This is a genomic window from Streptomyces sp. NPDC020597, assembly GCF_044335095.1.
Lineage (GTDB): Bacteria > Actinomycetota > Actinomycetes > Streptomycetales > Streptomycetaceae > Streptomyces.
In genome coordinates this window covers 166365-223865 of sequence record NZ_JBIRUL010000001.1, presented here as the reverse complement: position 1 = coordinate 223865, position 57501 = coordinate 166365, and the positions used below count along the sequence as shown (strand labels likewise).

The window sequence follows — 57501 nt, the reverse complement described above, 5'->3', positions numbered from 1 at the left end:
TCGAGGTGGAGCTGCGCGACCGGGCCGGGCGGCCGGTGCCGGAGGGCGCGGAAGGAGAGATGTGGGTGCGCGGGCCGACGCTGACGTCCGGCTATCTGAACCGGCCGGAGGAGACCGGGCGCACCCTGGTCGGCGGCTGGCTGGCCACCCACGACCGGGCCCGGCGCGAGCCGGACGGCTCCTACCGGCATCTGGGCCGCACCGACGACATGGAGATGGTCGGCGGGATCACCGTCTCCCCGCTGGAGGTGGAGGCCGTGCTGCGGACCGGCCCGGGGGTGCGCGAGGTCGCGGTCGCCGCCGTCACGGACGGGCGCGGCTCCAGCCGGCTGCGCGCCTTCGTGGTCCCGGCCGGCCCGGTCGCCGCCGGTCTCGAGGAGGACCTCCTCGCCCTGGCGCGCGAGCGCCTCGCCGCCTTCAAGGTGCCCAGGAGCGTCAGCTTCGTGACGTCCCTGCCCCGCACCCCCACCGGAAAGCTCCGCCGCCACCTGGTCCGCCAGGGGGCGTGGTGACCCCCTCGGGGCACCGCCGCACGGCCGAAAGGAACAGTCACATGTCGCAGCAACGTCTGCTCGCCGACCGCGGGTTCTATCTGGGCCCCCTGTTCCGGCGGGCGGCCGACCGGCACGGCGCCGTGTTCGTCACCCTGGACCGGCCGCTGGACACCCACCCCGCTCTCGGCGTCGACCTCGACTACACGGTCCTCGCCGACGTGGTCGAGGAGCTGTCGGGCCGGCTGTGGGCGGCCGGGGTACGGCCCCTTGAGCAGGTGGCCCTGCACAAGACGGACAACGTCGACATCGTCCTGCTGACCTGCGCGATCTCCCGCATCGGCGCGGTCCCCGTGCTGCTCTCCCCGGGCCTCGCGGGCCCGGTCGTCGGGCAGCTGCTGGAACGGCTGCGGGAGCCCTGGCTGATCACCGACCGAGCCAAGCTGGCGGGGCCGCTGCAGGGCGTCGACGTCCGCGTGCGGCGGACGCTGTCCGTCGACGAGGCGCCCGGCGCAGAGCCGCTGGGCGGGTTCACCGCCGACAGGCCCCCCGCGCCCGTGCGGCTGCACCCCCGCGAGCCCGCGCTGATCACCCACAGCTCCGGCACCACCGGCGTCCCCAAGCTGGCCGTGCACTGCCCGAACACCATGTGGAACCGGCTGGTCCCGCAGCAGGCGATGGGCTGGCCCACCCGCGGCGAGACGGCCGCGCTGCACATGTCGTTCGTGCACTCGCGCTTCTACCACCTGCTCGGCGTCCTGCTGCGCTTCGGCAGCCCGCTGGTGCTGATCACCGACCCGGACCCGGCCGCCGTACGTCCGCTGCTCGTCCGCCACCGGCCCGGCATCGTCGAGACCCACCCCAACACGTTCGTGCTGTGGGAGGAGCTCGCCGACGCGCCCGGCGCCCCGCTGTCCCGGGTGAAGTCGTACGGCTCCACGTTCGACGCGATCCACCCGCGCACCGTGCGCCGGCTGCTGGGCGCGTCGAAACGGCGTGCGCCCTGGCTGGTCCAGCTGTACGGGCAGAGCGAGACGGGGCCGGTCGCGGTGCAGTGGTTCACCCGGCGCAGCGCGCAGCGGGCGGACGGCCGCCGGGTCGGCACGGGCATCCCCGGCTTCACCCGGCTGCGGATCACCGACGCCGACGGCCGGCCGGTCGCGCCCGGCACGCCGGGCCGTATCGAGGCGCGCACCCGCGGGCGCATCCTCACCTACCTCGGCGCGCGGGCGCAGTACGAGCGCCAGCTCGACGACGGGTGGTGGCAGATGGGCGACATGGGCGTCCTGAGCCGGCTGGGCGCGCTGCGTCTGATCGACCGTGAGATCGACCGGATCGACGCCGTGCACAGCAGCCTGGAGGTGGAGGACACGCTGATGGAGCGTCTGGAGGAGCTGCGCGAGGTGGTCATCGTGCCCGGCGCGGACCGTGAGCCGGTGCCGGTGGTGTGCGTGCGGGACGAGCGTCCGCTCGATCCGGGGCGCTGGCGGGCGGCCACGGCCGATCTGCCCGCGATGGCCGAGCCCCGGCAATGGCGGTTCGAGGAGCTGCCGATGACGGCGACCTGGAAGGTGAAGCGGGTGGAGATCACCCGCATGCTGGCCGGGACGCCGCGGGGCGTGCACGCGTGAACCCGGCCGTCGTCGTGGGCGCGGGCCCCGTCGGTCTGTCGGCGGCGCTCGCGCTGCGCGCGCACGGCCTGCCGGCGCTGGTGCTGGAGGCGGACCCCGAGGACCGCGAACGGCCGGGCAGCCGCGCCCTGTTCGTGCACCGCGAGACCCTCGCGCTGCTCGACGGGGTGGCTCCGGGGCTGGCCGCCGAGATCACCGCCTACGGGCGCACCTGGCACACCCGGCGGACCCTGTACCGGGGCCGCGAGGTGTACGCCCGCACCTTCCCGCCCCGGTCCGGCCCGTCGACGGCCCTGCCGCCCTTCACCAGCCTGCGCCAGGTGGACACCGAGCGGTTCCTGCGCGCCGCCTGCGCGCGGGCCGGGGTCGAGTTCGTGTGGGGGGCGCGCGTCACGCACGTGCGCAGCACGCCGGACGGGGCCGTGCTGAGCGGCGAGGACGGGCGGGAGTGGCACGCCGGACACGTCGTCGCCGCCGACGGGGCCCGCTCGGCGGTCCGGCGCGGGCTGGGCATCGCCATGGAGGGCGTGCGCGGCGAGGGCTTCCACGTCGTCGTGGACGTGGCCGACGTGCCCGGCGCCGAGCTGCCGCTGGAGCGGGTCTTCCACTACGAGCATCCGGGGGTGGGCGGCCGCAGCGTGATGCGGGTGCCGTTCACCGGGGGCTTCCAGGTCGACCTGCAGTGCCGCGACGACGACGCGCAGGAGGCCTTCGGCACCGACCAGGCCGTACGCGAGTGGCTGCCGGCGGTCGTCGGCGACGGATACGACGGCCGGATCCTCTGGGTGTCGACGTACCGCTTCCTGCGCAAGGTCGCCGCGTCGTTCACCGATCCGCACCGGCGGGTGCTGCTCGTCGGCGAGGCGGCGCACCTGTTCCCGCCGTTCGGGGCGCGCGGCATGAACAGCGGGATCGCCGACGCGGTGGCGGCGGCCGCCGCCGTCGCCGCGGGCACCGAGCGGGCCGTGGAGGAGTTCGCCGGGACGCGCCGGGAGGCGGGGCTGTTCAACAGCGCCGCCGCCGGGCTCGCGCTGGAGCATCTGCGCCCCCGGCGCCGGACCGTACGGCTCCGGCAGCGGGCGGCGGCGGCCCTCGCGCCGGTGCTGCCCTCGTGCGGGTCATGGCTGGAGCACGCGCCGTACGGGCCCCGCGGCGGGGCGCCGGCGGCCGCAGGCAGGTACTGAGCGGGACGTCCGGAGAGGAACAGGCGATGACGCAGGCCATGACGCTGGCGATGACACGGACCATGACGCGGGTGACCGCGGTGGAGGGGCTGTCGGGGTGGACGTCGGCCGGGGGGCTGACGCCCGCCGCCGAGGCCGGCGGACGGCTGCTCGTCGCGGACTCGTGGCTGGTGCGCGACGGCCGGGTGCGCGGCCTGGAACGGCACCGGGAGCGGTTCCTGCGGGCCTGCGGCGAGTGCAGCGGTCCGCCGCTGCGCCGGTTGGTGGAGTTCTGGCGGGACGTGACGGCCGCCCTGCCGCGGTCCGGCGAGTGGTTCCCCCGGGTGGAACTCGCCGCGGGATCACTGGAGTTGCGGCTGCTGCTGCGGCACGCCCCGCAGCTCGGGACGGACGTCCGGGTCTGGGCCGCGGGCCAGCCCGATCCGCGGACCATGCCGCGCCGCAAGGGGCCCGACCTCGACGCGCTGGCCCGGGTGCGCCGCCGGGCGTCCGACGCGGGCGCGACGGAGGCGGTGCTGGTCGCGCCCTCCGGCGCGGTGCTGGAGGCGGCCACCGCGAGCGTCCTGTGGTGGGAGGACGACACGCTGTGCCTGCCGCCGCCACGACTGCCGGTGCTGGCCGGGGTGACCGGACAGCTGATCCAGGAACGGGCCCACCGCCTCGGCGTCCGTGTCGCGCACCGCGAGCGGACGCCCGCCGAGCTGGACGGCCGGGAGGTGTGGCTGGTGAACGCGCTGCACGGCATCCGCCCGGTGACGGCCTGGGCGGGAGGTCCGCTCACCCCCGGGCCGGCCGTGCGGGCGGAGGAATGGCGACGGTGGCTGGAATCGCAGGGGGAGCCGCTGCCCCGGGTGTGAGGGAGCGGACCCGGACGCGTGAGGGAGCGGACCCGGACGCGGAGGACTCGGGGTTCTGACGGAGAGAACCCGGACGGCCGGCGGAACAGCGATGCGGGCGCCGGACAACTTGTCCGGCGCCCGTATTCACGTGTTCCCGAATTCCTTTGCCATTCCCTCCGCCATTTCCCGCAATCCCTCGCATTTTCCGTCGACTGACGGATTTCTCGCTATTTCTTCGCCGGCTGGTAGGCACCCGGGACCATGCGCGTCGCGACGGCGATGCGGTTGTAGGCGTTGATGACGGTGGCCGCCCAGATCAACGCGGCGAGCTGGGCCTCGTCGAAGACCTCCGCCGCCTCGGCGTACACCGCGTCCGGCACATGACCGTCGTGCACCAGGGTCACGGCCTCGGTCAACGCCAGTGCGGCGCGCTCGCGTCCGGAGAAGAAGGGGGTCTCCCGCCAGGCGTTCAGCGCGTACAGGCGCTGCTCGGTCTCGCCCTCGGCGCGGGCGTCCTTGGTGTGCATGTCGAGGCAGAACGCGCAGCCGTTGAGCTGCGAGGCGCGGATCCTGACCAGCTCCAGGATCTCGGGTTCGACCTTGGCGTCCCGGGCGGCGGAAACGGCGGCGGCGTGCAGGGAACCCATCGCGGCGGAGACGTCGGGGGTTATCTTCTTGAGCGCCACACGGGACACGGAATTGCTGTTCGTCATGGTGGGACTGTATCCGGGAAATTCCAGGAAATCTATCCGGGATAAAGAATTCCGGCGCCGTCGCCGCCGGCCGGCAGGGCCGCGCACAGGGCGTCCAGCGCGCCGGACCACGCGTGGTCCGGCGGGGTGCCGTAGCCCACGACCAGGGCGTCGAGGGGGGCGGCGACCGCTTCGGCATGCCGATGCCGTGGGGCGAGCCCGTCGACCGCCAGTCCCCGGCGGGCCGCCGCCCTCACCACCGCCGCCTCGGCGCCCGGCGGCAGGCGCAGGACGGCGTGCAGGCCCGCCGCGATGCCGGTGACCCGGATCTCCGGGGCCCGGTCGGCCAGGGCGGCGACCAGGGCGTCGCGGCGCCGGCGGTAGCGCGTGCGCATGGCCCGCACATGGCGGTCGTACGCGCCCGAGGCGATGAACTCCGCGAGCGTCAGCTGGTCGAGGACCCCGGAGGTGTCCACCCCGCCCTTGGCCGCCGTCACCTCCTCGGCCACGCCCGGCGGCAGCACCATCCAGCCCAGCCGCAGGCCGGGGGCCAGCGACTTGCTCGCCGTGCCCAGGTACACCACGTGATCGGGGTCGAGTCCCTGGAGGGCGCCGACGGACTGGCGGTCGTAACGGAACTCGCCGTCGTAGTCGTCCTCCAGGACCAGACCGCCGGTGCGCCGCGCCCAGTCCACGACGGCCGCCCGGCGGTCGTGGTGCAGGGGCACGCCCATCGGGAACTGGTGGGCGGGGGTGAGCAGGACCGCGCCGGCGTCCGTCGAGCCGAGCGCCGGGTCCGTGCCACGGTCGTCGAACGGCAGCGCGGTGGTGGCCAGTTCCGCCGCTTCCAGCAGCCACCAGTGCTCGTCCAGACCGTAGGACTCGACGGCCACCGAGTGCGCCCCGCGCGCCCGCAGGACCTTCGCCAGCAGGCTGAGTCCATGCGCGAACCCCGCGCACACCACGATGCGTTCGGGGTCGGCGCGCACCCCGCGGGCGCGGGAGAGGTAGCCGGCGAGGGCGGTGCGCAGTTCCACCCGGCCGCGCAGGTCGCCGTAGCCGAAGGCGTCGGAGGGGGCCGCGGCGAGGGCGCGGCGGGCCGCCCTGAGCCATGCGCCGCGCGGGAAGGAGGCGACGTCGGGGCTGCCGGGCCGCAGGTCGTGGACGGGCCGGTGATCCGCGGGGCGGCGGGGGCCGGCGTTCGCCGGAGGCACGACGTGCCGCTCGGACACCCGGGTGCCCGAGCCCTGGCGGGCGGTGAGCCAGCCCTCGGCGACCAGGTCGGCGTAGGCGTCGGCGACCGTGTTGCGGGCGACGCCCAGGTCGGCGGCGAGGGAGCGGGAGGAGGGCAGTCGGGTGCCGGGCGGCAGCCGGCCGCTGCGGACGGCCTCGCGCAGGCCGTCGGTCAGACCCCGCCGCACCTGCGGCCCGGTCGGCTCCACGTGCAGGTCGACCCCGAAAGTGGCCCATGGATTCGGCATGGAAATGGACCATACTCCTGGGCTGCCTGGCACCTAGGGTCGAAGCCATGACGACCGACGCATCCGCCCCGACCACCACGACGAGAGCCGCGACCAGCCCCATCACCGCTCCCACCGGTCCCACCGGCCTGCCGGACGGCCCCGCGACCGCCGCCCCCGCTCCGGCCGCCGCCGGGCGGACGAACCGCGCGCCCGAGCACACCCCCCGGCTGAACTGGTCCGCGCACGCCCCCGAGGTGTACAAGGCGATGCTCCGGCTGGACGCCGCCGCCCGGAAGGGCCTCGACCCCGTACTGCTGGAACTGGTGAAGATCCGGGCCTCGCAGCTCAACCGCTGCGCGCTCTGCGTCGACATGCACAGCAAGGACGCGCTCGCGGCGGGCGAGAGCGTCGAGCGGATCGTCCAGCTGAGCGCGTGGGAGGAGTCGGCGCACTTCTACACGGAACAGGAGCTCGCGGCGCTGGCGCTGACCGAGGCGGTGACGGTGCTGACGGAGGGATTCGTGCCGGACGCGGTGTACGCGAGGGCGGCCGAGCACTTCGACGAGCCCGCGCTCGCGCAGCTGATCGCCGCGATCACGGTGATCAACGCGTGGAACCGGTTCGGCGTGACGTGCCGGCTGACGCCGGGGCACTACCGGCCGGGGCAGCACGCATGAGCCCGGCGGACGGCCTCCACCGCGAGGAGTGGACGTCATGAGCAAGGCGGACGACTTCCGCCGGCTGCACCACAACCGGCTGCCGGGCGACCCCCTCGTCCTGCCCGGACCGTGGGACGCGGCCAGCGCCCGGGTCTTCGCCGAGGCGGGCTTCCCGGCGCTCGCGACGCCCAGCGCGGGCGTGGCCGCCTGTCTCGGGTACGCCGACGGTCAGACCCCGGCGGACGAGATGTTCGCCGCGGTCGCCCGGATCGTACGGGCGGTGGACGTCCCGGTGTCCGCGGACGTCGAGGACGGGTACGGGCTGGCTCCGAAGGAGCTGGTGGAGCGGCTGCTGGAGACGGGCGCCGTCGGCTGCAACCTGGAGGACTCCGCCGGCGGGGTCCTGAAGGACCCGCGGGAGCACGCCGAGTGGCTGGCGCAGGTGCGGGCGGAGGCCGGCGGCCTGCTCTTCGTCAACGCGCGCGTGGACGTCTTCGAGTACGGCGACGGCGACCCCGAACGGGCGATCGAGCGGGCGGCCCTGTACGTGGCGGCCGGCGCCGACTGCGTCTATCCGATCGGCGTGCCCACCCGTCTGCTGCCGCTGCTGCGGTCGGGTATCCGGGGCCCGGTGAACGTGGGCGGCCAGGTGGACGGCGAAGGCCCCTCGCCCGCCGGACTCGGCGAACTCGGGGCCACGCGCGTCACGTTCGGGCCGGGCCTCCAGCGGCGGGCGGCGGCCGCCCTGCGGGAGATCAGCGCCCGACTGGTGTAGCGGCGCTCAGGACAGCCACGCCTTCCAGGTGGAGGCGTGGCCGTCCACCCACTGCTTCGCCGCCTCCTCCGGCGTCATCTTCTGGTCGGCGATGGCCAGGGACACCTCGTTCTGGTCCTCGGTCGTCCACTGGAACTTCTTCAGGAAGGCGGCCGCCTTCCCGCCGTCCTTCGCGAAGCCGGCGTTGAGGTACTTCTGCAGCGGGGTGTGCGGATAGCCGCAGGCGACCTTCTCCGGGTCGGCGTCGCAGCCCTCCTTGTAGGGGGGCAGCTTCACCTCGGTCATCGGAACCTTCTTGAACAGCCACTGCGGCGCGTACCAGTAGGTGAGGAAGGGCTTCTTCTCCTTGGCGAACTGCCGCATCTGGGTGATCTGGGCGGCCTCCGAACCGGCGAACACGACCTGGAAGTCCAGGTCCAGGTTCTGCACCAGCGCCTTGTCGTTGGTGACGTAGGAGGGTGAGCCGTCCATGAGCTGGCCCTTGCCGCCGCTCTCCGCGGTGGCGAACTGCGCCGCGTACTTGTTCAGGTTCTTCCAGTTCGTGACGTCCGGGTGCTGCTTCGCGAAGTACGTCGGCACGAACCAGCCGATGTGCCCGGTCACGCCGAGGTCGCCGCCGGGCGTGATCGTCTTCTTGTCCTTGACGTAGCGCTGTTCCTGCTCGGGGTGGCCCCAGTCCTCCAGGATCGCGTCGACCCGGCCCTGGCTGAGCGCGTCCCAGGCGGGCACCTCGTCGACCTGCACGGTGTCGACGCGGTAGCCCAGCTCGTGTTCCAGGAGGTACTGGGCGACGGCCACGTTGGCCTGGGCGCCCACCCAGGACTGGACGGAGAGGGTCAGGCTCTTGGCGCCCTGCGCGTTGGCGAACGGCGAGGCCTGCTTGGTCATGTCGGCGGCGCCGCAGCCGGTCAGCAGGAGCAGCGCGGACGCGCCGGCCACGGTCGCGGTGGTACGGATGCGCATGTCACGCCCCCTTCTTCGTACGGCGTTCCGTCGGCTGGGTCACCCGGTCGAGCATCAGGCCGAGACAGACGATGGCGGCGCCGGCCACCAGACCGGTGGCGAGGTCGCCCTGGGCGAGGCCGAAGACGACGTCGTAGCCGAGCGCGCCGCCGCCGACCAGTCCGCCGATGATGACGACGGCGAGGACCAGCACCACGCCCTGGTTGAGGGCGAGCAGCAGAGCCGGGCGGGCCAGCGGGAGCTGTACCTGCCGGATCTGCTGGCCGCTGCTCGCGCCGAGCGAGCGGGCGGCCTCCAGGGCGGCCGGGTCGACCTGGCGCAGGCCCTGGGCGGTGATGCGGACGACGGCCGGCAGCGCGTACACGACCGCGGCGGCCACGGCGGGTGCGCGGCCGACGCCGAACAGTGCGACGACCGGGATCAGGTACACGAACTGCGGCATCGTCTGGAAGACGTCGAGGACGGGCCGCAGGAGCCGTTCGAAGCGGTCGCTGCGGGCGGCGGCGATGCCGGTCGCGAAGCCCAGCACGAGGGTGACGGCGACCGCGGCGAGGACCTGCGACAGCGTGTCGAGGGACGGTTTCCACACGCCGAGGACACCGATCGCGGCCATCGCGAGGACGGCGGTGAGCGCGGTGCGCCAGGTGCCGATCACCCAGGCGAGCGCGGCGACGATCAGCAGCACCGACCACCAGGGCAGGGCCTGGAGGCCGTCGCGCAGCGGGTCGAGGACCCAGGTGGTGAAGTGGCCGGCCCAGTCGGCGGTGCCGCCGATCACGGGCACGCCGGAGTAGAGGTGGTCCGTCATCCAGTCGACGGCCCGGTTGACCGGCTCGGCGATGTTCAGGGTCCAGCCGTCGGGCCAGTCGAGGCGGCCCGCGAGCCGCGCGGCGACCGCGACCACGACGGTGGCGGCGAGCGCGGACGCCCAGCCGGCGCGCCGTGAGAGGCCGCCGGTTCCGGCGCGGGAGCCGGCGTCGGCGTCGGACTCGCCGGCCGCGCCGGTCACCCGGTCCAGGACGACGGCGAGGAGGACGATCGGGATGCCGGCGGCGAGGGCCGCGCCGACGTCGACCGAGGCGAGCGCCTGGTAGACGCGGTCGCCGAGGCCGCCCGCGCCGATCACCGAGGCGATGACCGCCATGGACAGCGCCATCATGATCGTCTGGTTGAGGCCGAGCAGGAGCTCCTTGCGGGCCAGCGGGATGCGCGCGGTGAGCAGGCGCTGGCGGGCGGTGGCCCCCAGCGACTCGACGGCCTCCAGCACCTCCTTGTCGGCGCCGCGCAGGCCGAGCGAGGTGAGCCGGGCCATCGGCGGCGCGGCGTAGACCACGGTGGCGAGGACGGCCGCGGGGACGCCGATGCCGAAGATCAGGACGACCGGGAGCAGGTAGGCGAACGCGGGCAGCACCTGCATGGTGTCCAGGACGGGGCGCAGGATGCGGTCCATCCGGTCCGACAGCCCCGCGGCGAGGCCGAGCACGGCGCCGACGGCGACCGACACCAGGACCGCGACGACCATCAGCGCGAGCGTCTGCATGGTCGGGATCCACATGCCGAGCAGTCCGCAGGCCAGGAACGCGACGGCGGTGCCCAGCGCCAGCCGCACTCCGGCGACCCGCCAGGCGACCAGCGAGGCGGCGGCGGTGACGCCCGCCCAACCGGCCGCGAGCAGCACCAGGTAGACGGCCCGCACGCAGAGCACGACCGCGTTGCTGACGTAGCCGAAGCCGTAGAGGAACAGCGGGTGGCTGTCACGGTTGTCGATGATCCAGTCGCTGGCCTTGCCGAGCGGCTGGGTGAGGTCGACGGTGAGGGCGGCGGGCCAGCTGCCGCTGGCCCATTGGGCGTTGGCGAGCGGCACGAGGACCGCCGCGGCGAGCGCGAGCAGCGCGAGCTTGGCGACCGAGCGGTGTTTGAGGACCCCGGGCAGGGAGACACGGGGGGCCGGTGCGGTGACGGTAGCCATGTCAGACCGCCTCCTTGCGGAGCTCCGTTCCGGCCACGACGTCCAGGAGCCGTTCGTGATCGACGACCCCCAGACACCGGCCGTCCTCCACGACGCACGCGGGCTTGTGGCTGCGCGACACGACCTGGATCGCCTCGGCGACCACCGCGTCGGCGGCGATCGCGCCGGGGTGGCCGGGGCCGCCGCACTCGCCGGCCCGCATGGCCCTGCGGACCGTCATGACCTGCTCGCGCGGGACGTCGCGGACGAACTCGCGGACGTAGTCGTCGGCGGGCGAGCCGACGATCTCCTCCGGGGTGCCGAGCTGCACCACCCGGCCGTCGCGCATCAGGGCGATGCGGTCGCCGAGCTTGAGGGCCTCGCTGAGGTCGTGGGTGATGAAGACCATCGTGCGGCCCTCCTCCCGGTGCAGCCGGACGACCTCCTCCTGCATGTCGCGCCGGATCAGCGGGTCCAGGGCGCTGAACGGCTCGTCGAAGAGCAGGACCTCGGGGTCCACGGCGAGCGCGCGGGCCAGTCCGACGCGCTGGCGCTGCCCGCCGGACAGCTCGCCGGGCCTGCGGTGCTCCATGCCCTCCAGGCCGACCTTCTCGACGACCTGCCGGGCCCGGGCGCGCCGCTCGGCCTTGCCGACGCCCTGGATCTCCAGGCCGTAGGCCACGTTGTCGACGACGGTGCGGTGCGGGAGCAGGCCGAAGTGCTGGAAGACCATCGCGGCCCGGCGCCGGCGCAGTTCGCGCAGCCGGTTCTTGTCCATGGCGCGGACGTCCTCGCCGTCGATGGCGATGTGGCCGGCGGTCGGCTCGATCAGCCGGGTCAGACAGCGCACGAGGGTGGACTTGCCGGAGCCGGACAGGCCCATGACGACGAAGACCTCGCCCTTGCGCACGTCGAAGGAGACGTCCCGGACGGCGGCGGTGCAGCCGGTGCGGGAGCGGAGCTCGGCGGGTGGCAGGGACGTCAGCTCGGGGTCGGCGGGGACGGCCTCGGCCTTCGGGCCGAACACCTTCCACAGGCCGTCCACCGAGAAGACCGGCGGGCGCTCCTCGATGGTCGTGTGGGCGGTCGTGTCGGTACGGGTATGGGTACCGGCGTTGGTGTCGGTGCTCATCGGGCATCGCCTCCGATCAGGTCCACGGCCCGTTCGCCGACCATCAGCACGCCGATCATCGGGTTCACGGCTGTCATGGTCGGGAACACGGAGGCGTCCGCGATGCGGATGCCTTCCAGTCCACGGATACGCAACTGGGGATCCACGACGGCGAGTTCGTCGTCGGCGGCGCCCATCTTGCAGGTGCCGGCAGGGTGGTAGACGGTGTGCGCGACCTTGCGCGCGTACTCGCTCAGCTCCTCGTCGCCCGTGATGTGCGGGCCGGGCGCGACCTCGCGCTTGAGCCAGCGGGCCAGCGGCTCGGTCTTCGCGATCTCGCGGGCGATGCGGATGCCGTCGACGAGGGTGCGGCCGTCGTAGTCGTCCTCGTCGGTGAAGTAGCGGAAGTCCAGGGCGGGCTTGACGGCCGGGTCGGCGCTCTGCAGGTAGAGCCGTCCGCGGGACTTCGGCTTGGGGATGTTGGGGGTCATCGACACGCCGTGCGCCGGGCGTTCGTAGCCGAGCCGCTCCGGGTTGTCGGTGAAGGGGACCTGGTAGAAGTGGAACATCAGGTCCGGGCCCGCGTGCTCGGGGTCGCGGCGCACGAACAGGCCCGCGTCGGAGTCCATCGCGGAGTTCTCCGGGAGCGGCCCGTGGGTCTCCCAGACGATCACCGACTCGGGGTGGTCGAGAAGGTTCTCGCCCACGCCGGGCAGGTCGTGGACGACGGGGATGCCGAGCGCGTCCAGGTCGGCCTTCGGACCGATTCCGGAGTGCAGGAGCAGCCGGGGCGAGTCGATCGCGCCGGCGCAGAGCACGACCTCGCGCCGGGCGCGGACGAGGATCTCCTCGCCGTCCGCGGTGCGTGCGTGCACACCCCGCGCGCGGGCGCCGTCCAGCTCCAGCCGGTGCGCCCAGGTCTCCAGGAGGATCGTCAGGTTGGGCCGTTCGTCCATCACCGGGTGGAGGTAGGCGACGGAGGCGGACGACCGCTTGTTGGTCTCGGGGTGGTAGGCGAGGTCGAAGAAGCCGACGCCGTCGTCGAAGGGCTTGCTGTTGAAGCCCTCGACGTGGGGCACCCCGGTCGCCTGCCGGGCGGCGTCGACGAAGTCGCGGGCGACGGCGTTGCGGTCCTTCTCGTCGACCGGGACGATGTTGTTCAGCAGGCGCGCGTAGTACGCCTCCATGGGAACCGCGCCCCAGCCCTCGGCGCCGGCCGCCTCCCACTCGTCGAAGTCGGACGGCAGCGGCTTGAACGCGATGAGGGTGTTGTGGGAGGAGCAGCCGCCGAGGACGCGGGCCCGGCTGTGCCGGATGTGGGAGTTGCCGCGCGGCTGCTCGGTGGTGGGGTAGTCGTAGTCGAGCTCGCCGCCGAGCAGGCCCGTCCAGCGGCGCAGGGTGAGGACGTCGTCGCGGCCGACGTCGCTGGGGCCGCCCTCGATGACGGCGACGGTGGTGTCGGGGTTCTCGGTGAGCCGTGACGCGATGACGGAACCGGCGGTTCCGCCTCCGACTATCACGTAGTCATAGACAGGTGAGGTCTCTGGCATGGGGGGTACTCCAGGGGCGTGCGAAGTCTGTGCGAAGTGCGTTCGGGGCGAGAGGCAGGGCCTGCGGGCGGGTCAGCCCGCGAACCAGCGGACGGGCCTCGGCGCGAGGTTCTGGTAGACGTGCTTGGCCTCGCGGTACTCGGCGAGTCCGGCCGGGCCGAGTTCGCGGCCCACGCCGCTCTTGCCGAAGCCGCCCCACTCCGCCTGCGGCAGATAGGGGTGGAAGTCGTTGATCCAGACGGTGCCGTGGCGCAGCCGGCCGGCGACCCGCCGTGCGCGGCCCGCGTCGGCGGTCCAGACGGCGCCGGCGAGGCCGTAGTCGGTGTCGTTGGCGAGGGCGACGGCCTCGTCCTCGGTGCGGAAGGTCTCGACGGTGAGGACCGGTCCGAAGACCTCCTCCCGCACGACGCGCATCTCGCGGTGGCAGCGGTCGAGGACGGTGGGCTCGTAGAAGTAGCCCGACTCGGGCCGCTGCGGGGAGGGTTCGGGCCGCCGGCCGCCGGACCGCAGCACGGCGCCCTCGGCGAGCGCGGAGGCCACGTACTCCTCGGTCTTGGCACGCTGCTGCTCGGAGACGAGCGGGCCGCACTCGACTCCGTCCTCGGTGCCGCGCCCCAGCCGGATCTTCCCGGCGCGGCGGGCGAGTTCGTCGACGAAGCGGTCGCGGACGGACTCCTCGACGATGAGCCGCGAGCCCGCCGAGCAGACCTGGCCGCTGTGGATGAAGGCCGCGTTGAGGGCCTGGTCGACGGCGGTGTCGAAGCCCTCGTCGGTGGCGCAGGCGTCCGCGAAGACCACGTTGGGGTTCTTGCCGCCGAGTTCGAGGGCGACCTTCTTGACGGTCGGGGCGGCCGCCTGCGCCACCTTCGTGCCGCTGACCAGGCCGCCGGTGAAGGACACCAGGTCGACGTCGGGGTGTTCGGCGAGCCGGGCGCCGACCGTGTGCCCGGGACCGGTGACGATGTTCGCCACACCGGCGGGCAGCCCCGCCTCGGCGAGCAGGCCGATCAGCGCGACCGTGGTCAGCGGCGTGATCTCGCTGGGCTTGACGACGAAGGAGTTGCCGGCGGCCAGCGCCGGAGCGATCTTCCAACTCGCCTGGAGCAACGGGTAGTTCCAGGGGGTGATCAGCGCGCACACGCCGACCGGCTCGTGGACGACGACGCTGTGCACGTCGGCCGATCCCGCGTCCACCACCCGTCCCGACGACTCGGCGGCCACCAGGCCGGCGAAGTAGCGGAAGGCGTCGGCGACGCAGTCGATGTCGACGCGGCCCTCTTCGAGCGTCTTGCCCGCGTCACGGCTCTCCAGCAGACCGAGTTGTTCGCGGTCGCGGACGAGGAGGTCGGCGACGCGGTGCAGCAGGGCCGCCCGGTCGGCGGCGGGGGTGCGCGGCCACTCGCCCTCGTCGAAGGCGGCCCGGGCGGCCGCGACCGCCAGGTCGGTGTCCTTCTCGTCGCCTTCGGCGACCACGGCGAAGGGGCGGCCGTCCGCGGGGTCGATGATCTCGCGGGTGGCGCCGGAGACTGCTTCCAGCCACTCTCCGCCCGAGTGAATCGTCCGGTGCTCTCGCAGCTGCGGCATGTGCAGCGGTTCGGTCCTGTCGGCCATGATCGGCGTTGCCTTCCGTTCCTGTTCCGTCCCCCTGTGTCACCCCCGGGTCACACGGGGGACCGCGTCCACATGCCCCCGACCTCGCATTGCATGCGCAATTCGCGGCCGAAAGTGCCTCGCGTCACGGAACTTGGGTGCATAAATGGACAAATAGTACCGGGATGGCCGAGCGGGCTGAAGTCAACAGGGAGTTGAACTACTCTTCGTGTCCCTGCTGCCACGCAGAGCCGCGAAGGAGTCGCCCCATGCCTGCGAGACGAGTGGTCACCGGCCGCAGCCAGCAACCCCGCAAACGCTTCGCGGAGGAACTGCGGCTGCTGCGCACCGGCCGCGGGGAGAGCCTGCGGGAACTCGCCGAGCGCCTGGGCTGGGACGCGTCCACGCTCGGCAAGATGGAGAGCGGAACGAACCTGGGCAGCCCGGAGGTCGTCGAGGCGCTGGACACCCACTACGGAACGCCGGGACTGCTGCTGGCCCTGTGGGAAGTCGCGATGGGCGACAACAGTCAGTTCAAGGAGCAGTACCGGAGATACATGGACCTGGAGGCCGAGGCGCTGAGCCTGTGGCACTACGGCGTGAGCACCGTCCACGGACTGCTGCAGACCACCGCGTACGCACGTGAAGTCCTCACGCTGGGCGGGCTCAAGGGGCCGGAACTCGACCAGCAGGTCGAAGCCCGCACGGGCCGAAGGAAGCTGCTGGAGGGAGAGGACGCGCCGCCCTTCCGTGCCATCGTCTCGGAGGCGGTCCTGCGGACGCCTTTGCGCGTGCCACAGGAGTGGCGGGAACAGCTTGATCACCTGTTGGAGGTCTACGAGCGCCCGAACGTCACTCTCCAGGTGCTGCCGCTACGCGCCGGTCTCCACGGACTGGTCAGCACCGACATGATGTTCCTCCGACTGCCCGACGGCGTCACCGTGGCGTACGCGGAGACGGCTCACCGCGGCGAACTGGTCGAGGAAATCCGGGCAGTTGAGCTACTTCTACGGCGTTACGATGCGATGCGTGACCAGGCGCTTTCCCCGGCCGAGTCACGAAAGTTCATCATGCGAATGTTGGAGGAAGTGCCGTGCGAGCCATCGACCTGAGCAACGTCACCTGGCGCAAGTCCAGCTACAGCAACCCCGACGGCGGGGCATGCCTCGAAGTCGCCGATGACCTCCCGGCCGTCGTTCCCGTCCGGGACAGCAAGGCCCCCGAGCGCGGTGCGGTCCTCTTCGGCGCCGACGCCTGGGCGAGCTTCGTCGGCGCCCTCGGCCGGAGCTGAACGCACGCGATCCCCGGGCGGTCGAAACCGCCCGGGGATCGCTGGTGTTCAGGCTCAGATCAGGCCGAGTGCGCGAACCGCCTCACGCTCCTCCGCCAGCTCCTGCACCGACGCGTCGATGCGGGCGCGGGAGAACTCGTTGACGTCCAGGCCCTGGACGATCTCGTAGACGCCGTCCTTCACGGTGACCGGGAAGGAGGAGATCAGGCCCTCCGGGACGCCGTAGGAGCCGTCGGACGGGATGCCCATGGAGGCCCAGTCGCCCTCGGCGGTGCCGTTGACCCAGGTGTGGACGTGGTCGATGGCCGCGTTGGCGGCCGACGCCGCGGAGGACGCGCCACGCGCCTCGATGATGGCCGCGCCGCGCTTGGCGACGGTCGGGATGAAGTCCTCCGCCAGCCACTTCTCGTCGTTGACGACCTCGGCGGCGTTCTTGCCGGCGATCGTGGCGTGGAAGATGTCCGGGTACTGGGTGGCCGAGTGGTTGCCCCAGATGGTCAGACGCTTGATGTCGGCGACCGTCGAGCCCGTCTTCTTCGCCAGCTGGGTCAGCGCACGGTTGTGGTCGAGGCGGGTCATCGCGGTGAAGCGCTCGGCCGGTACGTCCGGCGCGGCGGCCTGGGCGATCAGTGCGTTGGTGTTGGCCGGGTTGCCGACGACGAGGACCTTGATGTCGTCCGCGGCGTGGTCGTTGATGGCCTTGCCCTGCGGCTTGAAGATGCCGCCGTTGGCCTCGAGGAGGTCACCGCGCTCCATGCCCTTGGTGCGGGGGCGGGCGCCGACGAGGAGGGCCACGTTGGCCCCGTCGAAGGCGACGTTCGCGTCGTCGGTGATGTCGATGCCCTGGAGCAGCGGGAACGCGCAGTCGTCCAGCTCCATGGCGGTGCCCTCGGCGGCCTTGAGCGCCGGGGTGATCTCCAGCAGGCGCAGCCTGACCGGCACGTCCGCGCCGAGCAGCTGGCCGGAGGCGATGCGGAAGAGCAGGGCGTAACCGATCTGGCCGGCCGCGCCGGTCACGGTGACGTTCACGGGAGTGCGGGTCATGGCGTTCTCCGTATGACAGCTGTCGGTGGGGCGTCCCTGCCCCGGGTGGGACGTACAAATGATCGATCTCTTGGTATCAAGAGATCCGATCAGCGGTCAGGCTATCGCGCATCCGGGATGCCGGACGTCCGGGGTTGTGTGGCCCGCTTCACAGAGTGCCCCTCGGCGCACGGGAGACCCGCACGAAGCGGCGGCCGCCGGTCCGGGAGAGGGGGATCGGCGGCCGCCGTGGGGGTGCCGGGTCGTGCCGGACTCCCGTGGGGGTATCCGTCCGCCTTCCCGGAGCGGAGACGGCTATTCCTGTGCGGGCCGCCTTTTTCTCCGGCCGGTCACCCGTACGGCGGCGCCGCCCGACGCCACGCCGGCTCAGCCGAAGGCGACCGCGCCTGCCACGGCGGCGAGCAGCAGCGCCAGCAGGAGCAGGGCCGCGTAGAGCAGGAGCCGTCCGGCCGGTGCGGGCTCGGGCTGCGGGGCGGGCTCCTCCAGACGGTCCCACCAGGGGATCGTCGGATCCTCCCGGTAGGCCTCGGCCGGGTCGGCGGGCGTGGGACGCGGCCAGGCCTCGACCGCCAGTTCCCAGCGCACGACGTGCCGTTCGGCGTCCGCGCCCGCCAGTCCCGCGACCCTGCACAGCGCGGCGACGGCCTGCCGGGGCGGCGGCTGGACCGCGTTGAGATAGCGCTGCCAGGAGGACTTGCTGTACGCGGTGCGCGCGCCGAGCGCGGCCAGGCTGAGGCCTGTGCCGTCCTTGAGCTGCCGCAACTGTTCCACGAAGTGCCGTACCTCCGACGGCAGCCCGTCCGGCAGCGGCTGCCAGGAGCCCATCCCGCCCACCTTCCCTTCGGTTCGTTGAGGGGACGACGCGGGGCGGCCGGTCGGTTCCCCGCCCGGGCGCCGCCGTGGCGGTGTGCGCGCACACGACAGCGGAACGGTCACTTCCGTGCCACAGCGTTCGGACAGCTGTTGATCAGGCCGTTCGCGATGAGAGAACGTGGCACGCGTCGGCGGCCCGTCCTCCTCGGGGGATGAGGACGGGCCGCCGCGCGTTCGTGTGCCGTCAGCCGCTGCTGACCGTGAAGTGCAGGGTGTCCTTGAGGAACGGGATCTGCAGCCACGGCTCCGGCTGCGCCATCAGCGCCAGCAGGACGATGACCGTGCCGAGCACGCCGTACGTCACGATGTCGGTGAACCGGGAGCGCACCGCGAGCATGCCGACGCCGGGCAGCGTCCAGCGCAGGACCGCGCCGGTCAGCAGTCCGACGCCGATCAGGATCGTGCCGACCCGGAACACGTCGAGCGCGGTCACCAGCAGACCGAGCGCGACGATGCCCAGCACCACGATGATCGGCCACTGCCGGGCGGCCAGCGCGTCGCCGGGCGCGGCCCGCCCGGCGCCCTCGGGACGTGCGGTGTCCCGGGTGAACTTGGGGAAACGGCGGGTGGTGCGACGCGGCACGCCGTCGGCGTCGGGCGCGCTGACCGGGTCCCGCACCTCGATGTCGTCGCCGTCACGGCCGTCGGTCCCGTGGTCGAGCCCGTCGGCGGCCCCGCCGCCGCTGCGGCCGCCGCTGCCGTCCATGTCGTCGGTCTTCCCGGAGACGCCGTCAGCCGACACTGCGCTCCGCCGCCTCGACCACGTTGACGAGCAGCTGGGCGCGGGTCATCGGGCCCACCCCGCCGGGGTTCGGGGAGATCCAGCCGGCCACCTCGCGAACGTCCGGGTGGACGTCGCCGACGATCTTCCCCTCCGCGTTGCGGGAGACGCCGACGTCGAGCACGGCCGCGCCCGGCTTGACGTCCTCGGCCCGCACCAGGTGCGCGGAGCCGGCGGCGGCGACGATGACGTCCGCCCGCTTCAGGTGCGCCGAGAGGTCCCGGGTGCCGGTGTGGCACTGGGTCACCGTCGCGTTCTCGCTGCGCCGGGTCAGCAGCAGCGGCATCGGACGGCCGATGGTGACGCCACGGCCGACGACCACGACCTCCGCGCCCTTGATCTCGACGCCGTACCGGCGCAGCAGCGTGAGCACGCCGTTGGGGGTGCAGGGCAGCGGGGCGGGCTCGTTCAGGACGAGTCGGCCGAGGTTCATCGGGTGCAGGCCGTCGGCGTCCTTCGCCGGGTCCATCAGCTCCAGGATCCGGTTCTCGTCGATTCCCCTGGGCAGCGGCAGCTGCACGATGTAACCGGTGCAGGTGGGGTCGTCGTTCAGTTCGCGGACGACCGCCTCGATCTCCTCCTGGGTGGCCGTGTCCGGCAGTTCGCGCTGGATGGAGGCGATGCCGACCTCGGCGCAGTCACGGTGCTTGCCGGCCACGTACTTCTGGCTGCCGGGATCGGCGCCGACGAGGATCGTGCCGAGTCCGGGCGTCACGCCCTTCTCCTTCAGCGCCGCCACGCGGGCGGTCAGATCGGACTTGATCTCGGCTGCGGTGGCCTTGCCATCGAGAATCTGGGCGGTCATGGTCCCATCCTCGCGGATGACGGCCTCCCGGTTCCAATCCGGGAACCCCGTACGGGGCGTAGGAGCGGGACCGGCAGGTGTGCGGAAGTGATCGTCGATGTTGCACTTGCACAACACATGCCCTTTGCCGCGGAATGCGGCTGGACAACAAACAGGCCATTGCAGAACGATTGACGGCACAGTGCCGCGGGCAGTACCGGGGGGACGAACCGCATCTGTAGAACCTTCCTCCGAGCCAGGCCGCGCGTCCCCGCACTCAACGCAACGGAGGAAGGACCGCCATGAGTTTCGGCGACCCGAACAACCCCTACGGCCCTCCCCAGGGACAGCCGCCCGGCTACCCGCCGCAGGGCCCGCCGCCCCAGCCCGGCTACGGCTACCCCACCGCTCCCCAGGGACAGCCCGGCTACGGCTACCCGCAGGCGCCGCCCGTCCCCCACGGGTACGGCTACGGGGTCCCCCAGGAGATGCCCGGACTGGTGAAGACCGCCCGGGTGCTGCTGTTCATCGTCGCCGGCTTCCAGTTCCTGGCCGGCGTGTTCATCGGCATCCTGGCCGGTGCCACCCAGGACACGACCAACGCGTTCGGCTCCGGCGACGACAGCAGCTCGGCGACCGGCATCGCCATCGCGATCGCGCTGCTGATGCTGGCGCTGGGCAGCCTGTCGATCTTCCTGGGCGTCAAGTTCAAGTCGGGTCGCGGCGGCATCCGCGTCACCACGATCGTGTACAGCTCGCTGATGATCCTGGGCAGCCTCGCCAACATCGTGAACGGCGCCGGTGGTTCGGGCACCTTCGGCGGCGTCATCTCGCTCGCCTTCGGCGGCATCATCCTCTCCGCGATGATCAGCGGCGGAGCCTGGTTCAGCCGCCCGCGCTACTGACCGCGGGCGCGCTCTCGGCGCGAGCGGGGACGACTACGGCATGACGACAGGGGACGGGCGGGCCGGCGTGCTGCCGGACCGCCCGTCCCCTGTCGTGCGCCGTCGTTCGCGCCGCGGCGTCGTCGCGTCGGGCGCCCGGAACGGCCGGGCGCCCCGCGACCTCAGTGGAAGAAGTGCCGCGTGCCGGTGAAGTACATCGTCACGCCCGCCTTCTTCGCGGCCTCGACGACCAGCTCGTCACGGACCGAACCGCCGGGCTGCACCACGGCCTTCACGCCCGCCTCGACCAGGACCTCGAGCCCGTCGGGGAAGGGGAAGAACGCGTCGGAGGCGGCGTAGGAACCGCGCGCGCGCTCCTCGCCGGCCCGCTCCACGGCCAGCTTCGCCGAGTCGACGCGGTTGACCTGCCCCATGCCGACGCCGACCGAGGCGCCGTCCTTGGCCAGCAGGATCGCGTTGGACTTCACCGCGCGGCACGCCCGCCAGGCGAACGCCAGCTCGGCGAGCTCCGGCCCGGACAGCGCCTCGCCGGTCGCCAGCGTCCAGTTGGCCGGGTCGTCGCCCTCGGCCTGGAGCCGGTCGGCGACCTGGAGCAGCGCGCCGCCGCCCACGGGCTTGAGCTCGACGGGGGCCACGGGGCCCTGCGGCGCCCTGAGCACCCGGATGTTCTTCTTCTTGGTGAGGGCCTCCAGCGCCCCCTCCTCGTAGTCCGGCGCCACGATGACCTCGGTGAAGATCTCCGCGACCTGCTCCGCCATCTCCCGGCTCACCGGCCGGTTCACGGCGATGACGCCGCCGAACGCCGACAGCGGGTCGCAGGCGTGCGCCCGGCGGTGCGCCTCGGCGACGTCCGCGCCGACGGCGATCCCGCACGGGTTGGCGTGCTTGATGATCGCGACGGCCGGCTCGGGGTGGTCGTACGCGGCCCGGTGCGCGGCATCGGTGTCCGTGTAGTTGTTGTACGACATCTCCTTGCCGTGCAGCTGCTCCGCCTCGGCGAGACCGGCGCCGCTGCCGTCGACGTAGAGCGCGGCCGGCTGGTGCGGGTTCTCGCCGTAGCGCAGGGTGCTCCTGCGCTCCCAGGTGCCGCCGAGGAAGTCGGGGAACCTGGACTCGTCGACCGGCGCGTAGGAGGACGCGAACCAGCTGGCGACCGCGACGTCGTAGGCGGCGGTGTGCTGGAAGGCCTCCGCGGCCAGCCGCTTGCGGGCGGCGAGGTCGAAGCCGCCGCCCTGCACGGCCGCGAGGACGTCGGCGTACCGGTCCGGGCTGGTGACGACGGCCACCGACGGATGGTTCTTGGCCGCCGCGCGCACCATGGACGGACCGCCGATGTCGATCTGCTCGACGCACTCGTCCTCGGAGGCGCCCGAGGCGACCGTCTCGCGGAACGGGTACAGGTTCACGACGACCAGGTCGAACGGCGCGACGCCCAGCTCGTCCAGCTGCCGCCGGTGGTCCTCGAGACGCAGGTCGGCGAGGATGCCGGCGTGCACCCTGGGGTGCAGGGTCTTCACCCGGCCGTCCAGGCACTCGGGGAAGCCGGTCAGCTCCTCGACCTTGGTGACGGGCACGCCGGCGGCGGCGATGCGGGAGGCGGTGGAACCGGTGGAGACGAGCTCGACACCGCTTTCGTGCAGCCCGCGCGCGAGCTCCTCGAGTCCGGTCTTGTCGTAGACACTGACGAGCGCGCGACGGATGCCCCGCTTGCCGCTCTCTGCCGTGACAGTGCTGTCGGCGGTCACTGGATAACTACCTTTCGTCCCTCAATGCGATAGCCGTTGCGGGCGAGCCGCCCCACGACCTCGACGAGCAGCCTTCGCTCGACTTCCTTGATGCGCTCGTGCAGAGCGCTCTCGTCGTCCTCGTCCCGGACCTCGACCACGCCCTGGGCGATGATCGGGCCGGTGTCGACGCCGTCGTCGACGAAGTGGACGGTGCAGCCGGTGACCCGGGCGCCGTACGCGAGCGCGTCCCGCACGCCGTGGGCCCCGGGGAAACTGGGCAGCAGTGCGGGATGGGTGTTCACGAACCGCCCCCCGAACCGCGCCAGGAACTCCTTGCCGACGATCTTCATGAACCCGGCGGACACCACGAGGTCGGGCTCGTGGGCGGCCACGGCCTCGGCGAGCGCCGCGTCCCACTCCTCCCGGCCCGCGAAGTCCTTGACACGGCAGACGAAGGTGGGGATCCCGGCCCGCTCGGCGCGGGCGAGGCCCTCCACGCCCCCGCGGTCGGCCCCGACGGCCACCACCTCGGCGCCGTACGCGTCGACACCGGCGGCGGCGATGGCGTCGAGGAGCGCCTGCAGGTTCGTACCGGATCCGGAGACCAGCACGACAAGGCGCTTGGCCACGGGCTTGGCGGCCACGGCGGGGCCCTTTCTCGGGGAAGCACGTAACGGAGGGTGGCCACCTGCGCGGACTTGTGCTTTCGTACGAATGCATCGCGCCCCCGGATACGGGGAAGCCTACGAAGGAGCCGACCGTCAGCAACGATACCGGCACACCGGGCGGCCCCCGAGGGACGGGGGCGCGGCCGGAAGGTAGCGTCTGCGAGGAGCGGGGAGCGGGAACGCGGTCGTCGTGCGGTGCGTTCCCCCTACGACAGCTCACACCAGTCAGCCGTATCTCTAGGGGAAGACGCTCATTTGATGCCGGACCGCAGTCTGCGACTCCTCACGCTCCCCCCGCAGTCACCGCAGGGAGGGGAGCGCGGCGCCGTGCTGCTGCGGGAGCGCCCAGCATCCCCTCCGGACGCCCCCTCGGGCGACGGCACGCCCCCCGAGGACGACAACCCGTTCGCCCCGCCCCCGGAGGACGCACCCGACCGTCCGTGGCAGCCCCGGCGTCCGGCGGGCGGCGCCCCCGAGGGCGGGGAGTCCCCGTGGGGCCGTCAGTGGAGCGACCAGCAGCCCGGCCGCTCCCCCGGCGGCTTCGGCGACCGCCCGGGCCGCGGGCCCGACAACGGGAACGGGAACGGCGGCCCGGGCCCCGAGAACGGCGGCAAGCGCTGGGACCCCACCGACCCCGCCCAGCGCCGCGCACGCTACGCGCTGCTCAGCGGCATGTGGGCCTTCTTCTTCGTCCTCTTCGGCTGGCCGTACGTGGCCCTGCTGCTCGGTGCCCTCGCCCTGAACTGGGGCATCAGCGCCCTGCGCGCGGGGCCCCGCACCCCGTCGCCCGACAGCCCGGAGAGCGGCGGCCGCCCGCAGAAGACCGCCGCGGTGAGCGGCGTGGTCACCGCCTCCCTGGCGCTGGCCCTGGTCGCCGCCGGCTTCACCGCGCAGCTCGTGTACCAGGACTACTACACCTGCACCAACGACGCCCTCACCAACGAGGCGAAGCAGTCCTGCAGCGACCTGCTGCCGAAGGAACTGCGGGGAATCCTGGGGTCCGACTCCTGAGGTCCCGCCCCTCCCGAAGGTGAGCGGCCGGGCGCGGGGCCGAGGCGGTGACCGTCCGACGGACGGTCACCGCCTCGGCCCCGTCGCCTCCTCGCCGTCGCCCTCCTCGCCCTCCTCGCCCGCCTCGCGCAACGCCGCCCACCGGGCCTCCCGGGCCGAGTCCCCGTGCCACGCCCGCGCGCCGGGCTCCACCGGCCCGACGGGCTCCACGGGCCCGGCGTCGGCGAGCGGCTCACGCCACGCGGGGCGCGCGGGCGGCTCGGCGGGCCGGGGCGGTGTGAGCGGCCTGGGCGGCGTGGGACGCCAGGGCGGCGTGGAGATGTCGCCGGGCCCGGGGAACGGCGCGGACTCGGGGAACGGCGCGGACTCGAGGGGGGCGAACAGGTCCGGGGGCGGCGCGTAGGACGCCGGCTCGATCGGCGCGAAGGGGTCGACGACTTCCTCGAACAGCCGCGTCGGCACGCCGGGCGCGGCATCCCGCGGGACGAGGAAGTCGTACAACTCCTCCCCCAAGGTCCCCGCGGCCCCCGAGGTCCCCGCGGCGCCCGCGGCTCCCGCCGTCCCGCGCCCGGTCCCCGCCTTCCCGGCCGGCTGTCTCCCGAGCACCCGGCCCCTCCCGGTCGCCCCCCGCCCCCGGCAACGCCACGCGCGTACCGCCACGGCCACCGGCGTCCCCACCCCCGCCACCCACAGCAGCGCCGCACCCCCGGCCTGCCACCACACCGGCCCGAACCGGGCCAGCACGGAGGCGCCCAGCGGCCCGCCCGCCAGCCCCGCCAGTGCTCCCATCAGCACCCCGCACCCCAGGCCCGCCAGAACGACGACTCCGACGGTCCTCCCCCGCGACCAGACCTCGCCCGCCTCCCCGGCAGCCGCGGCCGTCCCGCCGCCCGGACCCGTCCCGGCGGACGCCTCATTCCACCCCGTCGCCGTGGAGGCCGGCGTCGAACAGGCCGTCGCCGCACGGGCCGCGAATACGCCTGCCGTCATGCCCGCCACCAGGGGCACCACGCCCGCCGCCCAGTTCCACGGCGTACCGGCGCCGGCCTCGGGAACCGCCGCCAGCAGCGGAAACGGCGGCAGCAGCGGCGCAGGGTCGGAGGACAGCGGCGCCACCACGTGCCCCGCGCCGAGGAGATACCCCGGCCCCAGGGCGTAGGCGGCCCCCCACACCGCCGCGTTCGGCACCAGCGCCACGCACAGCAGCAGCACCGCGAACCGCCCGGACCAACCCTCCGTCAACTGCAGGAACGCCTCGCGGGCCGCCCCGGCGTGCCACACCGACGACGACGCCACCAGCAGCGCGCCGCCCCCGACGAGCACCACCGCACCCGCGGCCGCCGCGCGCGCCGCGGCCGCCAGACGGGCGCGCTCCGCCGTCCCGAGGAGCGGCCGCCGCAGCCCGCGCGGCAGCATCAGCAGCACCCCGTCCACGGGTCCGCGCGGGTGACCGCAGGCCGACCACACGCCCGCCCCGGCGGCCAGCACGGCCACCGTCGGGACGCACACCGCCGTCCACGCCCACGAGGTCCGCAGCGCTCCGTCCGCGGCGGCGTAGAGGGCGGCGCCCGAGCCGACGGCCAGATACCCGACCACGACGCCGGCCCACACCGTGCGGGCGCCGACCGGCTCACCGCTCTCGTCACCGCCGTCGGCGTCACCCGCGTCCACCGCGTCGCGGGCCGCCCTCCGCAGCAGCCACACCGGCAGCGCGAGCAGCAGCAGCGGAGTGACGCCGACCGGCAACGGCGCCCCGGACAGCGTGTCGACGCGCACCAGTTCCGCGCCGTGGGCCAGCAGCCACAGCGCGGCGGCGACGTGCAGCGCGCCGCCGGGCCCGCTGTCGGGGTAGGGGGAGCTGATCCACAGCACCATCACGAGCGCGGCGAAGGACCCGAGTCCCAGCCCGGCCGCGAGCACACCGCCCACGAGGCCGGCGGCCAGTCCGGGCGATCGGTCGCGCATCCGGGGCAGCAGGGACGACAACGTAAGCCGGCGAGCGGTCATCGGGATCACGACGGCCATGCTCCCAACGACACGCGCTTTTCCGTCGTAACGGGCGAACTTCGGATGTGTCGCCCAATATACGTTTTATGTACTTTTACGGGCGAAGGGGCACCACATGAAGCAGCGCCCCGAGGCCGCGCGCGGGAGGCGTACGCGAAACTGCCGGCATCGCTGGACAAGGCGGAAAAGGTGACGAACACCCAGGAGGCGGCGGCACGACGCCAGGTGACGGTACGCCTGACGAAGCGACGCCCTACGAAGGCGGGCGGGGCGACGGCGGGCCCGGCGACGGCACACCCGACGACGGGCCCGGAGCCCCTGGACGTGGACCCGCGGGACGGGGAACCCGCTTCCCGACCAACCTCGCCGGCCACCCCCTTGACGCCCGCTCAGGCCTTCGACGGCCTCTACGCGTTCTGCGCCCCCGCCCTCGTCCGCCAGGCCTATCTGCTGTCCGGGCGTCGCGAACTCGCCCGCGAGTCGGTCGAACAGGCGTTCCGACTGGCATGGCAGTGCTGGCCGGAGGTGGCCGTGGACCCCGACCCGGCCGGCTGGGTGCGCGCCGCGACCCACGAGTACGCGCTCTCCCCGTGGCACCGGTTCCGCCCGCGCTACCGGCACCCGGAGCCGCCCCCGGCCGAGGCGCCCGACCGCGCGCTGCTCGACGTCCTGCTCACCCTCCCGGCAACGTACCGCCGCACGCTCCTGCTCTACGACGGCGTCGGGCTCGATCTGCCGGAGACGGCCGCCGAGACCGAGGCGAGCACCCCGGCGGCGGCGTACCGGCTGCTGCACGCGCGCGAGGCGGTCGCCTCGCGGCTGCCCGAGCTGGCGAGCCCGGCCGTACTGCACCGGCGGCTGGCCGAGGTCGCGTCCGCCGAACGGCTGCGCGCGCCCAGGCCGCCCGCCGTGCGGTCGGCCGGTGAGCGGCGGGCTCGCTTCTGGACCAGGGCGGCGATCGCGTTCACGATCGCGATCATCGGCGCGACCGCGCTGACCGCGCGCACCGCCCCCACCCGCTACGAACCCCCGGTGCCCGCCGGTGAGACCGTGCAGGGCGTCCCGCCGCGGGCGGCACGGGGCACGTTGTCGGACGCACAGCTGAAGCTGCGCGCGAAGCTGAGGTCCGAGACGCAGAACGGCCCGGACAGGCTGCTCCCCCGCCCCGAGTGACCGGCAGGGCGGCGGAAAGACGGCGGGCCCGCTCCCCTGAGGGAACGGGCCCGTCGGCGTTCGGCCACCGCGTCCCGGGTGAAGGCCCGGCCGGAACGCGTCAGCGGAGTGACACGGTCGGACGACTCAGCCGGCCGCGAGGATCTCGCGCGCGAGCTTGGCCGTCTCGGTCGGCGTCTTGCCGACCTTGACGCCGGCGGCCTCGAGGGCCTCCTTCTTCGCGGCGGCCGTGCCGGAGGAGCCGGAGACGATGGCGCCGGCGTGGCCCATGGTCTTGCCCTCGGGCGCGGTGAAGCCCGCGACGTAGCCGACGACCGGCTTCTTCACGTTGTCCTTGATGAAGGCCGCGGCCCGCTCCTCGGCGTCGCCGCCGATCTCACCGATCATGACGATCAGCTCGGTGTCGGGGTCGGCCTCGAACGCGGCGAGCGCGTCGATGTGCGTGGTGCCGATGACCGGGTCGCCACCGATGCCGACCGCGGACGAGAAGCCGATGTCGCGCAGCTCGTACATCATCTGGTACGTCAGCGTGCCGGACTTCGAGACCAGGCCGATGCGGCCCGGCTTCGTGATGTCGCCCGGGATGATGCCGGCGTTCGACTGGCCCGGCGTGATGAGACCGGGGCAGTTCGGGCCGATGATCCGGGTCTTGTCGCCCTGGGACACGGCGTACGCGTAGAACGCGGCCGAGTCGTGGACGGCGATGCCCTCGGTGATGACGACCGCGAGCGGGATCTCGGCGTCGATCGCCTCGACGACGGCGGCCTTCGCGAAGGCGGGCGGCACGAAGAGGACGGACACGTTGGCGCCCGTCTTCTCCATCGCCTCGGCGACCGTGCCGAAGACCGGGATCTCGGTGCCGTCGAAGTCGACGGAGGTGCCCGCCTTGCGGGGGTTCACGCCGCCGACGATGTTGGTGCCGTCCGCCAGCATGAGCTTGGTGTGCTTCATGCCCGTGGCACCGGTCATGCCCTGGACGATGACCTTGCTGTCCTTGTTCAGGAAGATAGCCATGGCTGTTCTGTCCCTCTTCCCTTACTTCGCAGCCGCGAGCTCGGCGGCCTTGTCGGCCGCGCCGTCCATGGTGTCCACGCGCTGGACCAGCGGGTGGTTGGCGTCGGAGAGGATCTGACGACCCAGCTCGGCGTTGTTGCCGTCCAGACGGACGACGAGCGGCTTGGTGACTTCCTCGCCGCGGTCCTCGAGGAGCTTCAGCGCCTGGACGATGCCGTTGGCGACCTCGTCGCAGGCGGTGATGCCGCCGAAGACGTTGACGAACACGGACTTGACGTCCGGGTCACCCAGGATGATCTCCAGGCCGTTCGCCATGACGGCGGCGGAGGCGCCGCCGCCGATGTCGAGGAAGTTGGCGGGCTTGACGCCGCCGTGCGCCTCACCGGCGTACGCGACGACGTCCAGGGTGCTCATGACGAGACCCGCGCCGTTGCCGATGATGCCGACCTCGCCGTCGAGCTTGACGTAGTTGAGGTTCTTCTCCTTGGCCGCGGCCTCGAGCGGGTTCGCCGAGTCCTTGTCCTGGAGCGCCTCGTGGTCCGGCTGGCGGAACTCGGCGTTCTCGTCCAGCGACACCTTGCCGTCGAGGGCGATGACGTCACCGGAGGCGACCTTGGCCAGCGGGTTCACCTCGACGAGGAGGGCGTCCTCCTCGACGAAGGTCTTCCACAGGGTGACCAGGACGTTCTCGACCTTGTCGGCGACCTCGGCCGGGAAGTTCGCGGCCTCGACGATCTGGCGGGCGACCTCGGGGGTCACGCCGACGTTGGCGTCGATCGGCGTCTTGGCGACGGCCTCGGGGCGGGTCTCCGCCACCTCCTCGATCTCCATGCCGCCCTCGACGGACGCGATGGAGAGGAAGGTGCGGTTCGCACGGTCCAGGAGGAAGGAGACGTAGTACTCCTCCAGGATCTCCGGGGCCGTCTCGGCGATCATCACCTTGTGGACCGTGTGGCCCTTGATGTCCATGCCGAGGATGTCCGTCGCACGGGCGACGGCCTCGTCCGGGGTCGCCGCCAGCTTGACGCCGCCGGCCTTGCCGCGGCCACCGACCTTCACCTGGGCCTTGACGACGGACTTGCCACCGAGACGCTCGGTGGCTGCGCGGGCCGCCTCAGGCGTGTCGATGACTTCACCGGCCAGCACCGGTACATCGTGCTTGGCGAAGAGGTCCCTCGCCTGGTACTCGAACAGGTCCACGCGCTTCCGTCCCTATCAGTGATCTCGCGGTTCGTTGTCTGCGTGGGCGTGCCGCGAGGGCAACGTGACGTCCGCTTCGTCTGTCAGTCACAAGGGAGGCGCACACGGTGTCCGAGCGCGCGGCATGTCCGTCTCGCAGGTTATCGCTGCTTGCAGGAGGCCCCTAAATCGAGGGTCACACCTGAGCGGTGATACCTGTCACATGATGCCGGGATCACTGGCACCCCGTGCCGGTTGTGAGGTGGGGAGGAAGGACCTCACCGGGTTGGGGTAGACCCGGTGAGGCCCCTGAACAGCCCCTCAGGGGCTCAGGGCGGGTGGTCCCCACCCCAATGGGAACCACCCGCCCCCATCCGTGAGGCTCCGGACGAACCGGCCGACGGCTTTCGGCCGTCCGTGGTCCGTCGCCTCACGAAGTCATGGGATGCGAGCTGCGCAGCGAGCGAGTCCCCGCGCAGCGAGCGACCCCCTCCGGGGGCGGGCGACTCCCTCCGGAGGGCGGGCGACTCCCTCCGGAGGGCGGGCGACTCCCTCCGGAGGGGCGGGGCCTCCGGAGGCGGGCCGCGGGCCGCCCGGCCTCCAGGCCTCAGCCGGGGAAGACCGGGACGTCCCGGTGACCGTCCCGCGTCCCTGCGGCGTCGCTGCGCGGGGCGGGTCCGGACGCCGGACACAGCGGCACACGGCGCGGCGACGGCAGGACGGCGTGCACGTCGGCGTCTCGCGGCGCGCCGCCGTCGAGCGCCGTCGCGCCGCCCGCCAGGCCGCTGGGGCCGCCCGGACCTCCCGGACCGCCCGGCCCGCCCGCGGGCGGGCCGTACCGCACCGACGAGACCACGGGGGCGCGGCCCGGGACGGGAACGGGGGCAGGAGCGGCGGCGAGGGTGCGGGCGGGGGTGGATGTCCGGCCGGAGGCGGAAGACCGGCCGAAGAGGGAAGTTCGGCCGCCTGGGGCGGCGGGAGGGCGAGGAACGGGGACGTGATCGCCGCGGGCGGCGGAAACCTGTCGGTGCCCCTCCGCCGCCGCATGCGCGGGGGGCTTCAGGAGCGCTGCGGGCGCGGGTGCCGGCACGGCCGCGGGTGCCGGGACGGCCGCGGGTGCCGGGAGGGCCGCAGGCGCCGGGACGGCCGCAGGCGCCCGGACCTCCGCGGGTGCCCGGAGAGCGGCCAGGGGCCGGACGGGGCGGAACGCGGGGATCTCGCGAACAAGGGGGCGTGCGGCCTGGCCCGGCGCGACGGCCGTGCCGGGCGGCGACGCGAGGACTCGCCACGTCGCCCGCATCGGCGGCGCGCCGTCCACCGCTTGCGCCTGCTCCCCGCCGAGGATCCCCAGCGCGAGCAATCCGCCCACCAGCAGCGCGAGGTGCAGTGCGCGCCGCCCCGGCCCCGAACGCGGAACGCGCGGAGCGGCGGCGGACGCAACGGCGGACGAGGCCAAGAGGGGACGTTCCTCCCGTGGGCGGCGGCAACGTGTCCCGATCCTTGCACGCGGGTCCCGCTGTCGCGCAAGCCCCTGTTACCGATGGGTAATCGTGCCGTTGCCGCCGCTCCGCTCACCCCCCGTCCGGTACGGGCAGCGCCCGTTTCTCCAGGGCCGCCGCCATGACCTCCGGGAACAGGTCGGGCGTGCAGGCGAACGCCGGCGCCCCCAGTGCCGCGAGCGCGGCCGCGTGCTCCCGGTCGTAGGCCGGCGCTCCCTCGTCGGACAGGGCGAGCAGCGCGACGAACTGCACGCCCGACGCCTTCATCGCCGCGACCCGTTTGAGCATCTCGTGGCGTATGCCTCCCTCGTACAGGTCACTGACGAGCACCACCACGGTCTCGGCGGGCCGGGTGATCTGCGACTGGCAGTACGCCAGCGCCCGGTTGATGTCCGTGCCGCCGCCGAGCCGGGTGCCGAACATGACGTCCACGGGATCGTCGAGCCGGTCGGTGAGGTCGGCGACCGCCGTGTCGAAGACGACGAGCCGGGTGCTGAGCGACCGCATCGACGCCAGCACCGCCCCGAACACCGACGCGTACACCACCGACGACGCCATCGAACCCGACTGGTCGATGCAGAGGATCACCTCCTTGCGCAGGGACTGCGAGGCCCTCCCGTACCCGACGAGGCGCTCCGGTACGACCGTCCCGTACTCGGGCTGGTAGTGCTTGAGGTTGGCGGCGATCGTGCGGTTCCAGTCGATGTCCCGGTGGCGCGGGCGGTGCAGCCTCGTACTCCGGTCGAGCGCGCCGCTGAGGGCGACCCGGGTGCGGGCGGCGAACCGCTTCTCGAGGTCCTCGACGACCTTGCGGACGACGGCCCGCGCCGTCTCCTTCGTCGTCTCCGGCATCGCCCGGTGGAGGGAGAGCAGGGTGCCCACGAGATGCACGTCGGCCTCGACCGCCTCCAGCATCTCCGGCTCCAGAAGGAGGGCGGACAGCCCGAGCCGGTCGATGGCGTCGCGTTGCATGACCTGCACCACGGAGGACGGGAAGTACGTCCTGATGTCCCCGAGCCAGCGCGCCACTGACGGCGCCGAGGCGCCCAGTCCCCCCGAACGCTCCCGCCCCGTGCGCGGTGGTCCCTCCGGCGCCCCGTAGAGCGCGGCGAGCGCCCCGTCCATGGCCGCGTCCCGGCCGGACAGACCGTGGCCCGTGCCGTCGGCCGCGTCTCCCCCGAGCACGAGCCGCCAGCGCCTCAGCCGCTCCTGCCCGGCGTCCGCCCCCGTCACCCTGTCCGTGTCGCTCTCCGCCACGGCGTTCGCCTCCGTCCCCCTCGCCTCCGCGCCGGCCGTCCTCGGACCTGTCGTCGTCATGCGCCCACCCCCGAGTACTCGGCGTCCCCCGGCCCCCGTGCCGTGCCCGCCACCACGCCGGCTTCGCCCGCGCCCTTCCTCTCCTCCGTCTTCTCCGTCGTCTCCTCCGTCCCGCCGCCCGTCTCCTCCGTCCCGCCCGGGTCCAGCCCCAGCAGCAGGCGCACCACCGGCAGGACGGCGTCCGCGCGCGGCGCGTCCAGGGCCGCCGCGAATCCGGGTGCCGCCGCCTCGGCGCCCGGCCCGCACGCCCGCTCCCCCGGACCGCGCCGCACCAGCTCGCCGAGCGTTCTGCGCACCCCCGGCTCGTACGCCGAGAACGTGCGCCGCAGCAGCGGCAGTACGTCCGTGAACGCCTCCGCCGTCACCGTCGTCAGCCACCCGTCGACCAGGGCGAGCAGCCGTTCGTCGTGTACGAGGAGCAGCCCGCCCCCGGCTCCGCCGCCGACGAAGCCCTCGATCCAGGCCGCCGCGTCGCCCGGCGGCGTCCCCGGCGAGAGGGCGAGCCCCATGAGCCGCTCCGCCGCCGGCGGATCCAGCTCGCCTTCGTCCAGCAGCAGCCGTGCGGCACGCCCCCGGATGACGCCGGGCACACTGTCCCGCCCGGCCAGCGCCCGCAGCACCGCGCGCCAGCGGACGCGCCGACCGGTGCCGGAGGCCTCCTCCTCGCCCGCCGCGCGGACGTCGTCGAGCATCGCCACCGCGCCGTGCACCGCGTCGACATGACGCCGCATCGAGTCCGCCGCGTCCGGGTCCAGCGAGACGCAGGCCGGCGGCAGCCCCACGAAGATCCGCTCGGCGAGGCCCGCCGCGACGTCCGTGAGCGCGCCGGTGTCGGTGCCGCGCACGTCCCCGTAGCGCAGGGCGCGGACCAGGGCGGGCAGCGCCTCCGCGAGATGCCCGACGTCCGTGTCGAGGGCCGCCCGGTCGGCGAGGACCCGCATGACGGTCGGCAGCGCGTCCGGCAGACCGGCCAGGAGGCAGCGCTCGGCCAGCGTCGTCACCTCGGCGAGGCCGCGCGCGGCGACGGCGTCCGCCGCCGTCTTCGCGGTGGCGGCGGCCGTCACGGTCGTCCCCCACACACCGGCCTCGGCGACCCGCACGGACAGCTCCGGCTCCCACCTCAGCCGCCAGGTCTCCCGGAACGTCCCCGTGCTGCCGCGTGAGGCGGCCGGCTCGCCCCATTCGACGTGCAGCAGGCGCAGCCGGTGCAGCAGTCTGCTGCGCTCGGCGTCGTTCTCCCTGCGCAGGTCGAGCGCCAACTCCCGCTCCGCCGCCTCCGGTCTGAGCCGCAGCCGGCGCTGCTGCCGATCCAGGTCGCGCTGCAGCGGCACCGCGGGCGCCCCGGCCGGCACCTCGCCGAGCACGTCCCCGATCACCAGCCGGTCGCGCACCAGCGCCAGCGGGACGTCCGAGCCCTCGCACAGCACCGCCCGCGCGGCGTCGGTGGTCTCGCTCAGTCCCGGCAGCGGCCGGCCGCGCAGCGCGGCGAGCGCCTCGGCCAGCCGGACCGCCTCGATGACGTGCGCCGGGGACACGAAGTGGTCCTCCTCGCGCAGCAGGGCCGCCGCCTTCGTGAACCAGCGTTCGACGGGCCGGTCGGGCGCGCCGAACAGGTGGGCGTACCAGCCCGGCGCGTCGATGCCCGCGCCGTACCCGCCGGCCCGCGCGAGCCGGCGGTGCGTCCACGGCACCCAGGTCAGATCGGCCCGGACCTTGGGCAGTCCCCTGAGCACCGCCCGGTCGGCGGCGACGGCGACCTTGCGGCGCAGCGCGGGCACATGCCACGCCCCGCAGACCACAGCCACCCCGTCCGGTCCGAACTCCCGCTGCGCGGACCGCAGGTGGCCGCGCATGCAGGCCTCGCGCACGAGATCCCTGTCGGTTCCGCTCGCGCCCGGCCCGGTGTCGTCGGTCTCGCGCAGCGCCCCCATGGCCTCCTCGATCGCGGCGAACGGCGCGAACGGGTCCCGCGCCCCCGCGGTCCGGTGCTCGACGACGTCCTCCCACCAGCGTTCGGCGTCGTCGTACCCCGCGGCCTCGGCCAGCACGGCGAGCGGATCACCGCGCAGCCGGGCGTGGCTCCCCTCTGCCCCCGTTCCCCTGTCGTCCCCCGTCGTCCCGTCGCTCTCCTCCCCGTCCCGCTGCCCGTCCCTTTCCGCTTCCTTCGTCTGCGGTGTGCTCTCCCAGGCCAGCGAGTGCGCGGCCGGGAGGTCCATGAAGCGGACGGGGACCGCGTGGTCCAGCGCCCAGCGGAGCGCGACCCACTCCGGCGAGAACTCGGCCATCGGCCAGAAGGACGATCGGCCGGGTTCGTCGACGGCGTGTGCGAGCAGGGCGACCGGCGGCCGCATGTCCTGGTCGGCGGCGAGCGGGATCAGCGCGTCGGCCTCGGGCGGTCCCTCGATCAGGACGGCCAGGGGCCGGGCGGCCTCCAGAGCCGCCCGTACCGCCCGCGCCGAGCCCGGCCCGTGGTGACGCACCCCGAGCAGCAACGGCCGTCCCGCGTTCCGGCCGCCGACTCCGTCGACGTCGGCCGTGCTGTGGTCACCCTTCACCTGCGGGGCCACTTCGTGTCGTCGTTCACCGTCACCCTCTCCCTCCCCGTTGCGTGCGCGAGCGACCAGGTCACCTCGTTGACGTGGTTTTCGCGGCTCCGGTTGCCCAGGCCGCTCCCCTCGCTCCTCCTCCTCGTGGCGCGGACCCCGTTCCCGTGGTCGCCGTGGTCCCCGTTCACGCGCTCACCTCCCGGCAGGCGCGGTAGAAGTCGGTCCAGCCGACGCGTTCACGCACGACCGCCTCCAGGTACTCCTGCCAGACGACCCGGTCGGCCGCCGGATCACGGACGACCGCGCCGAGGATGCCCGCGGCCACGTCCCCCGGCCGTAGCACGCCGTCACCGAAGTGCGCGGCCAGTGCCAGACCACTCGTCACGACGGAGATGGCCTCCGCGGTGGACAGCGTGCCGCTCGGCGACTTCACCTTCGTCCGGCCGTCGGAGGTGACGCCGTCGCGCAGTTCGCGGAAGACCGTCACCACCCGGCGGATCTCTTCGATGCCCTCCGGAACGGCCGGCAGGTCCAGCGAGCGGCCGATCTGGTCGACGCGCCGCGCGACGATGTCCACCTCGGCCTCGACGCTCTCGGGCAGCGGCAGCACCACCGTGTTGAAGCGCCGGCGCAGCGCGCTGGACAGTTCGTTGACGCCGCGGTCGCGGTCGTTGGCCGTGGCGATGAGGTTGAAGCCCCGGACGGCCTGCACCTCCTGTCCCAACTCCGGTATCGGCAGCGTCTTCTCGGAGAGGACGGTGATCAGCGTGTCCTGCACGTCGGCCGGGATACGGGTCAGCTCCTCCACCCGCACCGTCGCCCCCTCCGCCATGGCCCGCATGACGGGGCTGGGCACCAGCGCGTCCCGGCTCGGCCCGTGCGCGAGCAGCTGCGCGTAGTTCCAGCCGTAGCGCATCGCCTCCTCCGGGGTGCCCGCCGTGCCCTGCACCAGCAGCGTCGAGTCGCCGCTGACCGCGGCGGCGAGGTGCTCGGAGACCCATGTCTTCGCGGTTCCCGGGACGCCGAGCAGCAGCAGGGCGCGGTCGGTGGCGAGGGTGGTGACGGCTACTTCGACGAGGCGGCGCGGCCCCACGTACTTGGGCAGGATCACCGTGCCGTCGGGCAGGACGCCGCCGAGGAGATACGTGACCACGGCCCACGGCGACAGGTTCCAGCGGGCCGGACGCGGCCGGTCGTCCTGCGCGGCCAGCGCCGCGAGCTCTTCCGCGAAGGCCTCCTCGGCATGCGGGCGCAACGCATCGGCCGGCCTGTTCGCACTCGGTTCGACGGACGTCGGATCTACGGACACAGACATGGCTGAGGCCCCCTCCATCTCGGCCGGTTCGGATCTGGTGTCCACCGTGCACCACGGCACTGACAATGCGATCCGACCTGCACAAACGCCGTCTCGGACGGATGCGTCCGGGGCTCGGCGGGCCGATTGTCAGTGGGGGGATCTACCGTCGGTGGCATGACTGAGCAGGGGGTGCGCTGGACCGCGGACCAGGTGCTGGCACTGGCGCCTGACTCCGCGTCACGCAAAGCGGGAAGCAAACTCGCCGCGCCCGGCCCGTGGTCGGGGACGGGCAGCTCGCGGAAGGGGATGGTGTGGGGCCTGTGCCGGGGCGGCGCGGGCAGCCCGTACCGCACGGCCGTCGACGTCGCGCACGCGGTCGACGGCTCGGGTCCGGCATACATGTGCAGTTGTCCCAGCCGCAAGTTCCCGTGCAAGCACGCGCTCGGGCTGCTGCTGCTCTGGTCGGGCGGAGAGGAGGGCGTGCCGACGGGGCGGGAGCCGGAGTGGGCCGAGCAGTGGGTCGCGGCGCGCCGGCGCACGCAGGAGAAACGGCTGACGGGGGCGGAGGGTTCCGCGTCGGGCCCCGCCGACGCGGAAGGGGCACGGCGGCGGGCGGAGCGGCGCGCCGAGCGCGTCACCGGCGGGGTCACGGAGCTCGAGGAGCGGCTCGCCGATCTCCTGCGCTCCGGCCTGGCCGGCGCCGAACAGGCCGGATACGGGCAGTGGGAGGAGACGGCGGCCCGCATGGTCGACGCGCAGGCTCCCGGGCTGGCCGCCCGGGTGCGGGAGTTGGGCGCCATTCCCGCGTCCGGTCCGGGCTGGCCCGTGCGGCTGCTGGAGGAGTGCGCGCTGCTGCACCTCCTCGACCGCGGCTGGCTGCACCGCGAGCGGCTGCCGGCGGACCTCGCGGCGACGGTACGCAGCCGCGTCGGCCTGCCCGCCTCCGCGGACGGCCCACCGGTCCGTGACCAGTGGCTGGTGCTCGCCCAGTACGACACGCCCGACCCGAAACTGACGACCCGCCGGATCTGGCTGTACGGGACCACCACGGGCCGTACGGCGCTCGTCCTGTCCTACGGAGCCGCCGGCCGGGCCCCCGAGCTCGCCCTGCCCGTGGGCTTCGCGCTGGACGCCGAACTGTCCGCGTATCCCGGCGCGGGACAGCAACGGGCGGCTCTGGGAGAGCAGTTCGCACCGGCCGCCCCCACCGGCGCCAGACCGCCGGGCGTGTCCACCCGCGAGGCGGCCGCACGCTACGGCGAGGCCCTGCGCCGCGACCCCTGGCAGGAGTCGGTCCCGGTGACCCTGACCGACGTCGTCCCGACGCCGGACGGCGACGCGTGGCAACTGGCGGACGCGCAGGGCGGCACGGCTCTGCCGCTCACCCCCACCGCGCTCGCCCGGCCCGGTCTGTGGCGTCTGGCGGCCCTCTCCGGCGGCGCCCCCGTCCGGGTCTTCGGAGAGTGCGGCCACCGTGGATTCACCCCGCTGACGGCCTGGCCGGCCGGCCCGGGAGAGGCGGTGCGGCTGTGCTGAACACCTCGTCGGCAGCCTCGGCAGAAGGGAGCCCCATGAGCACGCCCGTATCCCCGCCCCCGGCCTCCGCCTGGGACGAGCTGATCAGCGCCGCGCTCCTCGGCACGGACCGCCGTACGCCCCCGGGAGCGGCCCCGGGCCGGGACGCGCCGACGGCCCTGCTGGACGCGGCGGCCACGCAGACCGTACGCCGGCGCGCCGGCCTGCGCCCCGGCCGTGCGGCGCCCCGCCCGGAACCGGCCGCCGAGGACCACCGCCCGCCGCTGCCCGGCGCGGCGGCCCGCAGACTCGCCCTGCTCCTGGCGGGCCGGCCCGGCCCCGGCGCGGGCGGCCGCAGAGGTGCGTCGCCGGATCTCATGGAGCTGCTGCCCCAGTGGCTGACGGCGGTCAACGCGCGCGGATTCGCCGCACCGCCCGAATCCCTCCCCGCGCTGCTCGACGCGGCACGCGCGCGTACCGACCTGCGGCCCGCGGCGCTCGAGTTCGCGGGTCCGCGCGCCCTGTGGCTGGCCCGGCTGAACCCGGACTGGCGGTTCGCCCTGCGTGCGGCGCCGGGGCGGGGCAAGGGTCCGGACGCGGTGCCGGGGGCCGAGCCCGCAGGGCGCCTCTGGCAGGAGGGCCTGTTCGCCGAGCGGGTCGCCCTGCTCGCGTCCCTGCGCTCCCGCGACCCCGACGCGGCCCGGGAACTGCTCGCGGCCACCTGGTCGACGGAGCGCGCCGAGGACCGGCTGATGTTCCTCGACTCGCTGCGCACCGGGCTCGCCCCACGCGACGAGCCGTTCCTGGAACAGGCGCTGGCGGACCGCAGCCGCAATGTGCGGGCCACGGCCGCGGAGCTGCTGTCGGCGCTGCCAGGGTCGGCGCTCGCCGCGCGGATGGCGGTCCGGGCCGGCACGTGCGTGGCCGTCGACCACACCCGGGACACGCCGACCCTCCTCGTGGAGGCGCCGCACGAGTGCGACGCGGCCATGGAGCGCGACGGCGTGTCGCCGCACGCCCCGCCCGGTCGGGGCGAACGGTCCTGGTGGCTCGGCCAGTTGCTGGAGGCGGCCCCGCTCACCGCCTGGCCGGCCCGGCTGGGCGGCCGCACACCGCAGCAGATCGTGGCGCTTCCGGTGGCCGACGACTGGATGAGCGACCTGCACGCGGCCTGGTGCCGGGCCGCCGTCCGCCAGCGGGACGCCGACTGGTCACGGGCGCTGCTCGGCGCGCCGTCGTCGCCCGGCGCGGGCGGGCCGGGCGCCGTGTCCCTCGCGGAGCGGGCGAAGCTGCTGGGCACGCTGCCGCCGTCCGAGCGGGCGGCCTGGGTGGCGGGGTTCATCTCGGCGCACGGTCTGTCCGAGGCGTTCCAGCTGCTCGGCGTCTGCTCCGTGCCGTGGGCCGAGCCGCTCGGCCGCGCCGTGGTCGACGCGCTCAACATCGCGCGGGACGCGGGCAGTTACCCGTGGAGTTTCAGCGGCGTCATGGGGCTCGCCGAACGCTGCCTCGACCCCGCGGAAGCGTCCCGGCTCGACGCCCTCCTGGCGGTGCCGGACGAACCGGAGGACGCGTCGCCGGGCGCGGGCGGCTACTGGGCGGAGGCGTTCCAGCGGCTGGGCAGGACACTCCGGCTGCGGGCGCTGATGGCTGAGGAACTCGGACCGCCGGCTCCCGGGGGCAGGGATGCCTGACCTGTTCCCGACCGGCCACCGGCCGCAACGCCACAGACCCAGCCACCGCCGGTCATGTCCGCGCCGGTCATGTTCGCGCGGGCCTGTGCCTGCGCAGGCTCATCCCGGCCAGGACCCGTCCCCGCCAGGGCTCACTCCCACGAGAGCTCGCCCGGGAGGGGCTCACGCCTGCGCGGACTGCCTGACGTTGGCGCGGACCCACTCCACGATGGACGCGGTGGTCGCCCCGGGGGTGAAGATCCCGGCGACGCCCTTCTCCTTCAACGGCGCGATGTCCGCCTCGGGGATGATCCCGCCGCCGAAGACCAGGATGTCCGCCGCGTCCCGCTCCTTCAGCAGCTCGATCACCGCGGCGAAGAGCGTGTTGTGCGCCCCCGAGAGGATGGACAGACCGATCGCGTCGGCGTCCTCCTGGATCGCGGTGTCGACGATCTGCTCGGGCGTCTGGTGGAGCCCCGTGTAGATGACCTCCATGCCGGCGTCGCGCAGCGCCCGCGCGATCACCTTGGCCCCGCGATCGTGGCCGTCGAGCCCCGGCTTGGCGACCACCACGCGGATCGGACCGGCTGCCACACCCATCACTGCCTCCATGAAGCGACTCCGTCCGTCCTCGAGCGACTGTGTCCATCCTCGAGGCCACGGACACCCCGTGCCACACCGCCCGGGGGAAGTGAACGAACGTTATCGCCAGCATCCCGCAACCGGCAGTTTCGCGGTGCTGACCGAGGGGGAAATCACACGGAGGGACACGTTCACCGCGCACCGTTCGCACCCTGTCCCAGGGGGTTCGAGGCGCAGAGGGAGCCGCTTCGAGGTCGCCGTTCGTCGCGTCGCAGCCCGCGCTGCGTGGCGGTGCGGCGCATCGACAGGCACGATGGTCATGTAGAGCAGGTAAGGCACGACAGCGGGGAGCCTGTCGCCACACCGGCAGGGATCCTCGTCACGTCGACGGTGCAACGTCGCACAAGGGCGTACGCACCCCGAGCCACGGGCCGCATCCGCTCCACACCCCGCCGTGCCCGATCGACCTCCTCGACAGCGACTTCCACGAGGGCACACGGGGGACAGAGAAGTCCTCAGCGTGCCGACAGGAGGTCGGCCATGAAGGTCACCCGGGCACTGCAGCCCTTTCTACCGTTGTGCCAGCGTCTGCTCCCCGACATGCCGGCCCTGCCGGGCATCCCGGGACTGCCGGACCTCACGAGTCTGCCGGGGCGACTGGCCGGCCTGTCCCTGACCCTGCTCAAGGCGACCGCCCTGGACCTCGCCATCCTCGCGGGGCATCTGCTCCTCTACCCGTCGGGCATCGCGCAGGAGCGCCGCGGCCCGGTGCGTCCCGCGCTGCCCGCAGGATCCGCCGCCGGGGATCCGGCCCGGCTGCCCACGCAGGCGCCCCCGCCGGTGGTGCTGCTGCACGGGTTCATCGACAACCGCTCCGTGTTCGTCCTGCTGCGCCGCAGCCTCGCGCAGCACGGCAGGCATCGCGTGGAGTCGCTCAACTACTCGCCGCTGACCTGTGACATACGGACGGCGGCCGAGCTGCTCGGCCGCCACATAGAGGAGATCTGCGAGCGCACCGGCAGCGTGCAGGTCGACGTCGTCGGGCACAGCCTGGGCGGCCTGATCGCGCGCTACTACGTGCAACGGCTGGGCGGTGACGTCCGCGTCCGCATGCTGGTCACGCTGGGCACCCCGCACTCCGGCACCCGGGTCGCACCGCTGGCGAACGCGCACCCGATAGTGCGGCAGATGCGCCCGGGCTCGGCGGTGATCGAGGAGCTCTCCCGGCCCGCGCCGGGGTGCCGGACCCGGTTCGTCAGCTTCTGGAGCGACCTGGACCACCTCATGGACCCGCTGGAGTCCGCCTGTGTGGACCATCCCGACCTGTCCGCGCAGAACGTCCGGGTGACCGGGATCGGTCATCTCGCCCTGCCCGTGCACCCCGCCGTCGCGACCGGCATACGGCAGGCCCTCGACACGCCCGCCCCGCAGGAGCCCGCCGGCTCCGGCACCCGGCGTACCGGCGTCACGGTGGCCTGACAGCGCCCGGGCCACAGCCGGGCGGCAGCCCGGCGACGAGAGCACACCGCCGCCCGGCAGCCATGTCCCGTGCCGCCAGGCGGGATGCACCATGGCGCCCGGCGGTCGCGTGACGCCCGGGCACCCCGCCGCCACCCGTTCGCCGTCGAACGCCATTCGAACGTAGGGCCAAGCCCGCGCCCGTCGTCCCCCGAAACAGAGCCGAATGCCCCTTTCCTTCGGGCACGAAACCTGCAGAACATTGTCGTGCCCGCGTACTGCCGGGTACAGTCGCCGCACTGCTCTGGCAGCCCCTGTCGTCGGCGAAAGAGAAGTTGGTGAATGACCGTCACCCGTCGGGAATCATGACCTCCCCGGCCCCGGCTTCCGACGCCGCTTCGGCGCACTACGCGTCGTACGCCACCCAGGAAGCCTCGTACGACGACTTCACCGCCTATGACGGCTACGAGACCGGCGGCTACGACGCCGGCACGCACGCCACCGGCCACTTCACGACTGCCGATCCCCAGTTCGGCGGGTTCGCGGGCGACGGCGCCGGCCCCGCGACCGGCACGTACGACGGCACGCAGTGGCACACCGGCGTCCACGGGTCCGCGGACACGGACAGCCATCCGACGATGGACACGGGCGCCCACCAGAACCTGCACTACGACGGGTACGCCGCCCAGCATCACGCCGTCCACGACTCCGGCGCGTATGACGCGACCGCCTGGCAGACGGGAGCGCACCAGCATCTGTCCGCGGTCCCGCAGCAGGCGACGGCGCACGACACCGGCCACTGGGACGCGAGCGCCTGGCTCCAGCCGGACCAGCCCGGCGGCCCCGCCGACGCGACCCAGCAGTGGGAATGGGGCACGCAGAGCTTCGACACCGGCGCGTACGACGCCACGCAGTGGAACTCCGGCGGCGAGCCGTCCGACGTCCGCGCGCAGACCGCGGGCGACTTCGAGCAGCAGGCCGAGGTCCCGTTCGACCAGCTGGCCACCGCCACTTTCGAGCAGGTCGCGTTCGACGCCGACGGCCCCGAAGCGAGCGGCCCCGAGGGCGCGTCGGCGGACGACGCCCCGCTCGTCCTCCTCGACGACGAGGAGGAGCCCGCTCCCGCGCCGCTCGGCCGGGCCGCCGCACGCAACGCGAACCGTTCCCGGCGCCGGATGCCCGCCAAGCGCTCCGCGCTGCTGACGGTGGCGGTGCCCTCGGTCTGCGTGATGGGGGTCGCCGGCATCGCCGCCGCCTCGGTCGGCACGCTGACCGGCGGCGACGGCAAGGAGACCACGGCCTCCGCCTCGGACGCCCAGCCGGTGAAGCCCGCCGCCGCCAACACCAAGCTGGACAACCAGCTCGCGACGCTCAGCGCCGGCGCCGACGACTTCGGCGACCGGGTCAGCCGCACGCAGGAACGCATCGACCTCAAGGCACAGCAGGAGGCCGAGAAGAAGAAGGCGGCGGCGGAGGCGGCCCGCAAGGAGCGGCTGCGCCCCAAGTACGCCCTCCCGGTCGCGCAGCACGGCCTCAGCGCCTACTTCGGTCAGGCCGGCATCAACTGGATGTCGCAGCACACGGGCATCGACTTCCCGGTCTCGTACGGCACGACGGTGATGGCCGCGACCGACGGCACCGTGCGCACCCAGTGGAACAGCGCCTACGGCAACATGCTGATCCTGACGGCGAAGGACGGCACGGAGACCTGGTACTGCCACCTCTCCACCTACCGCGTCCCCTCCGGCACGACGGTGAAGGCCGGCGACCCGATCGCCTACTCGGGCAACTCCGGCAACTCCACCGGCCCGCACCTGCACTTCGAGGTCCGGCCGGCCGGCGGTTCGGCGATCGACCCGCTGCCGTGGCTGCGCAGCCACGGACTCAACCCGACGTAAGCGCGCTCCGCGCCCGTCCCGGTCCCGCCTCCGGACGCGAAAACCGGCCCCGTGGCTGACCGCGTCCGCGCCGACGACCGCTGAGCCCCCGCCGTCGAAGCGGGGGCTCACCCGTGTGCCGGGCGGCGGTGGCCGCCCGACGCACGACGCACGACGCACGACGCCTAGAGCTTCTCCACCGGCGCGTACCGCAGCAGCAGCCGCTTGGGCTTGGTGTCGCCGAAGTCGACGGTGGCCTCCGCGTTGGAGCCGGTGCCCTTCACTCCGACGACCGTGCCGAGCCCGAACTGGTCGTGCGTGACCCGGTCGCCGACGGCCAGCGCGACCACGGGCTTCTCCCCCGCCGTGCGGCGCGTCGCGAATCCGGACGCGCCCGCAGCCGAGGAACGCGAGCGCGACGAGGACAGTGACGCCGCCACCCCGGACACCGGGCCGGACGACACGGGTGAGGTCGCCCCCGTCCGCTTCCAGTCCACATGCGTCGGCGGGATCTCCTCCAGGAACCGGGAGGGCGGGTTGTACGACGGCTGCCCCCAGGCGCTGCGCAGCGACGACCGGGTGAGGTACAGCCGCTCACGCGCGCGGGTGATGCCGACGTACGCGAGCCGGCGCTCCTCCTCCAGCTCCTTGGTCTGGCCGAGGGCGCGCATGTGCGGGAAGACGCCGTCCTCCATGCCCGTCAGGAAGACGACCGGGAACTCGAGGCCCTTGGCGGTGTGCAGGGTCATCAGGGTGATGACGCCCGAGCCGGCCTCGTCCTCGTCGGGGATCTGGTCGGAGTCGGCGACCAGCGCGACCCGCTCCAGGAAGTCGGAGAGCCCGGCCGGTGCGGCGCCCTCGCCCTCGCCCTCACCGGTCTCCTGCTCGAACTCCAGGGCCACGGCGGCGAGTTCCTGGAGGTTCTCGATCCGGGTCTCGTCCTGCGGGTCGGTGGAGGCCTGCAACTCGGCGAGGTAGCCGGTGCGTTCCAGCACCGCCTCCAGGACGGTCGCCGGACCGGCGCCCGACTCGACGATCGTGCGCAGCTCCTCCATGAGCACGTTGAACCGCTTCACGGCGTTCGTCGACCGCGAGGCCATGCCGTAGGCCTCGTCGACGCGCTTCAGGGCCTGCGGAAAGCTGATCTTCTCGCGCTGGGAGAGCGCGTCGATCATCGCCTCGGCACGGTCGCCGATGCCCCGCTTCGGCACGTTGAGAATCCGGCGCAGCGGCACCGAGTCCTCCGGGTTGGCCAGCACGCGCAGATAGGCCAGGACGTCCCGGACCTCCTTGCGCTCGTAGAAGCGGACCCCGCCGACGACCTTGTAGGGCAGGCCGACCCGGATGAAGATCTCCTCGAAGACACGGGACTGCGCGTTGGTGCGGTAGAAGACCGCGACATCGCCGGCCTTCGCGTCGCCCGCGTCCGTCAGGCGGTCTATCTCGTCGGCGACGAACTGCGCCTCGTCGTGCTCGGTGTCGGCGACGTAGCCGGTGATGCGCGCGCCCGCGCCCGCGTTGGTCCACAGGTTCTTCGGCCGGCGCGACTCGTTGCGCTCGATGACCGCGTTGGCGGCGGACAGGATCGTCTGCGTCGAGCGGTAGTTCTGCTCGAGCAGGATCGTCGTCGCGCTCGGGTAGTCCTCCTCGAACTGGAGGATGTTGCGGATGGTCGCGCCCCGGAAGGCGTAGATCGACTGGTCGGCGTCACCGACCACGCACAGCTCGGCCGGAGGCACGTCGTACTCGCCCGGCGGGACGTCGACCGGATGTTCCGAGGTACCGACCAGCTCCCTGACCAGGGCGTACTGAGCGTGGTTGGTGTCCTGGTACTCGTCGACCATGACGTGCCGGAACCGGCGCCGGTAGTGCTCGGCGACGTCGGGGAAGGCGCGCAGCAGGTTGACCGTCGTCATGATCAGGTCGTCGAAGTCGAGGGCGTTGGCCTCGCGCAGCCGCGACTGGTACATCGCGTAGGCCTGGGCGAGGGTCTTCTCAAAACCGTCGGCGGCCTGCGCGGCGAAGTCCTCCTCGTCGATCAGCTCGTTCTTCAGATTGCTGATCTTGGCGCTGAACGACTTGGGCGGGTAGCGCTTGGGGTCGAGGTCCAGGTCACGGCAGACCAGGGCCATCAGGCGCTTGGAGTCGGCGGCGTCGTAGATCGAGAACGACGACGTGAAGCCGAGCTTCTTGCTCTCCCGGCGCAGGATGCGCACGCACGCGCTGTGGAACGTCATGACCCACATCGCGTTCGCGCGCGGGCCGACGAGCTGCTCGACGCGCTCCTTCATCTCGCCCGCGGCCTTGTTGGTGAAGGTGATCGCGAGGATCTGCCCCGGGTGCACGTGGCGCTCGGCGAGGAGGTGGGCGATGCGATGGGTGAGCACACGCGTCTTGCCCGAGCCGGCGCCGGCCACGATGAGCAGCGGGGCGCCGGCGTGCACGACCGCCGCGCGCTGGTTGTCGTTCAGCCCTTCCAGGAGCGCCGCCGCGTCGAGAGCCGGGCGGGGGGCGCCGTCGCGGTAGTACGGGTCCCGGTCCGGGGGCACGTCGAACTTCCCGCCGAACAGATCGTCCGGGACCGGCTCCGGTCCGTGCTCGTCCTCGGGCGGCGGGGGCTCCTCCTCGTGGGCACGGGGGCCCTTGAGGTCCGCCAGGAAGCTGTCGTCAAAGAGGCTGCTCATCGCTCTCCGAGTTTAGGGGGCGCCACCGACAACCGGCCGCCGTCCCGGAAACTCGCCCCGCACTCACCCTCCGGGCCCCCGCGGTCACGAACCGCGACCGATCCGGGCGGGCGGCGGAAGCACGCCCTCGGGTCACGAAAATGTATCGGGCATATCGCCCATCAACCTTCACACGGGCCACACGCGTTGGCTACCGTGCGGACAGGCCGTACGACCCCGCCGGCGACCCGCCGGACCGAGCGGCCTCCGCCGAGTCCGGGGCGTCCGCTCGCGCCGCGTGGACCCGGGGGCCCACCGAGACCTGGGGAACAGGCCCGAATCCGTCGGGCGACGACCGCAGGGCGTCCTCCGCCCGCCCGAACATCTCCCCCAGTGCCCGGAACGCCTTCGGGACCCCAGCGCCGACCGGCAGGCGGAGCTTTTGGAAGGAGTCGCCTCCCTTGGCGTCGCAGCACGGCAGGCCACGCTCCGCGGGTTCGCGGGTGGCGGGCATACGTCCCCCCGCCCTCGCCACCGCGGCCCTCACGTCCGTGGCGCTGCTCTCCCAGTCGGCGAACGCCTCGGCCGCGGCGGGGGCCGACGAGCGGCCGAGCCTGGAGGAGGTCGAGAAGAAGGTCGACGACCTCTACCGCCGGGCGGAGTCGGCCACCGAGAAGTCCAGCTCCGCCGCGGAGAAGACGACCAAGCAGCGCACGCGCGTGGAGGGTTTCCTCGACGCGGTGGCCCCCCAGCGCTCGCGCAAGCCTGACGAGGCGCGGGCGGAACCGCGCGCACGGTCCGCGGCGCAGTACCGCACCGACGCCTCCGCGCGCGGCACCTCCGACGCACCCGACACCGCGGCCTTCGTCGTCCCGGGCACCGGGCAGGACGCCGCCCTGAACCGGCTGAAGGACCGGCTGGCGGATCGGCTGACGGACCGTCGGCAGGGCGCGGCCGCCGGCCGCGTCGCCGAGCGGCCGACCGCGACGACGAGAGGCCAAAAGGACACCGAGAGCACCGCGGCGCCCACCGACCCGCAGCACGGCCTGCGGATCGCCAAGGCCGCCGTCCAGAAGAAGCTCGTCCACGCGCGCGAGCTGCTGTCCGGGCTGGAGGCGCAGGAGCAGGCCCGCCTCGCGGCGATCGAGCAGCGGCAGCAGGAGGACGCCGCGCGCGCGGCGGCGGAGCTCGCCCGGCAGCAGGCGGCGGCACAGCAGGCCGCGCAGCAGACGGCGACCACGCAACAGACCCCCTGGCAGGAGAGCGGCGGCGGGCCTTCGGGCACGGAACCGTCGGCCCCCCCGGCCGCGGCCCCGTCCACGGCCGCGACGTCGACGGCGGCGGGAACGGTGGCCCCGTCTTCGGCTACGGGCACGGCGTCCCCGGGCGCGGGCCCGACGGGCCCGGTGTCGCCGGCCGTGGGGTCGACGGCCGCAGGGCCTACGGGTTCGGCGTCCGCCTCCGGCCCCGCCGCGGACGCGTCGTACGCCACCAGGGCCGAGAAGGCCGTCGCCTTCGCCCGCGCGCAGATCGGGAAGCCCTATGTGTGGGGCGCGACCGGACCCGGGTCCTACGACTGCGCCGGCCTCACGCAGGCCGCCTGGAAGGCCGCCGGGGTCACCCTGCCCCGCAGCACCCACGCCCAGGCGGACGCCGGCGTCACCGTCCCCCTCGCCGACGCGCTGCCCGGCGACCTGGTCTTCCGCTACGACGACCTCAGCCACGTCGGCGTCTACATCGGCAACGGCATGATGATCCACTCGCCGAAGCCCGGCGCCTACGTGCGCGAGGAGTCGGTCCTCCACGACGGCGGGCCCGGCGTCCACGGCGTGGTGCGCCCGGTCTGAGGCCACCGGCCGGGCCGGGGAGCGCGACGGCGCGGCCCGGCGCCGGCCACCGGCCCCGCACGGAAAATCCCGTTGGCGGACCACGTCCGCCCCTGCTACTTTGCCCGAGGCCGTGCGAGAGAACGAGGAGGTGGTACCCGTGAACGCTGTATCGACATGGGTGCTCCCCTCCGGGGTCACGGTCGGGCGATAGGTCGTCCGGGAGCGCCGTTCCAGCGCATTCCCGAAAGGCACGACCATGCGATTCACTTCCGAGCAGCGCCTCGACGACGGCGTACTCGAACGCGAATTCACCCTCGGCGAGATCCCCGGCACCCTGTGGACGCCCGGGTCCGCCGCACCGGTCCCGCTGATTCTGATGGCTCACAACAACGGCCTGCCCAAGGCGGACCCCCGGCTGGTGGCCCGGGCCCGGTACACCGCGGCGCGCGGTTACGCGGTCGCCACCATCGACGCCGCCGGGTGCGGTGACCGGCCCCGGTCCGCCGCGGACGAGCGGGCTCGCGCCGACCTCCGGCGGGCGATGCAGGCGGGTGAGCCGGTCGACGAGATCTTCGAGGCCCTCATCGGCCCGCTGGTCGAAAGGGCGGTCCCGGAATGGCAGACCACGCTGGACGCCCTCCTCGAGCTGCCCGGCACCGGCGGCCCGGTCGGGTACTCGGGAGGGTGGACCGCCCTCGGCATCCGGCTGGCGGTGGCCGAACCGCGCATCGCGGCCGCCGGCTTCTTCGCCGGGGGCTATGTGCCCCGCGCCCAGCGCGAGGAGGCCCGGCAGGTCACCGTTCCGCTGTTGTTCCTGCTGCAGTGGGACGACGAGGGCAACCCCCGGCAGCGCGCGCTGGACCTGTTCGACGCCTTCGGCAGCAAGGAGAAGACGCTGCACGCCAATCTCGGCGGGCACACCGGCACCCCGGCCTTCGAGCTGGAGGACGGATGCCGGTTCCTGGACCGGCACCTGAAGTGACGCCGGGCCGTCCTGTGGGCTGCGGTCGGTAGGCGGCGCACCCCGCACCCGCGCGTTTTTGCGGGTACGCGCGCGTGGCCCGCTCACCGCGCGCGGGTGCGCTCCCTAGCATCGGCCGCATGCCCGGCTCCCCGCCCACCTCGCCCCCGCCCGACTCGCGTTCCCCGCGCTCCCGGTTCCACGACTGGTGGACGCACCGCCCGCCCGCGTTCGGGACCGCCGTCATGGCGACCGGCATCGTGTCCGTCGGTCTGCACCTGGCCGGGTACGAGGCGCTGTCCCGCGTCTGGCTGGCGATGGCGGTCGTCGCGTGGGTCGCGCTCGCCGCGGACTTCGCCGTCCGGCTGGTGCGGGAGCGCGAGCGGTGGCTGGCCGATGCGGGCACCCCCGGGGCGCTGACCGCCGTCGCGGCGACGTCCGTGCTCGGCACGCAGGTCCTCGCGCGCGGCCGCCAGACCCTCGCCGAGGCGCTGCTGGCGCTGGCCGCGGTCCTGTGGCCGGTGCTGCTCGTGACGGTGGTGCGGCGGTGGACGCGGCGCATGCCCGGTGCGGTGTTCCTGGGCTGCGTGGCGACCCAGAGCCTCGCCGTGCTCGGCGCGGTGCTGGCGAAGGCCGAGGCGGCGGCCTGGCTCGCGCACACCGCGCTCGTGCTGTTCTGGCTCGGTCTCCTGCTGTACGTCGTCGCCCTGGCCCTCTTCGACTTCCGGCAGCCGGCCGAGGGCGCGGGGGACCAGTGGGTGGCGGGCGGGGCGCTCGCCGTCTCCGCGCTGGCGGGCGCGAAACTCCTCATGGCCGACGACGGGGCGCTGTACCTGTGGAACGCCGACGACACAGACGTCCTGCGCGGGCTGACCGTCGCACTGCTGGTGCTCGACTACGTCTGGTACGCCGTCCTGCTCGTCGCCGAGGTGCGGTGGCCTCGGCCCCGCTACGACGAACGCCGGTGGGCCACCGTGTTCCCCATGGGCATGACGGCCGCGGCGACGCTGTCCGTCGCCGCCACGGTCGACCTCCCCGCGCTGGCCGGGCCGGGCGAGGCGCTGCTGTGGGTGGCCGTGGCGGCGTGGCTGGTCGTCGCCGCGGCAGCGGTGGGCTCGGCGCGGGCCGGCGTCAGGTCCAGAGCACCGCGATGAAGACGTTCGCCACGGTGAGCAGGCCCACCAGGGCGAACAGGGGCTTCTCCACCTTCTCGTCGTCGCGCTTCACATAGACGAGGCCGAGGATCACGATCAGCAGCGCCAGCTTCACACCGATCTTGACGTTGTTGACGCTGTGATCGTCCGCCTGGTTGAGGCCGACCAGGATCACGCCCGTGACCAGCATCGTCGCCGCGCCGTGGAGCATGGCGGGGACGAAGCGGGCCGTGCCCCGGCCCATCGCCTTCATCTGCGTGAGGAAGCCGCCGAGCAGCGCGGCGATGCCGATGATGTGCAGGCCGACGAAGAGGTGGATGAGTACGTCCATGAGGCCGGATGCTATTCAGCGCCGCACAGGCCGCCCGACACCGCCCCCGGGACTCACCGCCCCCGGCTCTCGTCGCCCACCCCGGTCTCTCGCCGCGCGCCCCAGTCTCCCGCCGCCCACCCGCAGGTCCCTCCTCCTCTCCCCTCCCCTCGTCCTGCCCGGCCGCGCGACCTTGCATATATGCGCATAGCACCCCGTCGCCCCCGCCGGTCCCGGAATCCCGTCTTCGGTCAGCGCGCCGCGCGAACCCGCCGTATCCGGCCGGGACAGCGGGACACATACGGTCACCCGGCAGTCCGCTCGTGTCACTTCCGCACATCGCGTTACCCAAACGTCATCACCGGCCTACCGTCCTTCCCCAGGTGACCGGCTCCCCACCGCCGCCCGGGCCAGGGGCGGCAGTCGGCCACCACCGCCGAGGAAGTCCGGCGGCGTGCCCGCTCCCCGTGCGGAGCGCCGCCGGACGCGTCAGCCGCGGCCCGGGCCGTCCGTCCGCTCCCCCGACGGCCCGGGGACCGCCTGACACGGGTCGGCCGGCGGCCCCGGGTCAGTCCCGGTGGCCGACCGGCGGGCCGGGCGGTCGACGAAAGGACGTGCAGTCCCACGTGGCAGCGCACCGCAAGCCCCGACAACGCTCGCTCGGCGGCCGGACGGCCCGTACCGCCTTCACGCTCGCCCTCGCGGGCGTGGCCACGGCGACCGCGTTCGACGGGACCGGGCAGGCCGAGCCGGAGCTGACTCCGGCCGAGGTCAAAGCGAAGGTCGCCAAGCTGTACCAGGAGGCGGAGGAAGCCACCGAGAAGTACAACGGCGTGAAGGAGCGGGCGACGGCCGCCGAGCAGCGTCTGAAGAACCTTCGGGACGAGGCGGCGCGCAAGGAGGAGAAGCTCAACTCGACGCGGGACGCGCTGGGTTCGATGGCCGCGGCGCAGTACCGCGACGGCGGCGTCGACCCCGCCGTGCGACTGGCGCTCTCCGACGACCCGGACCGCTATCTCGACGGCGCCGCCTTCGCGGAACGGGCCGGCCACCGCCAGTCCGCCGCCGTCGCCCTGGTACGCGGACAGCTGCGGGAGATCGAGCAGCTGCGCGGCGCGGCGCGAATGGAGCTCACCGCGCTGCGGACACGTCGGGCCGAGCTGCAGAAGCAGAAGGAGACGATCACCGGCAAGCTGGAGGCGGCACGCGCGCTGCTGGCGCGGCTGACGACGGCGGAGCGGGCCCGGATCGGCGAGGGGGCGGGCGGCGGCACCCCGGGCGCGCGCGCCTCACGCGGTGCGTCCGGCGCGCGCACGGACCTCGGATCGCCGGGTTCCGGCACCGCCGACGCCCCCAACTCCCGTGCTGCGGCGGCCGTCTCCTACGCGTACTCCAAGCTCGGCAGCCCCTATGTGTGGGGGGCCACCGGGCCCAACGCCTTCGACTGCTCGGGGCTCGTGCTGGCCGCGTACCGCTCCGCGGGGGTCTCCCTGCCCCGCACCACGTACGCCCAGATCGGCGCCGGGCAGCGCGTGTCGCGCTCCGAACTCCGCCCGGGCGACCTGGTGTTCTTCTACTCCGGCATCTCCCACGTGGGCCTCTACATCGGCGACGGCCGGATGATCCACGCCCCGAACCCGTCGGCTCCGGTGCGCGTGGCGCCGATCGACGAGATGCCGTTCGCGGGCGCCGCGCGGGTGGTCTGAGGGATCGATTCGAAGCTGCGCGGCGGACCGGCTGCGATGAGCGCTTCACGACTTGTGGCGGATGTCTCCGATCCACAACCGGCGCCCGAGATCGTCCAGTTCCCCTTTGCGTTCCTCACACTCGGGAATGGCTTGTCGGAGGAGCGCCCAGTAGTCACCTCCGTGCCCCGGGATCCTGATGTGAGCGAGCTCGTGCGCGATCACGTAGTCGACGAGGTGAGCCGGAAGCTGAAACAGAGCCCAGTGCAGCGCCATGGTCCCACGGGTGCCGTCGCCCGGCCGGTAGGTCCCCCATCGGTTGCCCACATCCCGTACGACGACGTCCGGCTCCCGCACCTCCATGCGCGCGGCCCAGGGCTGAAGCCTTCCCTGTGCCCAGCGCTGTCCCGCGCCCCGGTACCAGCCGACGAGGGCACGTCGGGCCGCGACAGGATCCCGCACAAGCCCTTCGTCGATCACCATCCGCCCGGCCACGAGCCGGACGGCGGTCTGCCCCTCCCCGCCGATCCGCAGACGGTAGGCGCGACCCAGGTAGGCGAACGTCTCGCCGTCCCGGAACTCGCGCACCGGATGGGCCGGCGGGTGGTCGTCACGCAGTCGGAGCTTGTCGGCCAACCACGCCTCCCCTTCCCGCAGGAAGGTCTCGGCCCGCTGGGCATCGCAGTCCTGCGGGGCGCGCAGGACGAGGGACCCGTCGCGTTCGACCGTGAGCCCGAGGCGTCGGCGGCGTTCGCTGACGGCCACCCGGAATTCCCTGCCTTCCACGACGATCACCTGACCGTCCTCCAGGACGGCTCGGGACGGATCTCGCGGGTCGGCAGTCGTCGGCACGCCGCCTATTGTCCCCGAGCCGCCGCCCGGAACGCCGCCGCATGCCGCTGGGCGTGCCCGGTCAGCGCCTGAGACAGATTCTCCAGAGGCTCCTTGGCGCGCTCCCTCGGCTTGACGCCTGCCCGGCGCAGGCCACGCCACAGTTCGCTGTGCAGCGAGTCGAGGCTCGCCTCGCTGTCCGACCACGCGGCACTCGCCACGTGCCGTTCGATGATCGCGGCGAGTTCGACCGTCACACCCCTGAGTACAGCGGGATCGGGCAGGTCGAAGGCCGGATCCTCGGTCATCCGGTCGGAGAGCTTCGTGTAGAGCTGCTGCTCGGCGGGTGTCAGGTCGGCGACCTCGGGGTCGACCTCCTCGGCCTGCCGGGCCCGGTCGATCAGCGGGCCGATACGTACCTTGATCTCGTCCCAGCGGCCCGCGAACTTCTCCAGGATCGCCTCCAGCTCCTCGGAGAGCGTCCGCAGCACGGGCCGGTCCTCCGACTGCCGCCTCTCCTCCAGGTGGTAGCGCAGGGCCTGCACCTGCTCGGCGGCGGACTCCCGGACGTCGGGGATGCGTTCCACCACCTCGTCGAAGTCCGCGGCCAGGATGGAGACCGGCGCGATGACCTGCTCGATCTCGGGGAGTTCGAGGTGGTCCGCCACCATGGCGCGCACTTTGCGTCCGTACGCCCGTACGGAGAAGGTTCCACCCTCGGCGTCCCGGTAGTGCCTCCTTACCCGCTTCTGCAGCAGCGTCCAGTTCCGCGCCTCGGGCACCAGCTTCAGCGCGGCCTCGTGCGGCAGGACGCGCTCCAGCGCGGAGGTGAAGCGGCTCATACGGGCGTCGAACTCGGTTCGCGCAGTTTCGTCGCCGAGCGTGAGCATGCCCTGGGCGATGCCGCCGGGGGTGTCGAGGCCGGTGACGCCCAGGTCGCTGAGGAAGTCCCGCAGGGCCTTCGCGGCCTTCTGCATCTCCGGAACCTCGACCTCGTCGAGGCTGAGGACCGTACGCAGAGCGGGCCCGTCGCCCTTGTAGGCGGGCAGGGTGACCGCCAGGTCGCTCAGCACTCCGTAGTAGTCCACGACACGGCCCTCGTACTTGCCGCGCCGCGGGCGGTTCACCCGGGCGATGGCCTGGAGCAGTTCCGCGTCCTGGATCGGACGGTCGAGGTACAGCGCCTGCTCGATGGGGGCGTCGAAGCCGGTGAGCAGCATGGACTTCACGATGAGGAAGGCGACGGGCCTGGCTTCCTCGGCCTGCGGGCCGGCCATTCCGCTCCAGGGGTTGCGTCCGATGCCGCCCGCCGGCACGGGGTCGTCCTCGGGGGTGTGGTGCGTCACCCACGGGTTGTCCGGCGGGAGCTGCGGGAACGGCTCCAGGAAGCGCTCGACGTGCTGCTGCTGGGCCACCGGGTCGGTCCACTCACGCCACTGCCCGCGCTTCTTCTCGCTTCCCGCGGAGATGACGGGCACGAAGTCGATCCGGCGCAGGATCTCCTGGTAGTGCCAGGCCCGCAGCAGTACCAGCTCGTCCCAGGTGTAGTCGACGAGTTCTTTGTGACGCAGGGACTCCGGGTCGAAGTCCCTGACTCTGGCCAGGAGGTCAGCACGAGCATCGTTGAGCATGTGCCGGTACAGCACGGCTGCATTGCGGCTCACCGCGGCGACCTGTGCCTTGAATCCTCCGGTCAGCGGCCCGGTGACGTAGTGCTCCAGCATGTCCTGGGCCTTCGCTCGGATCACGGGGAGCGACTCGGCGACGGTACGGCTGGTCGGCCTGAGCTGCTTGCGCATCTTCGCCTGCTGACCGGCCCGCAGATGGGCGATCAGGTTCTCGAACTTTCCGTTCAGCTCTTCCTTGTCGCGCACTCCGGCCGGACCCGTACGGCCCTCGTAGCGCACGGGCACGACGACTTCGTCCCGCTCGGCCTCGTCCATGAGGTACGTGTCGAGGAACGTGCCGTCCGGCTCCAGTCCGAAGATGCGCCCGGTGTCCGAGAGGCGGCCCTTCATGATCGGCGTACCTGTGAAGCCGATACGGGCCGCCTTCGGCACGGAGTCGCGCAGGCAGGCGTGCAGCACGGAGGTGTGGGACCGGTGCGCCTCGTCGACGAGCACGAGGACGTACGGCTCGGGGCTGCACTCGGTGAACCGGCGGCGCACCTCCTCGACGGCTGCGGCGGCGGGTGTGGGATCGGACGCCTCTTCGGCCGACGCGCCCTCGGCCAGGCGCTCCTGCGCGGCCTCGAACTCGGCCACCGGGTCACGGTCGTCGCTGGACTCGCCCTCCCCGGTGCCGACAACGCCGGGGATCCGCCCGAGGTACTTCTGGATCATCGTGAAGACGACGGCGCGGCCGCCGCGCCGGCCCGCCCGCTCCAGCATGCCCTCGACGTCGGAGCGGGACTGCGCGACCCGCACGTCGGACCCGCTGACCCGAACCGCGGCGGCCAGTTGTTGTTCCAACTGCCTGCGGTCGGTGACGACCAGCAGGGTGAAGCGGTTGAGCTCGGGATCACGGCTGGTCTGGAGCCTGCGGGCGAGGAAGGCCATCGTAAGGCTCTTGCCGGACCCCTGGGTGTGCCAGATGACACCGCCGCGCTCGTCCCGCTCGGCGGCCGGATCGTCCACGGTCCGGCCGGTACGCAGCTTGCGGACGATCTTCTCGACGGCACGGTACTGCTGGTGGCGGCAGACGGCTTTGACGGTGACGGGCGGCTCCCCCGGCCTGGTCTTCACCGGCATCTCGAAGACGTAGTGCCGCACGATGTTCAGCAGGTTGCGGGGCTTGAGCACGATGCCGACGAGACGGTGCAGGTCGGTGGGCGACCCGCCCGGTTCGAGCAGCCGCGCCCCGTCGGCCCGCCGCGCCCCCTGCAAGGCCCGTGCGAAGTCCTTGTCGTCGCTGTAGTCCGGCGTCACGCTGCGCCAGGCCGCGAAGTGGTTCTCGTCGGACGTGATGGTGCCGAGCGCCGCGTGCTCACCGGCGGCGGCGATGAGCAGCTGCACGGGGGCGAAGAACTCGGGCACCCGGGAGCGCGGGTCACGGCGGTCGCGTCCGTTGTCGTCGTCGAGCGGTACGCCTGCGTAACCACGCAGGTCGCGGATGGCCTCGCCGATGGCGTCCTTGACGTCCGGGGCCTTGCACTCGACGACGACAAGGGGGACGCCGTTCACGAACAGCACGAGGTCGGGAATGATTTCCGCGCCGTCGAACGTCGTCACCCTCAGCTGGTCGACGACGAGGAAATCGTTCCTCCTGAGGATCTCCGCGTCGTCGAGGCCCTCCAGGTCCCAGTCGATGAACTGGGCGTGCACGGTGGAGCCGTGGTGGTGCTCCTCGTGACCGGTGACCGGCGTTCCCTTGATCAGTCGGCTGGTCACTTCGCCGTTGACCGCGATGAGGGACGTGGTCGCGACGTTGCGTGCGGTACGCCGCAGGTCGTCGATGGCGGCGTCGGCGTCCGCGTCCGTCATCCAGGAGCCGCCGTTGCCGGGCAGCCGGTTGACGCGCCGGACGGCGGAGCGCAGCCGTTTGATCAGGAGCAGATCGCTGTAGGCCCGCTCGTCGCCGTCGGGATCCGCCTTGCTGAGGTCGGGCCCGTGGACGTGCCGCCAGCCCATCGCCTTCAACTGGTCGATGATCGGCAGTTCCGTCTCGTCCCGCTCGGCCGTCCCCCGCGTCATGAACCCCGTGCCCCTCCGTACGACCGCGCTGCCGCTCGGACAACGACCGTCGAGCCGCTGCCCGTTCCCTCATTCTGCGACGGGTGGGGCGCAGGTGACACGAGTCCGCGCAGCTAAGACGGCCGTCTTGCCATGATGGGACGGGATTTGGCCGATTGTCGACGGTCACGAGCGGCAAGAGCTTCGCGGGCGAGGACGACGGCACGTTCACGGCGTGACGGTGAACCGGCCTGAGCCGCTGCTACAGGGGCGCTCTGCGGCGGGGCGGCGGTACGGCAGCCCCGGCACAGGCCGCCGGCGAAGGCGACGGGGCGTCCTGGCACGCCGCACTCGGTGCACTCGGGCATGAGGCGACCGGGGCGGTCCGAGAGGGGCTCGTCGAAGGCAACCGGTACGGAGGAGGGCTCGGGCTGGGGCGGCAGCTTGTCCCGCAGCCGACGGGCGACCAACCCGCGCGGTGCGTGGACGGCATCGGGCAGGCCGGCGGTCAGGGCCTGGATCACGGAAACGGTGCTCGCTCCGCGCTCGAGCCAGGGGACCAGCAGATCGGTGAGGGCATCGCAGTCGGCGGCTGAGAGGACGAGGCGCGGTTCGAAACTGCCGAGCCGGGCGAGGACCCGGTAGGCGGTGGTGGTGTGGGGCTCGGCGGGCGCGGGCGCGGCCGCGACGGATGCAGGCGCGGTCGACGCGTCGGCGGATGGGGTGGTGCGGTCGGGCGTCGGGTTGACGGGCGGGGCAGGTACGGCGCCCTCCTTGGCAGTCCCCAAAGCTTCACCGCCGCCCAGGAAGGCGGCCCACCAAGCGTCATCCCGTGCGGTGCGGGACCAGTACGTACGGAACACCCAGCGGGTGCCCTCGTCCCCGGTGGCGGCCAGACCCCGAGCGCGGTGCAGGTGCCCGGCGCGGGACAGGGCGGTGAGGGCGCTGCTGACGGCCTGCTGTCCGTGCAGGGGCAGGACCTTGGCGAGGCTCTTGATGTCCATGGCCGCGCCGTCGGGCAGCCGGTCGATGAAGGCGGCGATGTAGGCCTCGCGGGCCGGGAGGTGAGAGAAGTCGGCAGCGACGCGGGATGAGGTGCCGGGCTCGGCCGGGACGGTTCGTTTTCCGTAGCCGGGGTTGGCCGTGGGGTGTGCGGGGGCGGGCAGGGCGGCGATAGAGTTTTCGCAAGCCACGAGATCGTTCCGTTCGATCTTGAGGTGAGACCCCGGCGGGTGCTGCTAACACCCGACCGGGGTTGTTTGTTGCTGCGCACGCTAGAGGGT

The 57501-nt window shown here is 73.3% G+C and carries 44 protein-coding genes (1 of these 44 cut by a window edge); 19 read left to right on the top strand and 25 right to left on the bottom strand.

All coding sequences use genetic code 11. The features are described from left to right. The 4 genes from ACH4ZA_RS01055 to ACH4ZA_RS01040 form a co-directional block, all read left to right on the top strand. Window positions 1-512, top strand: the end of a protein-coding gene (locus ACH4ZA_RS01055; protein WP_398427478.1) for an AMP-binding protein. Its footprint begins 1093 nt before the window's first position; only the last 512 of its 1605 coding nucleotides appear in the window; its start codon lies beyond the left edge, outside the window; it ends in the stop codon at window positions 510-512. Window positions 513-553: 41 nt separating this feature from the next. After that, complete coding sequence (locus ACH4ZA_RS01050; protein WP_398427476.1) at window positions 554-2122, top strand: class I adenylate-forming enzyme family protein; 1569 nt, start codon at window positions 554-556, stop codon at window positions 2120-2122. After that, window positions 2119-3306: an FAD-dependent monooxygenase gene (locus ACH4ZA_RS01045; protein ID WP_319279683.1), complete on the top strand. Its 1188-nt coding sequence runs from the start codon at window positions 2119-2121 to the stop codon at window positions 3304-3306. The genes ACH4ZA_RS01050 and ACH4ZA_RS01045 overlap by 4 nt, the downstream gene beginning before the upstream one ends. Window positions 3307-3368: 62 nt before the next feature. Continuing rightward, a complete protein-coding gene (locus ACH4ZA_RS01040; RefSeq protein ID WP_319279713.1) occupies window positions 3369-4163 on the top strand; it encodes an aminotransferase class IV in 795 nt (264 codons plus the stop codon). A gap of 209 nt (window positions 4164-4372) precedes the next feature. Here the strand turns inward: ACH4ZA_RS01040 and ACH4ZA_RS01035 are convergent, their stop codons facing one another. Together ACH4ZA_RS01035 and ACH4ZA_RS01030 are read right to left on the bottom strand one after the other, a co-directional pair. After that, window positions 4373-4858, bottom strand: coding sequence for a carboxymuconolactone decarboxylase family protein (locus ACH4ZA_RS01035; RefSeq protein WP_351674747.1), 486 nt, complete (start codon window positions 4856-4858; stop codon window positions 4373-4375). 32 nt (window positions 4859-4890) lie between these two features. Beyond that, a complete protein-coding gene (locus ACH4ZA_RS01030) occupies window positions 4891-6318 on the bottom strand; it encodes a PLP-dependent aminotransferase family protein (RefSeq protein ID WP_398427474.1) in 1428 nt (475 codons plus the stop codon). 47 nt (window positions 6319-6365) lie between these two features. Between ACH4ZA_RS01030 and ACH4ZA_RS01025 the strand changes: the two genes are divergently transcribed. Next, entirely contained in the window at window positions 6366-6977 is a 612-nt protein-coding gene (locus ACH4ZA_RS01025; RefSeq protein ID WP_319279686.1) for a carboxymuconolactone decarboxylase family protein, read from the top strand. Window positions 6978-7014: 37 nt separating this feature from the next. Continuing rightward, window positions 7015-7734: an isocitrate lyase/phosphoenolpyruvate mutase family protein gene (locus ACH4ZA_RS01020; protein WP_398427472.1), complete on the top strand. Its 720-nt coding sequence runs from the start codon at window positions 7015-7017 to the stop codon at window positions 7732-7734. 6 nt (window positions 7735-7740) lie between these two features. Here ACH4ZA_RS01020 and ACH4ZA_RS01015 read toward each other — a convergent pair whose 3' ends face one another. From ACH4ZA_RS01015 to ACH4ZA_RS00995, 5 genes are all read right to left on the bottom strand, one after another. Then, window positions 7741-8697 (bottom strand): ABC transporter substrate-binding protein, encoded by a 957-nt coding sequence (locus ACH4ZA_RS01015; RefSeq protein ID WP_398427470.1) that lies wholly within the window; start codon window positions 8695-8697, stop codon window positions 7741-7743. A gap of 1 nt (window position 8698) precedes the next feature. Then, the gene (locus tag ACH4ZA_RS01010) at window positions 8699-10666 is read right to left on the bottom strand and encodes an ABC transporter permease (protein ID WP_398427468.1); all 1968 of its coding nucleotides are present in this window, start codon (window positions 10664-10666) and stop codon (window positions 8699-8701) included. A gap of 1 nt (window position 10667) precedes the next feature. Beyond that, window positions 10668-11777, bottom strand: coding sequence for a glycine betaine/L-proline ABC transporter ATP-binding protein (locus tag ACH4ZA_RS01005; RefSeq protein WP_319279690.1), 1110 nt, complete (start codon window positions 11775-11777; stop codon window positions 10668-10670). Then, on the bottom strand, window positions 11774-13306 hold the full coding sequence (locus ACH4ZA_RS01000; protein ID WP_398427466.1) for a GMC family oxidoreductase: 1533 nt from the start codon (window positions 13304-13306) through the stop codon (window positions 11774-11776). The genes ACH4ZA_RS01005 and ACH4ZA_RS01000 overlap by 4 nt, the downstream gene beginning before the upstream one ends. Before the next feature lie 72 nt (window positions 13307-13378). Then, entirely contained in the window at window positions 13379-14917 is a 1539-nt protein-coding gene (locus tag ACH4ZA_RS00995) for an aldehyde dehydrogenase family protein (RefSeq protein ID WP_319279692.1), read from the bottom strand. A 248-nt stretch (window positions 14918-15165) separates the two neighbouring features. On the opposite strand from ACH4ZA_RS00995, the gene ACH4ZA_RS00990 reads away from it, so the two are divergent. Both ACH4ZA_RS00990 and ACH4ZA_RS00985 read left to right on the top strand, forming a co-directional pair. Further along, window positions 15166-16008: a helix-turn-helix transcriptional regulator gene (locus ACH4ZA_RS00990; protein WP_319279693.1), complete on the top strand. Its 843-nt coding sequence runs from the start codon at window positions 15166-15168 to the stop codon at window positions 16006-16008. Further along, window positions 15990-16187, top strand: coding sequence for a DUF397 domain-containing protein (locus ACH4ZA_RS00985; protein ID WP_319279694.1), 198 nt, complete (start codon window positions 15990-15992; stop codon window positions 16185-16187). The genes ACH4ZA_RS00990 and ACH4ZA_RS00985 overlap by 19 nt, the downstream gene beginning before the upstream one ends. Before the next feature lie 54 nt (window positions 16188-16241). On the opposite strand, the gene ACH4ZA_RS00980 is transcribed toward ACH4ZA_RS00985, so the two are convergent. The 4 genes from ACH4ZA_RS00980 to ACH4ZA_RS00965 form a co-directional block, all read right to left on the bottom strand. Then, window positions 16242-17231 (bottom strand): malate dehydrogenase, encoded by a 990-nt coding sequence (locus tag ACH4ZA_RS00980; RefSeq protein ID WP_266726272.1) that lies wholly within the window; start codon window positions 17229-17231, stop codon window positions 16242-16244. 366 nt (window positions 17232-17597) lie between these two features. Further along, on the bottom strand, window positions 17598-18056 hold the full coding sequence (locus tag ACH4ZA_RS00975) for a helix-turn-helix transcriptional regulator (RefSeq protein WP_319279696.1): 459 nt from the start codon (window positions 18054-18056) through the stop codon (window positions 17598-17600). A 232-nt stretch (window positions 18057-18288) separates the two neighbouring features. Continuing rightward, the gene (locus ACH4ZA_RS00970) at window positions 18289-18846 is read right to left on the bottom strand and encodes a DUF3017 domain-containing protein (protein ID WP_319279697.1); all 558 of its coding nucleotides are present in this window, start codon (window positions 18844-18846) and stop codon (window positions 18289-18291) included. Continuing rightward, a complete protein-coding gene (locus tag ACH4ZA_RS00965; RefSeq protein WP_319279698.1) occupies window positions 18836-19690 on the bottom strand; it encodes a bifunctional methylenetetrahydrofolate dehydrogenase/methenyltetrahydrofolate cyclohydrolase in 855 nt (284 codons plus the stop codon). Before ACH4ZA_RS00965 ends, ACH4ZA_RS00970 begins: the two co-directional genes overlap by 11 nt. 281 nt (window positions 19691-19971) lie before the next feature. On the opposite strand from ACH4ZA_RS00965, the gene ACH4ZA_RS00960 reads away from it, so the two are divergent. Further along, on the top strand, window positions 19972-20574 hold the full coding sequence (locus tag ACH4ZA_RS00960; protein WP_319279699.1) for a hypothetical protein: 603 nt from the start codon (window positions 19972-19974) through the stop codon (window positions 20572-20574). Between the two features lie 161 nt (window positions 20575-20735). Here ACH4ZA_RS00960 and purH read toward each other — a convergent pair whose 3' ends face one another. Continuing rightward, the gene (gene purH, locus ACH4ZA_RS00955; protein ID WP_319279700.1) at window positions 20736-22319 is read right to left on the bottom strand and encodes a bifunctional phosphoribosylaminoimidazolecarboxamide formyltransferase/IMP cyclohydrolase; all 1584 of its coding nucleotides are present in this window, start codon (window positions 22317-22319) and stop codon (window positions 20736-20738) included. Beyond that, complete coding sequence (purN, locus tag ACH4ZA_RS00950) at window positions 22316-22945, bottom strand: phosphoribosylglycinamide formyltransferase (RefSeq protein WP_319279701.1); 630 nt, start codon at window positions 22943-22945, stop codon at window positions 22316-22318. The genes purH and purN overlap by 4 nt, the downstream gene beginning before the upstream one ends. Before the next feature lie 282 nt (window positions 22946-23227). Between purN and ACH4ZA_RS00945 the strand changes: the two genes are divergently transcribed. Further along, window positions 23228-23980: a hypothetical protein gene (locus tag ACH4ZA_RS00945; RefSeq protein WP_319279702.1), complete on the top strand. Its 753-nt coding sequence runs from the start codon at window positions 23228-23230 to the stop codon at window positions 23978-23980. Between the two features lie 66 nt (window positions 23981-24046). Here ACH4ZA_RS00945 and ACH4ZA_RS00940 read toward each other — a convergent pair whose 3' ends face one another. Beyond that, window positions 24047-26005 carry a DUF6350 family protein gene (locus ACH4ZA_RS00940; protein ID WP_319279704.1) on the bottom strand — a complete coding sequence of 653 codons (1959 nt, stop codon included), beginning with the start codon at window positions 26003-26005 and terminating at the stop codon, window positions 24047-24049. 57 nt (window positions 26006-26062) lie between these two features. On the opposite strand from ACH4ZA_RS00940, the gene ACH4ZA_RS00935 reads away from it, so the two are divergent. Beyond that, entirely contained in the window at window positions 26063-27160 is a 1098-nt protein-coding gene (locus ACH4ZA_RS00935) for an RNA polymerase sigma factor (protein WP_398427808.1), read from the top strand. Window positions 27161-27286: 126 nt separating this feature from the next. On the opposite strand, the gene sucD is transcribed toward ACH4ZA_RS00935, so the two are convergent. The 5 genes from sucD to ACH4ZA_RS00910 all read right to left on the bottom strand — a co-directional run bounded on the left by sucD (window position 27287) and on the right by ACH4ZA_RS00910 (window position 36030). Continuing rightward, window positions 27287-28174 carry a succinate--CoA ligase subunit alpha gene (sucD, locus tag ACH4ZA_RS00930; RefSeq protein ID WP_319279706.1) on the bottom strand — a complete coding sequence of 296 codons (888 nt, stop codon included), beginning with the start codon at window positions 28172-28174 and terminating at the stop codon, window positions 27287-27289. Window positions 28175-28195: 21 nt separating this feature from the next. After that, window positions 28196-29374, bottom strand: coding sequence for an ADP-forming succinate--CoA ligase subunit beta (sucC, locus tag ACH4ZA_RS00925; protein WP_319279707.1), 1179 nt, complete (start codon window positions 29372-29374; stop codon window positions 28196-28198). 1550 nt (window positions 29375-30924) lie between these two features. Beyond that, entirely contained in the window at window positions 30925-32169 is a 1245-nt protein-coding gene (locus ACH4ZA_RS00920; RefSeq protein WP_398427464.1) for a VWA domain-containing protein, read from the bottom strand. Next, on the bottom strand, window positions 32166-34661 hold the full coding sequence (locus tag ACH4ZA_RS00915) for a DUF5682 family protein (RefSeq protein ID WP_398427807.1): 2496 nt from the start codon (window positions 34659-34661) through the stop codon (window positions 32166-32168). The genes ACH4ZA_RS00920 and ACH4ZA_RS00915 overlap by 4 nt, the downstream gene beginning before the upstream one ends. Before the next feature lie 238 nt (window positions 34662-34899). Next, window positions 34900-36030, bottom strand: a complete 1131-nt coding sequence (locus tag ACH4ZA_RS00910; protein WP_398427463.1) for an AAA family ATPase — start codon at window positions 36028-36030, stop codon at window positions 34900-34902. 156 nt (window positions 36031-36186) lie between these two features. On the opposite strand from ACH4ZA_RS00910, the gene ACH4ZA_RS00905 reads away from it, so the two are divergent. Together ACH4ZA_RS00905 and ACH4ZA_RS00900 are read left to right on the top strand one after the other, a co-directional pair. Further along, a complete protein-coding gene (locus tag ACH4ZA_RS00905; protein WP_319282450.1) occupies window positions 36187-37548 on the top strand; it encodes an SWIM zinc finger family protein in 1362 nt (453 codons plus the stop codon). Window positions 37549-37583: 35 nt separating this feature from the next. Beyond that, entirely contained in the window at window positions 37584-39218 is a 1635-nt protein-coding gene (locus ACH4ZA_RS00900) for a DUF5691 domain-containing protein (RefSeq protein ID WP_398427460.1), read from the top strand. Window positions 39219-39380: 162 nt separating this feature from the next. On the opposite strand, the gene ACH4ZA_RS00895 is transcribed toward ACH4ZA_RS00900, so the two are convergent. Then, a complete protein-coding gene (locus ACH4ZA_RS00895; RefSeq protein WP_057584774.1) occupies window positions 39381-39797 on the bottom strand; it encodes a cobalamin B12-binding domain-containing protein in 417 nt (138 codons plus the stop codon). Between the two features lie 522 nt (window positions 39798-40319). On the opposite strand from ACH4ZA_RS00895, the gene ACH4ZA_RS00890 reads away from it, so the two are divergent. Next, on the top strand, window positions 40320-41258 hold the full coding sequence (locus ACH4ZA_RS00890; RefSeq protein ID WP_319281248.1) for an alpha/beta fold hydrolase: 939 nt from the start codon (window positions 40320-40322) through the stop codon (window positions 41256-41258). 344 nt (window positions 41259-41602) lie between these two features. Further along, window positions 41603-43135, top strand: a complete 1533-nt coding sequence (locus tag ACH4ZA_RS00885) for a M23 family metallopeptidase (RefSeq protein WP_398427459.1) — start codon at window positions 41603-41605, stop codon at window positions 43133-43135. Between the two features lie 164 nt (window positions 43136-43299). Here ACH4ZA_RS00885 and pcrA read toward each other — a convergent pair whose 3' ends face one another. Further along, a complete protein-coding gene (gene pcrA / locus ACH4ZA_RS00880; RefSeq protein WP_398427458.1) occupies window positions 43300-45798 on the bottom strand; it encodes a DNA helicase PcrA in 2499 nt (832 codons plus the stop codon). Window positions 45799-46238: 440 nt separating this feature from the next. On the opposite strand from pcrA, the gene ACH4ZA_RS00875 reads away from it, so the two are divergent. From ACH4ZA_RS00875 to ACH4ZA_RS00865, 3 genes are all read left to right on the top strand, one after another. Next, complete coding sequence (locus ACH4ZA_RS00875) at window positions 46239-47624, top strand: C40 family peptidase (RefSeq protein ID WP_398427457.1); 1386 nt, start codon at window positions 46239-46241, stop codon at window positions 47622-47624. Between the two features lie 238 nt (window positions 47625-47862). Next, the gene (locus tag ACH4ZA_RS00870) at window positions 47863-48588 is read left to right on the top strand and encodes an alpha/beta hydrolase (protein WP_319281253.1); all 726 of its coding nucleotides are present in this window, start codon (window positions 47863-47865) and stop codon (window positions 48586-48588) included. 119 nt (window positions 48589-48707) lie between these two features. After that, complete coding sequence (locus tag ACH4ZA_RS00865) at window positions 48708-49721, top strand: tellurite resistance/C4-dicarboxylate transporter family protein (protein WP_398427455.1); 1014 nt, start codon at window positions 48708-48710, stop codon at window positions 49719-49721. Here ACH4ZA_RS00865 and ACH4ZA_RS00860 read toward each other — a convergent pair. Continuing rightward, on the bottom strand, window positions 49699-50052 hold the full coding sequence (locus tag ACH4ZA_RS00860; protein ID WP_319281255.1) for a hypothetical protein: 354 nt from the start codon (window positions 50050-50052) through the stop codon (window positions 49699-49701). The two genes, ACH4ZA_RS00865 and ACH4ZA_RS00860, sit on opposite strands and share 23 nt — an antisense overlap. A 605-nt stretch (window positions 50053-50657) precedes the next feature. Here ACH4ZA_RS00860 and ACH4ZA_RS00855 point away from each other — a divergent pair. Beyond that, window positions 50658-51737, top strand: coding sequence for an NlpC/P60 family protein (locus ACH4ZA_RS00855; RefSeq protein WP_319281256.1), 1080 nt, complete (start codon window positions 50658-50660; stop codon window positions 51735-51737). Between the two features lie 45 nt (window positions 51738-51782). Here the strand turns inward: ACH4ZA_RS00855 and ACH4ZA_RS00850 are convergent, their stop codons facing one another. From ACH4ZA_RS00850 to ACH4ZA_RS00840, 3 genes are all read right to left on the bottom strand, one after another. Then, the gene (locus ACH4ZA_RS00850; protein WP_398427453.1) at window positions 51783-52568 is read right to left on the bottom strand and encodes a M48 family metallopeptidase; all 786 of its coding nucleotides are present in this window, start codon (window positions 52566-52568) and stop codon (window positions 51783-51785) included. 5 nt (window positions 52569-52573) lie between these two features. Then, complete coding sequence (locus ACH4ZA_RS00845; RefSeq protein ID WP_398427452.1) at window positions 52574-56239, bottom strand: type I restriction endonuclease subunit R; 3666 nt, start codon at window positions 56237-56239, stop codon at window positions 52574-52576. A 113-nt stretch (window positions 56240-56352) separates the two neighbouring features. Continuing rightward, the gene (locus ACH4ZA_RS00840; RefSeq protein WP_398427451.1) at window positions 56353-57411 is read right to left on the bottom strand and encodes a MarR family transcriptional regulator; all 1059 of its coding nucleotides are present in this window, start codon (window positions 57409-57411) and stop codon (window positions 56353-56355) included. Window positions 57412-57501: the final 90 nt, after the last annotated feature.

Excerpts from the sequence above, each read along its gene's own strand:
- ACH4ZA_RS01050 (WP_398427476.1), top strand. The coding sequence starts at position 554 with ATGTCGCAGCAACGTCTGCTCGCCGACCGCGGGTTCTATCTGGGCCCC.
- ACH4ZA_RS01040 (WP_319279713.1), top strand. The coding sequence starts at position 3,369 with ATGACGCGGGTGACCGCGGTGGAGGGGCTGTCGGGGTGGACGTCGGCC.
- ACH4ZA_RS01035 (WP_351674747.1), bottom strand. The coding sequence starts at position 4,858 with ATGACGAACAGCAATTCCGTGTCCCGTGTGGCGCTCAAGAAGATAACC.
- ACH4ZA_RS01030 (WP_398427474.1), bottom strand. The coding sequence starts at position 6,318 with ATGCCGAATCCATGGGCCACTTTCGGGGTCGACCTGCACGTGGAGCCG.
- ACH4ZA_RS01025 (WP_319279686.1), top strand. The coding sequence starts at position 6,366 with ATGACGACCGACGCATCCGCCCCGACCACCACGACGAGAGCCGCGACC.
- ACH4ZA_RS01020 (WP_398427472.1), top strand. The coding sequence starts at position 7,015 with ATGAGCAAGGCGGACGACTTCCGCCGGCTGCACCACAACCGGCTGCCG.
- ACH4ZA_RS01015 (WP_398427470.1), bottom strand. The coding sequence starts at position 8,697 with ATGCGCATCCGTACCACCGCGACCGTGGCCGGCGCGTCCGCGCTGCTC.
- ACH4ZA_RS01010 (WP_398427468.1), bottom strand. The coding sequence starts at position 10,666 with ATGGCTACCGTCACCGCACCGGCCCCCCGTGTCTCCCTGCCCGGGGTC.
- ACH4ZA_RS01005 (WP_319279690.1), bottom strand. The coding sequence starts at position 11,777 with ATGAGCACCGACACCAACGCCGGTACCCATACCCGTACCGACACGACC.
- ACH4ZA_RS01000 (WP_398427466.1), bottom strand. The coding sequence starts at position 13,306 with ATGCCAGAGACCTCACCTGTCTATGACTACGTGATAGTCGGAGGCGGA.
- ACH4ZA_RS00995 (WP_319279692.1), bottom strand. The coding sequence starts at position 14,917 with ATGGCCGACAGGACCGAACCGCTGCACATGCCGCAGCTGCGAGAGCAC.
- ACH4ZA_RS00990 (WP_319279693.1), top strand. The coding sequence starts at position 15,166 with ATGCCTGCGAGACGAGTGGTCACCGGCCGCAGCCAGCAACCCCGCAAA.
- ACH4ZA_RS00980 (WP_266726272.1), bottom strand. The coding sequence starts at position 17,231 with ATGACCCGCACTCCCGTGAACGTCACCGTGACCGGCGCGGCCGGCCAG.
- ACH4ZA_RS00975 (WP_319279696.1), bottom strand. The coding sequence starts at position 18,056 with ATGGGCTCCTGGCAGCCGCTGCCGGACGGGCTGCCGTCGGAGGTACGG.
- ACH4ZA_RS00965 (WP_319279698.1), bottom strand. The coding sequence starts at position 19,690 with ATGACCGCCCAGATTCTCGATGGCAAGGCCACCGCAGCCGAGATCAAG.
- ACH4ZA_RS00960 (WP_319279699.1), top strand. The coding sequence starts at position 19,972 with ATGAGTTTCGGCGACCCGAACAACCCCTACGGCCCTCCCCAGGGACAG.
- ACH4ZA_RS00945 (WP_319279702.1), top strand. The coding sequence starts at position 23,228 with ATGCCGGACCGCAGTCTGCGACTCCTCACGCTCCCCCCGCAGTCACCG.
- ACH4ZA_RS00940 (WP_319279704.1), bottom strand. The coding sequence starts at position 26,005 with ATGGCCGTCGTGATCCCGATGACCGCTCGCCGGCTTACGTTGTCGTCC.
- sucD (WP_319279706.1), bottom strand. The coding sequence starts at position 28,174 with ATGGCTATCTTCCTGAACAAGGACAGCAAGGTCATCGTCCAGGGCATG.
- ACH4ZA_RS00920 (WP_398427464.1), bottom strand. The coding sequence starts at position 32,169 with ATGACGACGACAGGTCCGAGGACGGCCGGCGCGGAGGCGAGGGGGACG.
- ACH4ZA_RS00910 (WP_398427463.1), bottom strand. The coding sequence starts at position 36,030 with ATGTCTGTGTCCGTAGATCCGACGTCCGTCGAACCGAGTGCGAACAGG.
- ACH4ZA_RS00905 (WP_319282450.1), top strand. The coding sequence starts at position 36,187 with ATGACTGAGCAGGGGGTGCGCTGGACCGCGGACCAGGTGCTGGCACTG.
- ACH4ZA_RS00900 (WP_398427460.1), top strand. The coding sequence starts at position 37,584 with ATGAGCACGCCCGTATCCCCGCCCCCGGCCTCCGCCTGGGACGAGCTG.
- ACH4ZA_RS00895 (WP_057584774.1), bottom strand. The coding sequence starts at position 39,797 with ATGGGTGTGGCAGCCGGTCCGATCCGCGTGGTGGTCGCCAAGCCGGGG.
- ACH4ZA_RS00890 (WP_319281248.1), top strand. The coding sequence starts at position 40,320 with ATGAAGGTCACCCGGGCACTGCAGCCCTTTCTACCGTTGTGCCAGCGT.
- ACH4ZA_RS00885 (WP_398427459.1), top strand. The coding sequence starts at position 41,603 with ATGACCTCCCCGGCCCCGGCTTCCGACGCCGCTTCGGCGCACTACGCG.
- pcrA (WP_398427458.1), bottom strand. The coding sequence starts at position 45,798 with ATGAGCAGCCTCTTTGACGACAGCTTCCTGGCGGACCTCAAGGGCCCC.
- ACH4ZA_RS00870 (WP_319281253.1), top strand. The coding sequence starts at position 47,863 with ATGCGATTCACTTCCGAGCAGCGCCTCGACGACGGCGTACTCGAACGC.
- ACH4ZA_RS00865 (WP_398427455.1), top strand. The coding sequence starts at position 48,708 with ATGCCCGGCTCCCCGCCCACCTCGCCCCCGCCCGACTCGCGTTCCCCG.
- ACH4ZA_RS00860 (WP_319281255.1), bottom strand. The coding sequence starts at position 50,052 with ATGGACGTACTCATCCACCTCTTCGTCGGCCTGCACATCATCGGCATC.
- ACH4ZA_RS00845 (WP_398427452.1), bottom strand. The coding sequence starts at position 56,239 with ATGACGCGGGGGACGGCCGAGCGGGACGAGACGGAACTGCCGATCATC.